Here is a 57,671-nt window from a genome sequence, read left to right as displayed (position 1 = left end):
ATACCGAGCATAAGAGAGAGCCTGTTACTTCCCGCAATATCATTGTTAATCGAACAAGGGTTAGTAGCTATCAGGAGCAGCAAATAGGAGATCTTTTGAATCAAAAGGGAAGAATAAATATTGCTGAGGTGCTTCTATCCCACAATTCTGATGGAGATGGTCTAAGCCTAATCTCTGAAGCCTCCTGGAATCGAATTACAGCTTGAATTTGGACTTAAAAGAATGAAATTTGGATTTATCGCTCACCCAACATCAGTTGCCCTGAAGCGTCATGTTAAACTTATTGATTTGGTCAACCGAAATATTGATGAGCAAAGTAATGGTTATCATGAGGACTACTGGAAAAAGCAAAACCTTGTGCCATTTACTACTTTTGATTCCGTTATCAGTAAGGCAGGGTCACAATGTAGTGGAATTATCCACTATATGCCTCTAACCGCAGAGGAAATGCTTTCGGAACATCGAAATGTAACAAAACGTGTTATTGAGGGAATCAATGACTTACAAAGCCGAGGGGCAGAACTAGTTGGGTTAGGTGGATTCACTGGCATCGTTGGAAATCGGGGCCTGCAGACAACAGAGAAATGCTCAATTCCAATCACCACAGGTAACTCTCTAACAGCTTATGCTGCTCAAAGAAACATTCTACAAGCTATGGAGCGGCTCGAACTATCACCTCAAGGTATAGAAGTTGCCATTATAGGCTATCCAGGCTCTATTTCTCTCGCTATTGCTCAACTACTTATCGATAAAGGTTGTCACCTAACATTAGTGCATCGAGGTAAGAGCGATCCTGATAAATATCTGAACTACCTGCCTAGCCAGATGCATTCATCTGTAACGCTCACTAATAATATTGAAGATTGTTACGGTAGAATTAAATTCTATATTGCCGCAACTTCTACAGGCAGTGTAATAGATCCAGCCAGACTTCTTTCTGGCTCAATAGTGGTTGACGCAGCCTTACCTAAGGATGTAATGCCCACACTACAGCCGAGAGAAGATATTCTGATTATAGATGGTGGCCTGATTTCTGCAGGTCCTGAAGTCAGCTTCGGGGAAGCCACTAAAAATTTTGCTCCAAAGAAGTTCATGAATGGTTGCTTAGCAGAAACTATAGTTTTAACTTTAGAGCAATGCAGAGAAGACTATTCATTAGGTAGAATACTGCCGCCAGAGCGTGTATTAAACATTGGCCAACTAGCGGAAAAACATGGTTTTACCACTGTACCAATGGCCACCGACGGAGAGTGGATTACCGATTCCCATTTTTATGGGCTTCTTCGCCATCATCGTGATATTCAGGTCTCTCTTGATACTTCAAAACACCTACAGCGCACTCAAACCATTAGTAGATTTCGACATCACATTAATCCTGTGATGGCAGATTTTTACCAATTTAATCATATTGAACGTGTTTTTCATCACGGAAGTGGATGTCAACTCACTGATATGGATGGAACAATTTACTTAGATTTTGTTGCCGGTTATGGGTGCCTTAATACTGGGCATAATCACCCTAAAGTAACAAAAGCTATTACAGATTATTTATCATCGGAGAATCCTACTTTTGTTCAGTATGTCTCCATGCCATATCATGCTTCTCTACTTGCAGAGAGGCTGGCTGAGCTTGCTCCAGGAGATTTATCAAGAGTCTTCCTCAGTAACTCAGGTACAGAGGCTGTGGAAGCTGCTATTAAAATGGCTCTTGCCGCAACTTCAACGGGTCGTTTGATATATTGTGATAATGGCTATCACGGAAAAACCCTTGGGGCATTATCTATCACTGGTCGCACTAAACACAGATCAGAATTCGAACCTCTATTACCTGAATGCCATGAAATACCTTTCGGTTCCTTGACCGTATTAGAGGAGGAATTACAGAAAGGTGACGTGAGGGCATTTATCCTTGAGCCTATACAGGGTGAAGGCGGTGTTCTATTACCACCTAAAGGATATTTAAAAGAAGTCAGGCGCTTATGTACTAAATATAATGTCATAATGATTCTCGATGAAGTGCAAACGGGACTAGGTCGAACCGGTAAACTCTTTTGTTGTGAGTGGGAGAATGTGGTACCTGACATTTTAATATTATCCAAGTCACTTTCCGGTGGCACTATTCCAATTGGTGCTACGATATCAAATCCTCGTTTATGGGATAGCGCTTACGGTAGTATGGATCGCTGTATTTTGCATACATCAACTTTTGGAGGCGGAAACCTGGCTGCCGCTACGGCTCTTGCGACTTTAAATGTTATTGTAGAAGAAAATTTAGCGGCTAATGCTATAGCTATGGGAGAAAAACTTAAAAGCTCATTAGAAGAAATTGCCAGTCAATACCCCTTCATTAAGTCTGTAAGGGGAATGGGACTTATGCTTGCAATTGAATTTTCTCAGTCTTTCAAAGGCAGTATTAATGCTACTGCTCAGGAACTTGCTCATCGCTTACCCTGGAATTCTCGTGAAACTTACAAAATGCTGTCAGATAATGCCAAGCATCATATGCTTGCTGCCATTGATGCAATTGAGTCCAATTTGGAAGATATGTTTTCCCTAAGATTCGTTACAAAGCTTTCTCAAGAACATAATATTTTAACTTTTCTTACTGCCAACAATAGTCGCGTGATGCGCATTCAACCTCCATTGGTTTTGAATTCCCAAGAAGCATTAAGATTTATTTCTGCTTTCGATTCAGTATGCCGAGACATGTCTACTTTTATGGACTAACCATCATACATGTTAAGCAATTAATTTTTAATGGAAGCCAGCAGCTAAAGGATAAACATGTCATTATTAACAAAACAACAAGAAAAGCTTGTTCAGAGAGCACGTGATTTTGTACAAACAGAACTCCTTCCTCTTGAAAAGGAGGTTGAAAAATCTGGTGGAATAAGTTCAGAATCTTCTAATGAAATCATAAGAAAATCTCGACAAGAAGGTCTTTTTGCGGCCAATATTGATCGCCGATTTGGAGGAGGGGGACTCACCACATTAGATAACGTTCTCTTGCAAGAACAGTTCGGAGCCACCAAAGAAATTCTTGCACGTCGAGCGGCAGGAAATATCTATGAGTGTATTAAGGAAGGTACAGCCGAACAAATTGAGCGTTTTTTAATTCCTAGTATTAGAGGCGATCGGCACTCAGCATTAGCTGTCTCTGAGCCTGAGGCAGGTTCTGATGCGGCATCTATTACTACTAGGGCCGTACGCTGTGATGCCGGCTGGATACTTAATGGAAGGAAATATTTCATTAGTGATGCGGATTTTTGTGACTACTTTATAGTTGCAGCTGTAACTCAACCAGATCTTGGTCCACGTGGAATCTCTTTGTTTTTGGTTGATAGGAGTCAACAGGGATTTTCCTATGGCAAAAGTTTTAATATGCTCGGATTTAAGGGTACAACGCATCGTGAGCTAATTTTCAACAATCTTATTCTGGGAAAAGATGCGCTGCTAGGAGAGGAGAATGACGGCTTTAGAATCCTGGGCGATACATTAGGAAAAGCAAGATTAAGTAAAGTCGGAGCTAGGGCAATTGGAAAGTGCCATCGTCTGTTGTACTTGATGAAGAAACACGCCCAAGATCGTCAACAATTTAGTAAAGCTCTCATTGATTTTGGCCAAATAAAACAAATGATTGTTGATAGTAATATTGAAATTGCAGCTGCAAGAGCACTTCTTCTACAAACTGCTAAGGAAATTGATACTGGCTTAGATTCTCGGGCTGCCATTTCCCAAGTAAAGATACTCGCAACCGAAACTTTGGGGCGTGTTGCAGATAGGGCTGTCCAAGTCTTTGGCGCCTCGGGCTGTCACGATGAAGAGGTGATTGAGAGTTTCTATCGCGATGCTAGACTGTATCGTATTATAGATGGAACATCAGAAATCCATATGAATATCATAGCGAAGGGTCTAAAAAGATCAGTTGGGCCTTGTTTCGTAGCCAACTAAATTCCCTTGATAGCCAGAACTACTATTTCAGTCAGTTTCTGGCTACACCAGAGAAATTAGGTTGATTGATTTCCTTTTAGAAGGATTAACTTATGATTTTTAACTCTCCAAAAACTAACAGCGGCCATTAGCCCACCTAACAATATAGTAAACATAAAAGGTGAGAGAGGGGAAAACTGGTGAAGAAATGCTCCCATCAATGGGCCCAGGGCCAATCCTAAGCCTTTACTGACGCCATTGATTCCAGCTATTTTCCCCTGTGTATTCTCATCACCACTGAGACTTAATAACGCGAGATTTCCGGGAAAAAGTAAACCCATTCCACCTCCCAGAACTGCCATACCTAAAAATAACCACAGGTAAGAATCTGCAGAAGCAGATATAACTAAGGCTACAACTTGAATGATACAACCACCTATTAATAACTTCTCAGGGGACCATGAAAGTAATTTCATTAACACACCCTGAGTTATAACCATAACTGTCATACTGGTCATCATTACTGCACCAGTTCTTTTAAGTGCCTCTCCCGAGGAATAACCAAATTCATCTTGTAACCTCAAACCAATAACTTGCTGTAATGTTCCATAAATTAGCAGACCACAAAATGTTATGAACAACATTGGTAGCAGATTCTTATAAGATAATCTAAATTTTGTATTTAATGACGAACTTCCAATTTTCTTTGATTCTTGTAGATTATTGCAGCCTAACCACCACAATATTAATAGACTTAATCCAACGATCGAGAACCCTATTGCAATGGAATGCTTACCAATAAGCATCGCTATGAAACCACCAACAATAGTACCAACTCCGAATGCAGCACCCATTTTACCCATTCCTCTTGCGCGGTAGTCACGAGAGGTGAGATCAGCAATAAATGCCTGAGCTGCCGGCATAATACCTCCAACCCCGATTGCCTGGCATAACCTTAAGCAAAGTATAATTAAAAAGACAGACGCCACTGTTATATCAAAAGTTTGCTTTATATATATAGTACTTGCGGTCAATATCAAAAATAAACCCGTGACCAATATACCAATAGATATAATTTTTTTTCTTCCATAAATTTCACTTTTAACCCCCCAAAATGGAGCCGAAATCATCATAGCGAGAGAGGAAACCGTTAATATAAAACCGGTTTGAATATCTGTAAGCCCCAAATTTCTTCCAAGCAAAGGAAATGTTATTACAAATAGACTGTGTGCTACTCCATTAGCAACCAGGATAAGAAGTAATAAATTAATGTTTTGTGCTTTCTTAAAAGACTTAACTGATTCCATACTCACAGTACACTTCCTGTAGTTTTTCATTATTCCTAAATTCAATAGGAGTGCAGCTATATCTCTGTTTAAAGGTCTGTGCAAAATGGCTTGCGCTGCTAAATCCACATAAGAAAGCAATATCTGTAATGCTTCTTTGCTTATCTTTTAACAGTGATCGTGCTCTCGCCAACCGATAATCTCTTAGCCAACCAAATACTGTCTTGCCAAAAGTCTTTTTGAAGGTTCTATTTAATCGACTATGGCTCATCCCTACTATTCTTGACATTTCCTCCAGCGAAGGGACATTAGCCAAATCAGCCGTCATCAAGTTTATTATCTTGTCCATTTCGGATGATTTTTTTGCGACGGGAGTATCATCAGGTGCAAGTTCAGCGAGAGGTCTCAGCCATCGAGCCAATACATCGAGCGTTTTTGCCTCAGCACTCAAACAATCTAAAGCCGTATTGAAAGGGTTTCCCATTAAGTCTGAAATCCAGGATTCATTTGCTTCTTGATAACCCAGCCTCATAAGCCAAGGTGTTCCATTATCGGAAAAAATTCTAGATTTATTTGGAAAGGCAAAACCGACACGTTTTGTTGCATATTTGATTACAACCATTTCATTCTTTTGCTTAGAAGGTGTATATCGAAAAAGCTTACTGCCTCCGGTATTCACCAACCAAACATCACCAGGTCTAATCAAATAATTTATATCATTTTTGGAAAACCCAATGGAACTAACTCCTTCAAATCCAAATATCAGTAGTGTTGTATTTTTTTGATAGCGAATACACGAAAGGTAGTGGTCATTAAACGTACAGCTACTTCCAGTCAAAGTAATATCGTCGCATATTCTACACGTCGTGAACTCCGTATCGCCAATTTCAGGTGGCAGAGAAGTTTGGCTCCACTTGCCCTGGGCCCTACCTGTCTCTTGTAAGTAATTATCAGAGACAATAAATGGTACGCAACCATCAATTACAGACTTTTTCCCACACAACTCCATTTGATCTAATCCATCTATCCATCAAATTTTCACATGAGAATACATTAGATCACCTTCATTTCAAGGAAATTAAACTAACTACCTTTCATTTTCTATAGGTAAGAAACTAAATAGGATGTTATTTATCTAAAGTGTTATTCTGTGACTTTTCTATCCTGATTACTTGTTGAGTAAAGTTATATAAGATCTGAAGAGAGGTTAAATAATCACCTACTTAACAGCCTGGGGCAGAAAACATCTAAAGTTTCAAAATTTCACTCTACTTTATGCCATTGATACTTTTGAAACATTCTTCCATCCATACTGGAAACTATTCTTCTACTTGAACTTTCTCGTCAGATACTATCTAAACTGTGGCCCACCAAGCTATCTTTAGGAGATTCAAGAACTATCGATTTCCCACACGAAAAGTAAGTGTTTTTGTATGCAATGTCGCATCAGCATGAGGAGGAGAGGAACACTATTTCTATACTGAGGCTGCTGTTATGGTACTTCTTACTTAAATATCGTCAGCAGTCAGCAGTCAGCAGTCAGCAGTCAGCAGTCAGCAGTCAGCAGTCAGCAGTCAGCAGTCAGCAGTCAGCAGTCAGCAGTCAGCATCTTTCCATTCTTATTTTCCCATATCTAGATTACAGTTTTCCTATGCTAAACCGCTAGAAAGCCCTTTCATCTATTCAGGGTAATTATTTGTCAGACTTCTTGAGAGGTGTTTCGTTCATGTAATTAATCATACTACCTGCTCTTCTCAATACTGAAGCCTACTTAAGAAAGAACTCACAGCTTATCCTTTAAATCTGTCGGATAATCGAAATTTCTTAGACATCACTTCTACTTTTCAGCAGAATCAGTAGATATTTTATGGTTGCGTAAATGTTCGTCATTTAATTTCATTTGGCAACTGTAAACACCGGTACTTCTACCTATTTTGGATGAGAAAAAAATTTAGTTTATGCTATACGAAATTTTTAACCAACAGGCTAGGTGGTTAGCTTGCCCTTTCATAAAAATCATATTCCTGACAAGCTACATATCACAATTCTAAATATTTTAATATCTAAGATACACTGTCAATATCTAAATCTCACCCCTGAAATTAAAAGTTCATAGTAATCATCAACCAAAATTTATTTGTATCAGATAAATAATCTTTTGCGTTATAGGTTGCATATTTCACCATACCAGACAAATTCTTACTGAAATTAAGATTATATCTGACACTCCATTCACTACCATAAAACGCGTTTCCCTGATTGGCTTCAAAGTTATGATAACTAATGCCCAAATTCCCACCGATCAGTTTTAAGTTGGCAGTAACATACAAATCTTCAACGCCTTTTGCTGGTGTTTTTCTGAATTTATCTGTAAATCCTTGAAATTTATGGGTAGTTGCAAGTGGTGTACTGAAACCAATACCGTTGTTTGCTCCCAGTATCTCGTAACCTATTTTCCCCTTCATTTTTCCTAAGGTGCCTGCAATCTCAGCTAGATAATAATTTGCTGAGTAATCATTAAGGTTTTTATTAATATTTTTCTGGTGTGCGAAACTCAAACGGGTTTCAAAAACACCAAAATTTCCCAGATAATCCATACCGTAAGTACGACTAGAATCATTTATGGCATTATCGAAGTCTAGATTATATAAAAATACAGATAGTTGATGTTTTGTTAAAACAGGGTAGCTAGCTCGAAATAAGTGGATATCCCCTTTGAAATCTGAAAAGTTGCTATCTTCTCCATAAACACGATTGATGTTGTAGATATAGCTGTGATCTAACTGTAATTGACCCGGATTACCATATTGATAGCGTATACCATCGTATGTTCTTTCGTTCTGACGCCAGCTTGCTTTACCCTCCATGCCTCCAACAAAGCGTGGGTTATTTAAGTTAATACGCTGATTACCTACCGTAACTTTCAATTGTTCTAAATTATATCTCAAGTACACCTGATTAATCTCTGTACCTTTGGGGTCAGCCACAACCGGGTATTCAGTCTTGCCATTAACCGTAGAGTTATACTTATCTACACCAATCTCACTCACATTGTCCAACTCAAGGAAGAAGTTCGCCCCCTGAAAGCTACCACTTCTCCAGTTAATACGTGTTCTTAAAGTAGAGGCTACAGCATCTTCATACAAATTATCTTGTTCGACATACTCTGTACGGTATCGAAGGTTCAGTCCAACCTCACCCGACTTTAGAACTTCTGTTATTCTGTTGGTATTACCACCGTTAGCCTCTACTCTTTGAGTATTGCAAACACTTAGGATGAGTATTGTTACCACCATGTATAAATTATTATTTTTCACTCGCTAATCCTTTGCACATTTTAATAAGCTCCGCTACCGGATAGTATCAAAACTCAAACATCCTACTTATCTAACTACGGTAGCTTGCTAATAGTTAGATACCAACCTTATCGGATCCCGAATCATGAACCGATAAGATAAGTATTTGGCTAAGATTAACCTTAAATAAGTCTCATGTCATTTTTCCAGATTCAGCATCATAAAAATACGGCTTCATAAATTACTAGCACCGATAATTACTAACCTCCCAACCATTCTCTTGCACCATTTTCAGGTTAAAAAGACAGTCTAAATGATTATCTCCACCAACTTTATGAAGAGTTAAAGCCTGAAGTGGGATTGTAAAAAAGTCGATCCCGTAATAAACCTGCTTCACAAAAGGAAATCTATGATATAACTAGATGTACCACCCCTTAGAATATATAGTAATTATGAAATGGCGATTGCAGTGAGGATTACTTTAAAAGAGATAGAGATTACACAAAAAGACAACCTTCATTTAACGCTACATCTTTCAGGTAAAGATGAATTAAATACCTCTTCTTACCGTATAAAGCCATTAAATAGTAAAGCTATGCTATTAAATGAAAACTCAAAGAATTTGGCGTTGATGAACGTCAGATATCTAACGCGTATATATTCAAAAATTTCTTTTTGTGCTTAGAAATCATTCTTGAAGTTAAAAGTTTAGCCATCCAGTAACGTCGGTCTTGGAAAAGGATTATTTTGATTGAAGCACAAAATTTGATTGGAACAGCTCAGAATATTTCTTCTGTTTAATAATATTGCTAGATTTAAGTAACAGCTGTAATAGTACACTTTTACAGATTACTAACTTTTATATCATTCATTTAAAATTTAGCCAGGCACCTTAGATGAAAGCTAAATGAATGAGCTTGGAGACAAAATTAGGTTATACCCATCTAAGGAGATCTCTAGTTTCCAGCCGTTACTGAATATACATATACTCGATGCCCTAGTAGAAGGCTACTCGCTACCGTAGGGTCTGGGACTATATGTTCACTCATACCCTTTGTTCGCACTTAAAACCATAACTTCTTCGGCTCACCCAGAACAAAATACCTCAATATCCCACATTACAGGATTTAACCCACTTTTTGCGCCAAAATTTAGCAGTTTCCCCGCCCAAAACCCGCAGATTGCCCCTACTCGCGCCGATTGCTAAGATGCGCGCCTGCCGCTATGGCCCGGCTTCCCCTCTGGTTCCGTATTGCAACACTGGGGCTGCCATCAAACCGATTCTCCCAAGCGTTACCCTCGCCTATCCGCTACGCGGAGGCCCGAGGCTTTCCACAGGAAAAGCGGTACCGAGGCCAGGTGCTATTTTTAACCGCGAGCGCACCGCGACGACTCCCTGCGACTACAGGAACGAAGTTTATGACCCAACCATCGCTGCAGCAGTTGGAACAACACGACGCCTTTATCCATCGCCATATTGGCCCCGATGCCAAACAGGTAGAGGCCATGCTGGAAACCCTCGGAGTTGCCAGCCTCGAAGAGCTGATCGAGAAAACCGTGCCCGAAGCCATTCGCAAGACTGATGAGCTGGATCTGGCCGATGCAATCAATGAAGTTGAGGCCCTCGCAGAGCTGAAAGATATCGCGGCGCGCAACAAGATCTACCGCACCTTTATAGGTATGGGTTACCACGACACCATTACCCCCAATGTGATCCTGCGCAACGTGCTGGAGAATCCGGGTTGGTACACCGCCTATACCCCTTACCAGCCGGAAATTGCCCAGGGCCGCCTGGAAGGCCTGCTGAACTTCCAGCAGATGATTATGGACCTCACCGGTATGGAACTGGCCAACGCCTCCATGCTGGATGAAGGTACCGCAGCAGCTGAAGCCATGGCCATGTGTAAGCGCCAGGTCAAACGCAACAAATCCAACACCTACTTTGTGGACCGGGACTGCCACCCGCAGACCATCGCCGTAGTTAAAACCCGCGCCGAGCACTTCGGCTTCGAGGTCGTTGTAGGCGATGTGGAAAAAGATATTCCCGCCGAACTGTTCGGTGCCCTGCTGCAGTACCCCGGCAGCACCGGTCGCGTACGCGACCTGACCGACATCATCACCAAGGTGCACGAAGCCAACGCACTGGTAACCGTGGCCGCAGATCTGATGAGCCTGGTAGCCCTGCGGGCACCGGGTGATATGGGTGCAGACGTAGTTGTTGGCTGTAACCAGCGCTTCGGCATCCCCATGGGCTACGGTGGTCCCCACGCCGGTTTCTTCGCCTTCCGCGAAGCTTACAAGCGCTCCGCACCGGGTCGTATCATCGGCGTTTCCGTCGACAGCAAAGGCAAGCGTGCCCTGCGCATGGCCATGCAAACCCGCGAACAGCATATTCGCCGCGAGAAAGCCAACTCCAACATCTGTACTTCCCAGGTGCTGCTGGCGGTAATGAGTGCTTTCTATGCGATTTACCACGGCCCTGAAGGCCTGAAAACCATCGCTGCCCGCATCCAGCGCCTGGCAGATATTCTCGCTTCCGCCCTACAGCAGGAAGGCTTCAATCTGGCCCACGACAGCTGGTTCGATACCCTGAATGTCACCGTTGGCGCCAAGCAGGAAGAGATTTACCAGCGCGCCCTGGCCGCTGAGATCAACCTGCGTAAAATTGGTGAAGACGCCCTGGGTGTGAGCCTGAGTGAGACCGCCACCCTGCAGGATGTGTCCGACCTGATCAATGCCTTTATCGGCACCGAACACAGCATCGATCTGCATACTCTGGACAGCGAAATTGCCAGCAAGGGCTCTCTGGGTGTACCCGCCTCCCTGGTGCGCGATACTGAATTCCTAACTCACCCGGTGTTCAACACCTACCACTCCGAAACCGAGATGCTGCGCTATCTCAAGTCTCTGGAAGCCAAGGATATCGCCCTGAATCACTCCATGATTCCCCTGGGCTCCTGCACCATGAAGCTGAACGCCACCGCCGAGATGATCCCGGTCACCTGGCCAGAGTTCGGCAAGCTGCACCCCTTCGCACCAGTAGATCAAGCGGAAGGCTACGCAGAAATGTTCCGCCAGCTACAGCAAATGCTGTCCGCCTGCACCGGTTACGATGCGGTGAGCCTGCAGCCCAACGCCGGTTCCCAGGGCGAATACGCTGGCCTGGTTGCTATCAAGAAGTACTTCGAAGCGAAGGGCGAAACCCAGCGCGACATCTGCCTGATTCCCGCCTCTGCCCACGGCACCAACCCGGCTTCCGCCATGATGGTGAGCATGAAAGTGGTTGTGGTTGCCTGTGATGATAAAGGCAATGTGGATATCGAAGACCTGAAAGCCAAAATCGAAGAGCATGGCGACCGCGTTGCCGCACTAATGGTCACCTACCCATCTACCCACGGTGTGTTCGAAGAAGGTATCCGTGAAGTTTGCGACCTGGTACACCAGGCTGGCGGCCAGGTTTATATCGACGGCGCCAACATGAACGCCTTGATCGGCGTAGCGGCTCCGGGCCAGTTCGGTGGTGACGTATCCCACCTGAACCTGCACAAAACTTTCTGTATCCCTCACGGTGGTGGCGGCCCCGGTATGGGTCCGATCGCTGTTGGCGAACACCTGAAGCCCTACCTGGCAGCCCACCCGGTGACTGAAGTACCGGAAACCAACCTGGATAACGGCACCATCTCCGCTGCTCCCTGGGGCTCCGCCAGTATCCTGCCGATCAGCTGGATGTATATCCGCATGATGGGTAAGCAGGGTATGAAGCAGGCTACCGAGATGGCAATCCTGAACGCCAACTACGTAGCCAAGAAGCTGGGTGAGCACTACTCACTTCTCTACACCGGCACCAATGGCTTTGTTGCCCACGAGTGCTTGGTTGACCTGCGCCCGCTCAAGGAAGCTAGCGGTATCACTGAAGAGGATATCGCCAAGCGCCTGATGGACTTTGGCTTCCACTCCCCTACCATGTCCTTCCCGGTAGCCGGCACCCTGATGATCGAGCCTACCGAAAGTGAATCCAAAGGTGAGCTGGATCGCTTTATCGAGGCTATGGCAACAATTCGCCAGGAAGTGGAAGATGTAACCAGCGGTAAATACACTCCTGAGGATAACCCTCTACACAATGCCCCTCACACCCTTGAGGACGTCATGAGCGATGAGTGGACCCACAGCTACTCCCGCGATATCGCCGCACGCCCAGCGGCGTGGTTAAAAGAGCACAAGGTGTGGCCTGCTGCTAACCGTATCGACAACGTATACGGCGACCGCAACCTGATCTGCTCCTGCCCTCCTATCGAGAGCTACGCCGAGTAGAACCCAACACTCTCACAGGTGGATTTAAAAGCGGGCTTTATGCCCGCTTTTTTCATTTTTATTGGGTCGAATTAAACTTCGCCCACCCATAAAGTACTTTCTTCCTCTCAGCTAATGGTAAGGAACACCCAATGAAAAGCGGCAAACAAAGAAGAATCGAAATTAAGCAAGCTCGAAGAAAAAAAAGGGAAGCTAAATAGAGGCAAGATCCTTGATCAGTTCAGTGGCCCATTCCCGACTGGGCTATTGCGGTAGATAGGGCAGCAATTGTGCACCACTCTTACTACATTGCCATTCCTCTCTACTACCTGGATCAAGAATTTCAATGTAAAGATTGTGGCTCAGAAGAAGTATGGACAGCAAAGCAACAAAAATGGTGGTATGAAATCGCCAAGAGAGACTTTGAGACCTCTGCGATTCGCTGTCGTCCCTGTAGGAAAAAGAGAAACCAAGCGAAGGCAGAACAGAAAGCTCATATGGAAGCGATGGCAAAGAAAAAGCCACACCCCAATGAGGCCTTCTTTAAAAAGAGCTTTATTAAAAAAGAGTAGAAGTGTATCCGCCAAGAGTCAGAAACAACTCCTTAGGAGCTGAGTATAAGGGTTGTATTTCGGAGTGTTTACTACCCACTCCGAAATAGATTTACTAAAGAGAATTAACTAAATCACAACTATCAATATTTTTGAACTACTTAAGGCAACTAGGAACCGCTGAAGTACCTGGCCAAACTGTAGAAAGATAGCTGCTAGAATCTTTAGTCACATTAAATATCATTGTGCCGCCACCAAGGTTATTATTTTCGTTACAGGAGGCCAAAGCACTTGCGGTAGATGCACCATTCATCACAGTGGAAGCTCCAACACCCAGCTTAGACTTATCAACACCCAGATTGATATACTTCTGGATTCTTGATGTACAACTTGAGCCCAACCAATAGCTCATCTCCCAGCCATAAGTTAGTTGATCGCCCAGTTTCTTGCCATTCCATTCAGCCTGAAAAGCATCGGTATCACTCCAGAGTGCTTTGGAAATGATTTTATTCGGCATTTTCTCTCGCAATGCACTAGTCACTTTTACCAGGGAGTCAGAATAGGTTTGGCTGCACTGTGAGTACTCATCATCAATATCAATACCATCCAGACCATATTGATCCACTGCATCTTTCAACTGCTGAGCAAAGTCATCAGCGGATTGCTCATCGGCAAAACAAGACCAACCTGCATTTTGGTGATTTCCGAGAACACTGAGTACCACTTTCGTACCCTTGTCTTGCAAGTCTTGTACTGTACTCAAATTGTTATTGAGCAGGTCTGACACTTGGTCATTAAAATGCAAGACCGCTTTCTGACCATCATAATTAATATTTGCCGCAAAGATCACAGCTATATCGAACAACTGACTGCCATCGCTCTCTGTAAAACAGCCCGCATTTCCCAAGTTATTACTGTTAACCTCTACGTAGGCAACTTTGGGAGCAGATCCACTTTCCTGAGGAGTATCTGATTTACACAGTGTTGAGCCCAGCTCACGGATTTCATTCTTGCGTGAACCACATCCATAGCCACTGCCATCCATGGAGGCATTACCGGCAAGGTTTGCAATTTCCCAGTCTCCCAGAACAGAGCACAGCTCATCTTTATAAATTTGTGCCTCAAGATAGGTAACCGGGTCTGCATCGGACGAACAACTGCTGCCACTAACAACATGTGGTACTGAAGGTTCAGACTTACATAGTGTCTTGGAGATTTGGCGACTTTCATTATCCGTCAATTGGCAATTGTCACCCAGGTGCTCTATTGAAGCCCCTCCTGATAGACCGACAAGATCACCACTATTGAGAAGACCACAAAATTCATCAGGATAATTAAGCGCTTCAGAATAGCTTACTTTGGTAGCATCAGAGGGACATACGCCTGAACTGACCACTTCAATATCTGCGTAGGCACCAGCCTGAAATAAAAAGGTGGCACAAGCAGCTTGCATTGCTCTAAGTGTTGGTTGTTTCATATCTATGCTCATTTTTTATTATGTAGTTATGTGAATTTTACAATCTAACATCTAAAGTCAAAAAATGGTGTAGTGCATTTGCTCTACACCCAATACTACGATCAACGAGGTGTTAGAATTTATAGTTTGCACCAATATAAAATCGGCGCCCAGAGTAGTTGTTGTATGTCATCCGATTTTCCTGTTTCCAATATCCCTCCGCCACTTCTTCAGTTAAATTGATAATAGAGGCAGAGATATTAAAGTTATCAGTGAAGGTATAGGTTGCATTCAGATCCAACTGTCCGTAGTCCTTATCGTATACCGCATACCCACGATGTAAACTTGTAACCCTGTCATCCACCCAATTATAGGAGGCACGAACACCGAAATTTTCATTCTCATAAAATGCAGATAAATTATATTGGTGTCTCGCGGTACCAGGTATCTCAGCTTCGATTGACTCATTAGCAAGAATGATGGTGGAAGTGCCGGTATCCGTAAATGTATAGTTGGCCATAAGACCGAAGCCGCTTTCGAAAGCATGCTGGGCAAACAACTCCACCCCTCTAGAAGTTGCGTTTCCTCCCCCTATCTGCCCCTTCATTTCCACTTCAATAGGGCCATTACAACAATCGTGCTCACGCTCAACAATTTCAGTTACTTGGATTGGCAGATTGTCAATATCTTTGTCAAATAAAGTTACACCCAATGCAGAACCATCGGCGTAATACCACTCTAGGCCCAGATCGAACTGCTTGGAGATCATGGCCTCCAGATCCGTATTCGCAAAGAAGCCACTTCCTCGCCCCGTCCACTCATCCGGAGAAACAATATGAACTGGTGGACCATAAGTTTCAGCCTGCCCCAAATAAGCGTAACTCACCCTTGACATGGCTTTAGAGGCTGTAAATCGTATTACCAGATCATCAGTTAGATCCCAGGCAACATTCAAACTTGGCAAAAATTCTTTTGTGGTATTACTGCGGGAGTTAGCAATAACTTCATCCGATTCCATTCCAGTAATATCATCATACGTTTCTGTAGATAATTTTGTGCTGACATAGCGAACCCCCAAGTTTCCGCGGAAGTCTCGCCATATAAAATCAGCTTGGGCATAGGTTGAGAATATTTCTTCATCAATTGTATAAGTGCCAGATAGTACTGGCATAACAGTGAGGTTGAAGTTTCCACGCACATAGTCCATCAAGGCATCGGTATCAAATGCCAGATAATCAATTGCACCTGTATTACCAGCACTATTATCAACTACCTTATCGCTAATTAAAGTTGAAGTATCTGGGTGGTAATCAGGATTGTGGAACCATTGATCGCCAGATAACCAACCTCGGTAACCGCCATTATCATCAGTCTCGTCATCCCAGCGATAGATATCTCTATAGGATCTAGCCTCATGATCCCTATACTTTGTGCCCACATAAAACTTATTAACAATTCCCCAGTTAGTATCAAATGCCAAATCTAGCTGATAGTAACTCTCTTCATCGCTATTTTCCGTAGCATCTGAGCCAAACCAGTCATAGTAGGGATAAGCTTCAGTATCTTTTGTGAGATCTGTGGAAACTTCATAGCTCGGCTTACCATCTGCAATTGACCAAAGCCAGCTATCCACGGAACCATAACGAGCATCCATATTAGCGTATGTGAGTTCAGAAGTTCCCCCCTCTGCTTCTGTATGCCCAACATTTATAGCCGCGGTATAAAAGCCCCCTTCATAGATAACTTCAAAATCATAAGTATTAGATTCCGATTCACCCTTGCGGGTATAGCCTGTCAGCTGGGGAGACATCAAACCACGGTATACGTCTACACCGCCATTTACATCTCCATCGCCCCAGTTATTTTCATTAAGGTCACCATTGTCGTTAAAACCATAGGTGACGACTGTATCTCCATCCACTTCAATGCCATAGTATGCATCGTCATGATCATTCCATTCCGCAAATGTCAGGCTTTGAGTATTAGTGTCATAGCCAAGCTTGGAACCGAAATAAGCAAAACCAAACTCCAGGCGTTCAGTGGGTCGCCACTGTGCGGCAAGCTGGTATCCATCACGGGTTCGGTCTTCCTTAGAGTTGTGAATACTGACCTGCGTGGGCGCCCACACATTGTTGAAAACTTCTTCTGTGGTCTGGTCAACAAGAGCTGACAAATCTGCATTTTCATCAGTATCTGAGTGCAAACGCCAGCCACTTGCATAATTGGTAACTCCGGTTACGCCACGGTCCTGGCTGGTGTACCCCACTAAAATACCAAAAGTTTCGCTCTCATTTTTCCAGGAGTAGAAAGCATTATATTGTGGGTCCCACTCTTCGGTAGTATCTGAATAAGTCGCCTCTGTGGTGATTACACCTTGTCCAGCATCAAGATCAAGAGGTTTGTGGCTATGTAGGATAACGGTACCACCGACACCACCTTCATCAATTCTTGCCTCGGGGCTTTTATAAACCTCTGCCCTACTGATCATACTGGAGGGAAGTAATAAGTAGTTAAAATTTCTGGAGGGAGCTCCACTACCGGAAGTAGCAATGTAATTTCCATTTAACTGGGTGAGAGTCCACTCTGAGCTAGTTCCCCGAATACTAACCGTGCTACCTTCACCACCACTGCGATCGATAGTGACACCTGGCACACGCTGGAGAGAATCAGCTACATTTTTATCGGGGAACTTACCAATATCTTCTGCAGTAATAGCATCTACTACTGCAAGGGAATCCCTTTTGATTTCAAGGTTTTTGGTAGCACTCTCAAGAATTCCAATGACTTGAACCTCTTCAATTCTCTCATCAGAGTCCGAAGTATCTTCCGCGATTGCCATGCTGCTAACGACCAGCGAGATAGCAGTAACCATAGACTTCTGCCTGAAACCTCTGCTCCAGGTATTAACCCTTTTTCGGCTATTCTTCTTCATTATTTTCATAGCATCCCAACTTTCTATTTTTTCTCTCACCGGTTCAAAAAATGCCAGCCCCTTCAAAGGGCTGGCGTAAAACTGTCAGGGGACCCTAAACCCCAAAAAGACAGTTCATTTGTTGAGCACTAAAACCCTAAAAAAAAACCTTGATGGAGAGGTAATCAATACTGGGATACTAATGAAACAAAATCGGCGTTTTAGATTTTTAAGAAAAAACAAGCAGTCGCAGAAAGCCAAAAATGAATCGACTAACTACCTGTTTTAAGGAATAAAATCCCAAGTCAAACTCGGGTCTAGAATTTCCGGAAATGAATGAAATGGGCGGCTGTCAACTCATCGGGGGAAGTTAACACACAACTCTCTCTAAAGTAGCTGAGGACACTCAGCTTGTTCGGTGTTTATATATTGGACTGAACTTCACTACGATAATTTGCTGGAAGTTGTCCAAACATGCCTTTGAAGTGTCTACTGAAGTAACTATGAGATGTAAAGCCAACCCGATAAGCAATTTCAGATATTGGGCTTTGTGTTTCCACCAGCATACGACGAGAGTTCTCTAATCTGACTTCCCGAACGAATTGCATGGGTGTTTTATCCAGATATTTTTTGAATCGCCGCTCTAGTGCACTAACCGATAAACTCGCAACCTCTGCCAAATCTTCAACCGCAATTGGCTGACTATAGTTATTTTTTATGTATTCAACTGGCCTTTTAAGTTTATCCATTCTAGAGAGAGTCTTAACCGTTTCTTTAAGGTCTCGAGCTACACCATAGGTTCCTATGATTTCTCCATTGGCACTCTTTAATGGGCGCTTTGATGTCGTAAACCAAACTAACTCGCCTGTTTTACCAATATTCAATTCCAGACGATCTGTAATCGTCTCTCCTGACATCACCCTTTTGTCATCACGTATATAGTTTTTAGCGAGATAAGAAGGGGAAAAATCCATATCTGAACGGCCAACTACCTGATGTAATGACCTGCAGCCGACATGCTCAATAAATTCCCGGTTACAATGCACCACATAGCCGGATTCATCTTTTACCCAGAAAATAATATCTGATATAAGGTCAAACACTGCAATGATCTGCTGCGTAGAGACCTGTTCCAAGACTGATTTATACTTCATTATTCTTATTTACATTTTGTATAAAACTGGAATATAGCTGAGCTTACTGACTAACCTCTTAAAAATTAACAAACTCAATAAGTTTTTCTAATCAAGACACTAAAAGTATCAAAATGCCCCCTCTCTACACTCACCCCGCACTTCTCCCCCATATGGGGAGATAATTCGCTCAATTTCAAAATAACCACGCTCGCAGAAACCGGTTTCTATCAACTTCTGCTCCAGAGCCCAATCAAAATAGGCTTCTACCCGACGACTTGAAGGGCCACCGCTCTCCACTGGCCCTCTCGGCATACGGGACTGCGCACTGGAACCTGCCACAACTGGCGCAGGGATATCACGCTGCTTTCCCTTTAACGTAAAAGTAAAACGCTTGGCGCCATTGGGAGCAACTTCTGTCTCAAAGGATTCCTTCATTCCTGGTATCGGGCTGTTACTGGTACAGCCTGTCAATATCAGGGCAATTGCCAAGCCCCCAAATAGTCGTATTGGGGAAAATGGGGAGTTAAATTTATTTTTATTCAGCACAGCAAGCCCTCTTGGCTCATCAATAGCTTCCATAAAAGGCTATTAGCCTCAGGAGACTTTATCAATTATTTGAATACCACGGTTTTATTGCCATGGATAAATACCCGCTCCTGCAACAGTAACTGCAGTGCGCGGGACAAAACCAACTTTTCCACATCGCGGCCCGCATCCGCCATGGACTCCGCCGAATAGGCATGATCCACATGTATTACATCCTGTTCAATAATCGGGCCCTCATCCAGATCATCAGTCACAAAGTGAGCGGTGGCACCGATAATTTTAACTCCGCGCTCATAGGCCTGCTGATAGGGCTTGGCCCCGATAAAGGCCGGCAGAAAGGAGTGGTGAATATTAATAATTCGGCCAGCATAATGAGCGACAAACTCCGGGGTGAGTACACGCATATACTTGGCCAGAACCAGGTAATCCGGATTGTACTCATCTACCAGAGCAGCCACTTTTTCCTCGTGCTCGCTGCGTTTCAGGTCTTGTGCCGGTACACAGTGGAAGGGAATATCAAACTTCTCTACCAACCCACCCAGGTCTGGGTGGTTGCCAATCACAGCGGCTATCTCAACATCCAGTGCGCCCGAATAGCACTTCATCAAGATGTCACCCAAGCAGTGAGGCTCGTGTGTCACCATCAACACCAGGCGCTTGCGTTTGGTGGACACCAGGCGCCGCTCGGCTCCCTGCGGCAGGGCCATATCCAAATCTTCCAGGAAGGTAGTGTCGTTGAAGATACCTTCCAGGGCGGTGCGCATAAAAAAGCGGCCCTCCGCGCGGTCTACAAATTCATCATTCTTGATGATATTGAGCTGGTGCTTGTAGCAAATATTGGTAATCTTCGCGATCAGGCCCTTATCATCGGGGCAGTCGGTTAGCAGTATCTTCTTTTCCATGGTCGAATTTCAGGCCAAATATCCAGAGTTCAGACTATACACTATGCCGTCTAATCGATTCAGCGATCCATTCCGGGGAGAACATGGATAAAAACCTTTACGCAGATCATATGGCCACCCTGTGCCGCCGCTACGATGAAATATTGGAGTCCTGCGGCTTCGATACCCTGAATGTATTCAGCGGTGCACCCAGGATGCAGTTTCTGGATGACAACCCCTACCCTTTTAAGGTCAATCCCCAGTTCAAGGCCCTGGTACCGATCACCGACAACCCCAACAGTTGGGTGATCTTCAGGCGCGGGCAGAAACCCAAACTCTTGTTCTATCGCCCGGTGGACTTCTGGCACTATGTCCCACCCGCGCCACAGACCTTCTGGAGTGAGCTCTACGATATCGAGCTGTTGAGTAAGCCAGCAGATGCCCGGGAATTCCTAAACGCGGATAACGCCGCCTTCATTGGTGAGGCCGACAGGTTCCAGGACTGGCCACTCGGTGAGATCAACCCCGAAATCCTAATCAACCGTCTACATTGGGCGCGTGCCAACAAGACCCCTTATGAAGTCGCCTGCCTGCGCGAGGCCAACCGCATTGCGGTGGCAGGGCACCGAGCCGCTGAACTGGCTTTCCGCGGTGGCGCCAGCGAGTTCGAGATCAACCAAGCCTACTTGAGTGCTACCGGCCAGGGCGAGAACACCATGCCGTACGGCAATATCGTGGCCCTCAATGAACACGCGGCGATACTGCACTACACCCACCTCTCCACCCAACGCCTGCCCGGCACAGAATTAAAAACCTTTCTGATCGACGCCGGGGCCGATTGCAATGGCTATTGTGCGGATATCACCCGGACCTATAGCTATGCCGACAGCGAGTTCGCTCAGCTGGTGGCATCGATGGATGAAAAACAGCTGCAACTGGTGGACGGCCTCAAGCCCGGTCTGCCCTACCCGGATCTACACCGCCAGTGCCATCTGAAAGTTGGCGAATTGCTGGCCCAGTTCGATATCATCAAATCTTCTGCCGAGAGTGCGGTGGAGTCCGGATTAACCCGGCCATTTATGCCTCATGGTCTGGGCCACTTCCTCGGTCTGCAGGTACATGATGTGGGTGGTCACCAGAGTGGCCCCGATGGCGGTAGCACACCCCCACCTGCGGAGTACCCTTTCCTGCGCACCAGCCGCACTATTGAAGAAAACCAAGTGTTTACTATTGAGCCGGGGCTCTATTTTATCGATAGTCTGCTTGCGGAATTGAAAGTCTCCTCCCTTACCAGTGAAGTTAATTGGAATAAGGTTGAAGAGTTCCGCCCCTACGGCGGCGTGCGTATTGAGGACAATATTGTGGTGGGTGCCGAAGCGAACGAGAACCTCACCCGCGCCTGCGAGGCAGAGTATTAATGCCATAGGTAAACAAATACTCTAACTCGCTCTCGCCAAGAGTAAGGCAATCTGGCAGGTTTTGCTGTCTTCCAGGTTGCCGGATCTCCTCAAGCTCTCCCTCACCCTTAACAGGTAAAATAAAAAACCACTGAGGTTTATCCCAACGCCCTGTCGCCCTGATTCATCCTTCTGCCGAAATTACTCCTAAAGCCATCACTCTCTGTACTGCTATCTCTTGCCTGAATAGTAAAAAACAGCCAACCTCCCCTGCGCAAAAACAACAAGAAAGGTTCACCCTATGAAAAAGTCCAGGCTAGCGACACTGGTCGCCGCAGCGGTATTTGCCACGGCCAATTGCGCCTATGCAAAATCAATCGAATATATCTTTTACGATAAAGAGGGTATCGCCGGCAGCGAGGTGATCGAACAAAAGGGCTCGAAAATTTCCGGAGAATTAAAGCTCGGTTGGAATAACCGCCGACTCAATCTAAAGGAAAGCTTCACGATCGGCGCGGCCAAAATGCCCGAGCAGGTCCACATTGAAGGTATCAGCCCCTTTGGCGCGCCAGTTAATGAAGAATTTACACTGAAAGATGGTGTGGCCACTTGGCAAGGCACCGATGAACACGGCAGCGCAAAAACTTCCGAAGCGCAGTTTTATATTCCCAAAAACTCGACTCTGGCCGTACAAACCCAGCTGGTAAAAGCGCTACTTGCCGATAAGGATCACAGCATAGGTTTACTACCCCAAGGACAAGCTCAGCTACACAAGCTGGATCAGCTCACTCTTGAGCAGGGCGATGAGAAGAAAACCGTGTATCTCTACGGTGTGAGTGGCCTGGGTTTTACTCCGGACCTGGCCTGGTACGATGAATCCGGTGATCTGTTTGCTGCCGATGAAGGAGGCTGGTTCGCCATACTGCGCAAAGGCTGGGATAAATCCCACCTGCAACAACTCAAAGAACACCAGGTTGCCGCTTCCGACCAGTATTTACTGGATATCGCCGAAAAGCACACCCATACCTCCGCCCAACCGATCCTGATTAGCAACGTCAATCTGGTCGATGTAGAAGCGGGCAAGCTTCGCAAGCGTCGCCACCTACTGGTGGAAAACGGCAAAATCACCAAGATTAGCCGCCGCCCAATCAAAGTCCAAAACGCCACCCGTATCGATGCCAAAGGCCACACCCTGATTCCCGGGCTGTGGGATATGCACGCACACCTATCACCCACTGATGGTGCCCTGAATATGGCCGCCGGTATTATTAATGTGCGCGATATCGGTAATACCCACGAAAATATTATGCGCATCTCCGGCCTGTATGAATCCGAACAGATTATCGGCGGTGACCTGTTCCGTGCGGGCTTTATGGACAGGGAAAGTGAAAATGCCATGCGCATGGGTAAAACGGCAGATAGCCTGGAAGAAGCCAAGGAAATTGTCGAGTGGTATGCGGAACATGGCTACCAGCAGATAAAAACTTACAGTTCCATGGAGCCCGAGTGGATCGCACCCTTAGCCAAACATATCCACGAAAACGGCATGCGCTTATCCGGGCATATCCCCGCCTTTATGACCGCAGAGGAAGCGGTGGATGCCGGCTTTGATGAAATCCAGCATATCAATATGCTGTTCCTCAATTTTATGGGCAAGATCGACACCCGCAAAAAACTACGTTTTACCGAAATTGGTGAACATGCCCACGAGCTGGACTTGGAAAGTGCAGAGGTTGATGAATTCCTGGATAAACTCGCTGAGAAAGGTACAGTGGTAGATGCCACGACTACCGTATTTAGCTCTATGTTGCTGCGCCAACCTGGCAAAATAGATCCGGAGTTTGAAGATATCGCCGGCCATTTACCGGTGAATATTCAGCGCGCATTTGTCGGTGCCGAGCTGGATGTAAAACCGGAACACAGGGATGACTACGACCTCTCCGCCGATGCCCTGCTGAAAATGATGCGTAAACTGCATGAGCACAAGGTGACCATGGTAGCGGGTTCCGATGGTATTCCCGGGTTTACCCTGCTGCGCGAGTTGGAGCTCTATGCCAAATCCGGTATACCCGCTATGGATGTACTACGTACTGCCACACTGGTACCTGCCCAGGTAATGGGAGCCGATCAATATACTGGCAGTATCACCGTGGGTAAAAATGCAGACCTGGTTTTACTGGAAGGTAATCCGCTGGAAGATATCAGCGCACTGCGTCGCACCGCATTGGTTATTGAAGGGCAAAATCTCTATCGCCCTGATGAACTGTATCAAGCCCTGGGCATCAAACCATTTCACCCCTCGGTACCATTTGAAATAAATGGTACGACTACCATTGCAGCCAAGTCTGAATAAAGAGAAAGCGGTAAGCAAAAAAAGAAAAGTAAAAACCGGCAGTCAGAAAGACTGCCGGTTTTTTATTAGCCAAATATTAGGCCAACTCGCTGCGCACAGTACGCGCCGCTTCCACCATGTTCAGTAGGGAGGAGCCCACCTCGGCCCAGCTGCGGGTTTTTAAGCCACAATCTGGGTTCACCCAAAGCTGCTGTATCGGCACTACTTCGGCAATTTTCTTCAGACGCTCAACCAGCTCCTCCCGCTCAGGCACATTAGGGGAGTGGATATCATAAATTCCCGGCCCTATTTCATTGGGGTAACCGCCATTCCTATCGGCAAAAGCACTGAGCAGACGCAGATCTGAGCGGGCTGATTCGATAGTAATGACATCCGCATCCAAGGAGACAATCGCCTCCATGATTGCATTGAAATTGCTATAACACATATGGGTGTGAATCTGGGTTTCCGCTTTTACCTCGCTACAGGTAAAACGAAAACATCCCACCGCCCAGGCAAAATAATCAGCATGCTCGGATTCACGCAGGGGAACCCCTTCGCGCAAAGCCGGCTCATCAATCTGAATGATTCCTATACCCGCTTTCTCAAGATCCAATACTTCCTGGCGTAATGCCTCGGCAATCTGCAAGCAACTTTCACTTCGGTGGATGTCCTCACGAGGGAAGGACCAGTTGAGAATCGTCACTGGACCTGTGAGCATGCCTTTTACCGGCCTTTGGGTCAGGCTCTGGGCATAGCGGCTCCACTCCACCGTCATAGCCTGTGGACGAGAAATGTCACCGAAAATAATGGGCGGTTTTACACAGCGGGACCCATAGCTCTGTACCCAACCATTGCCAGTATGCACAAACCCCTGCAGTTGCTCGCCAAAATACTCCACCATATCGTTGCGTTCGGCTTCACCGTGTACCAACACATCCAAGCCAAGAATTTCCTGGCGACGGATCGCCTCGGCAATCTCCGCACGCAAATGCTGGGTGTAATCCGACTCACTGATCTCACCGCTGCGATGCTGGCGGCGTACCTTGCGCAATAGGTCCGTTTGTGGGAAAGAACCGATCGTGGTGGTCGGCAACAGTGGTAACTGCCAGCATTTTTCCTGCAGTTCCGCGCGCTCCTGATAGCGCTGTGCACGCCAGCTGTCCTGTAAGCGCTCAGTGACGGAGTTGCCGGCGATAGGATTCTCTACAGGAGTGGCCGTTGATGGAACTGGCTCGGCCAATAGTTTTTGCAACTGGGCCAACTCCGCTAACTTCTGGCGACTGAAGGCAAGCTTTTGTTTTTGCTCAGCCGGCAACGATGTTTCGGTATCCAAGTCCACCGGGCTGTGCAGTAGTGAACAGCTGGCCGAAAGCCATAGGCGCTCGCCCAAACGATCCGCCAGAGGCTTCAGCTGTGAGTGCCACTTCTGCAAATCCGCTCGCCAAACATTGCGGCCATTCAGTACCCCCGCGGAAAGTACCTGATCTTCCCCAAGCAACTGCGCGGCTTCCGCAAGCTCCTCTGGCGCCCGTACGCAGTCAATGTGTACTCCCGCAACCGGCAGGGAAAAAGCCAACTGCAGGTTTTCCCTCAACGGGGAAAAATAGGTCGTCAGCAGCAATTGCAAATTTGCCGTGTGGTTGAGTTGGGCATACACAGCGTGAAACGCTTTGCGCCACTGCTCTGGCAAATCCAAGCCGAGAATCGGCTCATCAATTTGCACCCACTCCACCCCCAAGCTTTCAAACTGGGAAAACAGCTCCGTATAGCAGGGCAATAGATTGGCGAGTAAATCCAGAACATCATCAACACCCCGCCCCAACCAGAGGTAAGTGAGCGGCCCAAGAACCACCGGCTTGGCCTTATAACCCAGGGCTTGTGCTTCACGTATTTCTTCCAGCAACCAATTACTATCCAGGGTAAAAGTTTGCTTCTCGTGAAGCTCTGGCACTAAATAGTGATAATTGGTATCAAACCACTTGGTCATGGCACTCGCCGCAACCGGTTGACCGGAGGGCGCGCGGCCGCGGGCCAGACGAAAGTACTGGTCCAATTTATTGTTCGCAGCCCCTTCGGCAAAGCGCTCAGCAACCACACCAAACATCAGCGAATGATTGAGCACCTGGTCATACCAGGCAAAATCGCCAACCGTCACTAAATTGAGCCCCTCACTTGCCTGGGCCTGCCAGTTCTCCCGGCGAATACTCTCACCAACCTCCAGTAGCCGCTGCTGAGATATTTCACCGCGCCAATAGGCTTCCTGAGCTTTCTTTAGTTCGCGATCAGCGCCGATGCGCGGATAACCAAGGACATGCGTTTGCACCATTTTCTACTTTCCCAAGTCCGTTCCTGTGAGAGGGGCCAAGCCCTTTTTTCCTGCCCACACATGTCGGCGCTATTTGTCTACCGATTGCGGCTTCACCACTTGTGAGGCTTAGACTTGATTGTGTGCCTGCAATGTTATTCAATCAATTTCATATTTTTTGCCATAAACATGAATAATTTTAATGATGATAGAAATGCGCCATCTGCGCGCCCTCTCTGTTCTGCGTGAGACTGGCAGCCTGGTGCGCGCCGCTGAGCATCTACACCTGACCCAATCGGCCCTCTCACATCTATTCCGGGAAATGGAGGAGCGCCACAACCTGCCACTATTTGTGCGTAAATCCCGCCCGCTGCGCTTTACCAGCGCCGGCTTGCGCCTGCTGCAGTTGGCCGATGACATATTGCCGCGCGCGGCTCTAGCCCAGCGAGACTTGGCACGGCTGGCCTCCGGCCAGTCGGGACGCTTGAATATCGCCATCGAATGCCACAGCTGTTACCAGTGGTTGATGCCGGCTTTGAATACTTATCGCGACGACTGGCCCGAGGTGGAGCTGGATCTGTGCAGTGGCTTTCACTTCGCACCGCTACCAGCCCTTACCCGCGGTGACTTGGATCTGGTGGTCACCTCTAATCCAGACCGGGATTTGAAAGGCATCCACTATCAGCCACTATTCAGCTTTGAGATGTGCCTAGCACTCAGCCGCAAACATCCCCTATTGCAAGATGATGCCAAACGCCGCTGGGTGACTCCCGGGGAGTTGGCCGGGGAGGTACAGATCACTTACCCAGTGGAGCGGGAGCGGCTGGATATTTTCCAGAATTTCCTCGAGCCCGCTGGCATCGAGCCCGCGGGTGTACGCACGGCAGAGTTGACGGTTATGATGGTGCAGCTGGTGGCCAGTGGCCGGGGTGTCTGCGCTCTGCCCAACTGGGCCTTGCACGAATATCTGCAAAAAGGATTTGTGGCGCAGCTGCGTCTGGGAAAAAAGGGTCTATGGAGTACCCTTTATGCCGCCGTACGCGAGGAGATGCTGGAGCAAGCCTATGCCGCTGACTTTCTGCGGACCGCCCGGGATACCTGTTTTAGCCATCTAAACGGGATTCGCACGGCGAGTTAAGCGGACTAGCCACTACTATCAGCAACAGATAACTGGAGCGGGTGCACACGCCCGCCGCAACCTAACGCCCGTGCTGGGCGCTGCTTTACAGGAGACGTTCTATGTCCACAACGAATGATCGCTGGAACTCAGTGAGTAAAGGCCTGCATTGGCTGTTTGTGATTCTACTACTGGCGGTATGGGGCGCCGTAGAGCTGCACGAATTCTTTGAACGCGACGACCCAATGCGCGGCTGGTTTATGCGCCTGCACTTCTCTCTGGGTGTCGCGGTGTTAATGCTGCTGGCAGTTCGTCTCTACTGGCGTGCGCGCCACAAGCGCCCGCAGATCCAGGGCCGCTCCTGGCAGAAGGCCTTATCCAACCTGACCCATGGTGCTCTCTACTTGGTTTTACTGGCAATGCCGGTTTCGGGTATTGCGATGCGCCAGCTGTTCGGCAGGGATACAGAGTTTTTTGGCCTTTTTGCCCTACCGCGCCTACTGGCAGAGAATTCAGACCTGGGCAAGCAGCTCGGTTTCCTGCATAAGGATGTTCTGTGGCCGGCCCTGCTGATATTGGTGGGACTGCATATTGCCGCCGCGCTCTGGCACCACTTCGTCATGCGCGATAGCACTCTGACCCGTATGCTACCGCAGCGCTAGGCACAGCTACCCTAGATTTGCGGCATAAAAAACGGCGCTATAAGCGCCGTTTTTTATGCCTCGGGACTCGCTGGGAAAAGATTACTCCCCGCCATTATCCCGTTTGAACTTGGGCTTGCCCTTGGGTTTGCCCTTGGGCTTACCTTTAGGTTTGCCCTTCGCCTTAACGGCCGACTCATCGAAACGGGAAATCTTCATGGGCTTACCAGCCACCCGTACCTTCTTCAGATGCTGGAAGATTTCCTTGGGCATACCTTCCGGAAGGTCCACGGTGGTGAAGTCTCCATAGATCTCAATACGACCTATAAAGGAACTATCCAGATCCACCTCGTTGGCAATGGCACCAACGATACCACCCGGACGCACACCGTGCTCGCGACCAACTTCGATACGGTAGCGCTCCAGCCCCTCATCGGGTGCTGGCATCTTGCGGTCTTTGTCATAACCGTCTTTCTTACGACGACGCCCTTCAAAATCATCGTCCCGCTCGCGGCGTTCCCTTTCCCTGCGCGGCTTGGACTCTTGCTCTTTGATCAGCAGCGGCTGGTCACCCTGAGCCATGGAGGCCAAGGCAGCAGCGACATCCAATGGGTCCACTTCATTCTGGGCGAGGAATTCCTCCACCAGCATGCGGTAGGGTGCCAGGTCTGTCTGGCCTTCCAGGGTTGCGGTAATACGCTCGCGGAAGCGCTGCATACGGGCACTGTTAACCATCTCGGCACTGGGTAACTCCAGCTTCTCAATGGGTTTCTTGGTAGCCTTCTCAATAACACGTAGCATACGGCGTTCACGCGGCGCCACAAACAAGATGGCATCCCCCTCACGACCCGCGCGGCCGGTACGACCGATACGATGAATATAGGCTTCGGTATCGTAAGGGATGTCGTAGTTGATCACGTGGCTGATACGCTTCACATCCAGTCCGCGCGCTGCCACATCAGTGGCCACAACGATATCGAGCTTGCCGTTCTTAAGCTTATCGATTACCTGCTCGCGCAGGTTCTGCGCCATATCGCCATTCAGGGCGGCACTGGCAAAACCGCGCGCGGCCAGCTTGTCTGCAAGCTCAACAGTGCTGTTTTTGGTGCGTACGAAAATAATCGTGGCATCTACTGGCTCGGCTTCGAGGATACGAGTCAGGGCATCCAGTTTATGCAAACCGCCCACGGGCCAGTAGCGCTGGCGGATGGTCTCCGCAGTCTCTTGCTTAACACGGATTTTGACTTCAACCGGCTCGTGTAAATGCTCGCGAGCTATCCGAGCGATCTCTTTGGGCATGGTGGCGGAGAACAGCGCGATCTGGCGCTCTTCCGGAATCTGTTCCAATACCCACTGCACATCGTCAATAAAACCCATGCGCAACATTTCATCGGCCTCATCCAGCACCAAGGTACTCAGATTGGAGAGGTCCAGGGAGCCGCGACGCATATGATCCATCACTCGGCCAGGGGTACCCACCACTAGCTGCACACCGCGTTTTAATTGTTGGATCTGTCCACGATAGTCGGCACCGCCATAAATTGGAGCTACGTGGAAGCCTTTCAGGTTAGAAGCATAAGCCTGGCACGCCTCAGCTACCTGGATAGCCAATTCACGAGTCGGCGCTAGTACCAAAGCTTGCGGCCGACGGTTTTTCAGATCCAGTTTGGACAGTAAAGGCAGTGCAAAAGCAGCTGTTTTGCCGGTGCCGGTCTGGGCCTGGCCCAGCACATCGCGATTCTCCAACAGGGAGGGGATTGTCTGTGCCTGAATCGGAGAGGGGGTCTCATAGCCCAGTTTTTCGATGGCAGTTAGGATTTCAGGCGGCAGGCCCAGCTGGTCGAAGCCGGCCGGTTTTGGGGTATCGGTCATTTCGGAATTCACTTGAAGCCTAAGTCCCTGTCGTGGGACCGGAGCGGTGGGTCAAAAGGTCGCGCAGTCTAACAGGTTAGGCGTCCCAGATCAGCCTGTTTTTTAAGCAGATATCAGAAGAAAGCCACAACAGCTGCGAAATCTCGGCCCCACAGTGGGAGAATGATAGAAGAGAAAAGACCAGGCAGGGGCCGCAATCTAGTGAAAAAACCACTGAACACTCATTTTGCATCGGTCCTGATATTAGTGCCGACAGGCTTTGATAGCGGCAAAATGGGGTCTTTTCTACCAACTTCCTTCAAGCGGGCACAAACCCTGTCCACTGTCGACTTAAGCCCCCGGGAAAAGCTGCCATCCACCTGTGTGCGCTCATACAGATAAGTATGAAAACGCCGGAAAAAATTGATGTCTACCGGCTCTGGCTGTTTCCAGAAACTAGAAAGGCTGCCCTGGTGCGTCAAACCCGGCAAATCATATAAGGACCGCCCCATTACCTTGGTAGGCACCTTATGAAGCAGTGCGGAAATGCCCACAGTACTGTTGATAGTTACCACTCCCCTTGTATGGTCCAACAAGGTCGGTAAATGCAGATCATGACAATAAATCACCCGCCCACTTATCCGATAACGCGCTTCCAGTACACTGATCAGCCTTTGATAGTGGCAAAAGCCGCGGTCCATCGGATGGTGCTTAAAAACAATGACCGTATCTTCAGGCGCATTTCGTGCAAAAGATTTACACACGACATCTATCGCATTCTCAATCGAGAGCAGGTCAGAATGCTTGCGCAACTGAAAATCATCGCAGGTCTGCAGAGGAAACAAGTAAAAACGGCCACTGTACTTTCCAGTCATCTGGCGGATAAGGCCGCGTTCGTTGAACTTATAGAGCCCCTTACGATAAAAGCTTCTCAGCCAACAGACGCCTTCCTGTAACCAACTGCGATTCCGGTGATGGCGATAACTGGCAAACTCTGATTGGGCAAAACGCATAGCCAAGTAATAAGCAGATGCGAAGTAGGCACGCCGCCAAAAAGTATGACCAACTGGCGCCGCCGGGGTACAGCCTCTAGGTAGATATTGATCTATTGCCTGCCTGGACCAATCAGTTGAGGAAAAAGCATTAACCCCACCCCACTCCATAGTGACAAAATCGGGGCGCAGATAGCCTTCCTCGAAAACGATAAAAGCAACTCCCATCGATTGGCATACTTTTTTGGCGCTTTCATGCAGCCTTCTGCAGTCGCCATATGCAAAAACCGTATCAGCGCCATGCTCAGAAAGATAACGACGAAAAAAAGATGGCCAGTCAGCTTCTCTACCGGTGAAATCTACTTGGTAGTTCCCCCAGCCAAAGTAGCGATCGCCTCCATTGAAGTTGATCTTGTGGGTAACAACACCGAGTTGCGAAAACCGCTTTGCCAGCTGGGCAAAAAACGGGCCATGCGGTCCCTGTAAAAATACTGCCACAGACATGAATAGGCCTACTCCGGAGTCACCCTACTAGGGGCATTGAAACTGAACAATGAAACATCAAGGGTACGATCGATAACTCATCACATACAAACCACTGCTATAGCAGACCAATAAACATCGCAACAAGAAACACAAAGCTGGTCATACAATAGCCCAAGAATTTCTGAACAAAAAACGAACATCGATTGTACAGGCACTAATTTAGCGGCATAAACAGGCCTTCAGGATACATTACTGCAAATTTATCCATCAGGCGATAGCCTGAAAAGCCACCTTTAGAGACAAGTTTGCCCCTTAAATAACGATGCGGGCCTGTGGATACTTCTCTGCTAAATTGATGCAGATTCAAAATTCATTTCAGTAATGGGGTTGGAAGCAGACTCTATAGGAACCGGAATAGACACCAGTAGCCTTCACTTTATATATAGCAGAACAGATGACTCACTGAGATTGCTCATTTGAAGAGTGTGGCGTACTTCACGGACGGCTATTCTAGAGAGTAAAGAAAATAATGCCAAGACAGCCTATTACACGAGGGACTCGCTAGCAATGTTCGTCTCTAGCAGGTTTAAAATCCTCTAATATATTTCAAATCACTTGATGCGCGCTCACTTTTTCAAGAGCTAACTTTTTCTCTGCACTACAGACCCAACTTAAAATAAAATGTATTTCAATCGATTGCACTCAGAATTATTCAGACTCAAGTATTTTGGAAGCCATCACACTTTTAGCACGATTAAAGGTACCAAAATAGTTACTCTGTTCTCCTCCCTCTGTTTTCCGGCTATCAATCTTCCTCAACGCCTTCTTCCATATCCACTCAAATAGCAACGCTGTTGATCTCGGAAAAGGGGTGAACAAGGGGTTAAATGGGTTATCACGCGCCTGCATCCAAACCGTCATTCGGTGTGACTTTTGTAGCGCCCTACCACGGCAATGGAAACCATAAACATTGCCAATGATAAGCGTATTTTTCGGCACGGATAGCTTCTCCGCTTTAAAACCCATTTCAGCCAGTTCCTGAGCACTTACGCGAAATGAGCCATCCCAATAGCGCCCTGGAGCACGATCGGCTCCTTTCTTGCATGCTTCCAAACTCTGCCTGTATTCCCATTTGAGCCGCTTCCATGTCAACCGATGGGAACCGGGAACATAAACAAATGAGCCATTAGTATCTGAAGAATCATCTATGTATAACCAGGCTTTTACACATGGATGAAAGGTGTCTGCATGCAAATCCCGCTGAGGATCTGGACGTGGAGTGACGTTCGCATGGTTACATAAATTTTCAATATAAAAGAGTGGTGGTCGATTCTTTGAAGAGCAATAACGCATCAATCTATCCAAACCTTTATGGGAATAAAGCCTTTGAAAGTTTGGTGTTTTAGCTCTCTCCGTAGAGTCCATAAAGACCCGTTGAGTAATGGTAGTTCCCTCAATAACCTCTCTGACAGGGGCCTTCAGCTCAATCAACTCTTTAGTCAAGCGCTGAAACTCAGCCTGAGAAAGAAAATTTTTCTTAAGTAAATAACCATTACGTATGAATTCACGTCGATCTTCTGAGGAGACCAAAGGAGATAATAGTAAAAGACGAAATCGAAAAAGCAGGTGGGCCAGAATAACTCTGATCACATGTAACCCACAGCGATTTAAAAAGCTATTGCCCAGCAGGGGATTATTCTTAAAGCTTTTACCCCAGCTGAGCAACTCAAAAATCCACTTTGGTACTTTCCAGCTTAGCCCAACCATAGAACGCCACATAACACTCCCCAAATTAAAATATGTTCTAAGCAGGTTTTAACCCCCACAAAAAAGAGGGAGGCCCAACAAAGTCAAACACTCAAAACCGACTTATATTTGTTGCCACATCAATAGATAAAAAGTATTGAGCTGAAATTTAATACTTTAAAAATCGACTCCGATACCAACGAAACATCTGCAAGAAAAAGCTCGCCGATTGTTCAGATTTGCGGTTTTTTTGCAAGATCTCAATGTTGGTTTTTGCATCAATAAATTCACCGCTCACCGGATCCACATATACAGGATAGAAAAGTAGAGTACCAGCGATTAATTGCTCCAAACTTAACACTCTTTGCCGCCGAAGTTTAAAAGACTGAAAATCGAAAGCGTCATATACTGGCGCACTGAGAAGTATATCTTCTGTAAGCCCCCAACCAGCATAAAAAGGAAGCCCATAAGTTACCACTTTGATTTCTCGCAACAAAGCCTCAAAACCACACAGTGAACTCATGGTATGCACTTCATCCACTTTATCCAAAAGCAGAGAAATATCACCTTTTTCAATTAAACTGTCGTAAAGGGATTTTGCACCTACAGGCATCCCCCCTTCTCTTGCACCTTCAACAACATCTGGGTGGGGCTTATAGATAATATGGGCACTAGGATTTCTCGTCCTCACCTCTTTCAACAAAGCATAGTTACTTTTTATTAGTGGCGATCCAGTGGCAATGGAAGCATCACTCTCAACTTGACCGGGAATTAGAATAATTTTTTTACCCCTCGGAATCTCCAGCTCATAAGGTGACAATTCTCGACCAATGTTATATTTAGTTACTCTTTTATTTATTAAATTATCTCGCAATATTTTTGCTTGAATTAAACTTTCCGATGGAAATCTAGCACTATTGAGATACACTTCCAGATCACTGGAATAGCGGGCATCAAAATAAATACCACACGCATCCAGCACCAATGAGCTTGGTTTTACCAGGTCAGCACCCAAACCCGCTGAGCGTAGAAAACCATCTTCAATTCTCCATAAATTTAATTGATTTTGTTGACACTGCTCAACCAAAGTATCTGTAACCTTACTGGCCCACACCAAAATATTGGTATTAGGTCTGGTTATTGCAGCCCTATCAAGAGATTTGAAGAAAGTAATCCTAGATTTATCCCCCAAAAAATTGGGAATAAAACTACGTTTCCATGGGGAAAATCCAATTCCTAACCATGTCCCCTGAAAACGTTGCCACTGTCTTTTTTGTTCCAAAATCAATGACAACGTATCTTCAAATTCGCATATAACACCCGTATAAGGATTGATATAACGGCAATAGCGAAGATAGGCCGCACAGAAAATTTCAGCCAGTGTTCGTTTTACATTGCGTCTGTTAACAAGCTGGCGATCCTTTGTAAGCCCCCAGCCTGCATAGAAAGGAACACCAAAACAGTGCACTTCCTTACCTGCGATCAATGCATCAAAACCCAGCTGACTGGTAACTACATAGACTTTTTCAACGCGGTCAAATATTGACCATGGAGATAAATCCTGTCCAATAATCCTACAGCCTTCTTGCTTTGCAAGCTCTTGCAAATAACCACGTTTTCTGCCTGAAATAACGTCAGGATGCACTTTGACACAGATCTCAGCACCTGGATTTTCAGTAATCGCACTTCGCAGCATTTCCCGGAAGTGCCTCTCGGAAGCCAACCCAGCGGTTATTGATATATCACCATAAGTCTGGTCTACCACCAGGATCGCCGGACGCTCATCTGCTAAATCCAGAGGGATGTCAACCGATTTGTTATATTTGCACAAACGGTGGGTACGAAGAAGATGAAGTCCATTTTCAGCCCTATTGAGTTCTTCAACGCTAAAATCACTCGCACTGATCAAGCCCTCAAGATCACTGGGGCGAGAGGCGTCGTAATAAATACCGCTATAGTCCATGACCAAACTATGCGCTTGTGCTCCCTCCACTCCCAATCCCAGAGAGCGTAAAAAACCATCCTCAATACAGAAGTAAGGAAGTCCATTCCGTGTGGCTATTCGCTTTGCTTTTATCGACGTAGCCTTGAGCCCCCAGCCCACCATTTGGCTTACGTTTCTATTAGGCCTGGAAAATACATATTGACACTTAGCACCAAGAAAACGCTCTAGGGTACGCATTCTGCTAAGCCCTAAAGAGCAGTGCCCAACTACAGGCATTTTTTTGCCTCACTCAGCAGTTTTCCTCTTAAAGCATCATCAGCTGCCAATTGTAAAATGCCTTCTATCCAGAGTGATGGCTCCATAGGCAATAGAATTCCATTCTCCTGATGTCGAACCACCTTACCGTAGATATCCCCCTCCGCATAAATGCCAACCGCACCTGCCTGCGTAATATCATAAAATTTGGTATGGGATCTTGCCCTATTGAAGGGGCTGTCCAAGAGAGGAGCTAAGCCTATAGAACGTTCCGGCCTCCGTAGCAAGGATAAATAAGTAGGCCATTTCATGGGGTACAGTACCCGTACTCTTGGTACACAACTAAATAAACGATTTACATGTTTATCCCCAATAATCTCAAAGCTCAGATCCGGATTTTCTGCCATTACTTCTTTGATAATTGGATAGAGCCAGTTGATGTCCTCATAGTGGGACGCTGATCCATGATAGAAAATAGAAAGTTGCTGTCCTTTATCTAGATCCAGTGGCTCTGCCGACAATAATTCAGGGGACCAATCCCGATATTTATTCTGTAGAAATGGAGTTGAGACCAGTAATTTCGCCCCTATAGACTTTAGCCAACGCTGTTTGGACCAGCTATAGCGCAGGATTTTGGCCTGATAGCGCACTGGCATCCTCGCGAAGGCCGACCAATCCAACAAATCATCATCAAGAAATACCGAAACGCCAGATAACTTGCTTAAATTCTGTTGTATCAGTGATTGCCAGGAACGAGAAATATAACGTACAAAAATGAGCTGCGCCCCTTTGAGCTCACCTTCAGAAGGAAGCTCATTGAAATTCAAGCGCTTGATATTTACCCCAAGCTTGCGTAAGTAGGGAATAACAAAGTAATCGGTCGAGGGATTAGGCCCCTCCTCTACAACGATCCAACGGCTGACTACTTCCATTCATACTCCAATAGTTCAGGTAAATATAGGGTCATCACTTAAAAGGAAATATGATTGGCAGTAGTATCAAAACTGTAATTGAATAGGCAATTGTGAGGGGTAAGCCTGCACGTAAGAAGTCACGTAAATGGTAACCACCCAAGTTTTGTACAATTAAATTAGTTTGATAGCCAAAAGGTGTCAGGAAGCTTGCACTGGCCCCATAGGCTACAGCCATCACAAACGGCATCCAACTAACGCCAAAGCTATCGGCTAAACTCCAGGCTAATGGAAATGTGAGCGCCGCTGCAGCATTATTGGTCATCAATTCAGTTAACAACAGAGTTAACAAAAAAATACCAATAACCCCAACAAATGGCCCGGCCCCCTGGAGTGAATCTCGCATTGACAGAGCAAGACTATCTGCCAGTCCACTACCGGAGAAAGCTTCTGCTAAGACTAACGCACTGGCAATAATGATCCAGATCTGGAATGGAAAGCGCCGCTGTAGTTCAGTGGTAGTAACGATGTTCAATATCACCATAAAACCTAGCAATACCACCAAGCCTTTTAGTAGTGAAAAAAACCCCAGAGCTGATCCTGCCACAACACTCGCGAACCCCAGCCCCAGTAACCAGCTGTCCCTAGAAGTTAGTTGGCGCTGTACATCAGTACCACTGATTACATAGAAGTTCTTATCAATATTACGATGGTGCTTAAAATCCTGTCCTACCGCCAAAAGTAAGGCATCTCCAGGTTGAAGCTCAATCTCACCAAGCTTTCCGGACAGGCGATCACCGCCTCGGCGCATTGCCACCACGGCTGCATCGAAACGAGTTCGAAACTGACAACTTTTTAAGGTTTCACTGACGATGCTGGAATTGGGAGTTAGAACGACCTCTGTCAGGTCCATATGCAGAGTATCATCATCCAATGCAAACAAATGCAGCCCCTCTATAGCCTGGAGCCTTTGTATGTCACGTACATCACCACTAAAAATCAGCTTGTCACCACTACGAATAAGTTCGGTGGGGGCCACAGGGCTAATACTCTGCCCTCCACGGACAATCTCGATTAGGTAAAGTGTTTCGAGTTGGCGCAAATTGTTTTGCTCGACACTACGACCATCCAACGGTGAAGCGGGAGTGACTTCAGCCTCCAACAAATATTGAGCCGCCTCCTCCTCTACAGCGCCTCCTTCGGGGAGCAGACGATTGCACAGAAACAATACTACCAGCCCGACCACAACCGCAGCACTACCAATAGGTAGGAAAGCAAAAAAGTCCAGTGACGCTTCCCCCCTATCCAGAACAAAGCTATTCACAATCAAATTTGTGGAGGTACCTATCAGTGTCAGCGTACCACCGAGAATAGCCGCATAAGATAACGGCAACAGCAGCTTACCTGAGGGGTGGCGCTTCTGAGCCTTAACGCTGGATGCCAACGCCGCGACAATAGCTGTATTATTTAAAAAAGCAGAACTCAAGGCTGTAGCACTAGTAAGTCTTAGTAAGCTGGATTTCAACCTCCCACCGATCAATCCATCAGAGATCGCCCTGAGCCAGCGTGCTTTCTCCAAGCCAATAGAGATTAGTAGTAACACGACCAATGTCACCAGGCCGGGATTAACTGCTTTTTGTAGAACCGACTCGACAGGAACCAAGCCGGTCAAAAAACATACAGTAGCAGCAGAGGCAAAAACCAGAGAGGGACGAACGCGACTAAAAATCAAAGTAAAGATAACTAGAACGAAAGTGCCGGCAACAAAGAATTGGGAGAAAGTCATAAAGTTGGAGTGTCGCTCTGGTAACCTAGGTAGATACTTCACCTGATAGATATCTTTGGCAAAGGCAAACTATACTAAATCTGTTGCCAACACCCAACGATTAGCTTTTCTCCCATCCTCAAGATTAACTCAGCTCTTCTATCAAAGGAGTTCATACGGTCATGTTTTTCAGAGAACTCCTTAGAGAGACTAATGAGGGAGCCGGTTCTCAATACCGCAAACATGATTCTCACCGCGAAAGTTACAATCTGGTTAAAACATGACCACATAAAGCAATATACCAACCCAGAGGGTCATCATAGGATAAATTGATTTCGCCCGTGAACACTCATTAAAGCCTCATATGAAATTTGGCAATGAGTATGAAAGCGGCTGTATGATAGGGAGTATCAGCTATTAATCTATATACTATCGTATATACGAAATCTTATTGATAGCTGGGAACTTAATCATCTCGCGATCGAGTAATTTAGAGGGGCAGCTCTATAGAGCCGGCATATTCGGTCAACCTGAGATATAGGGTAAACTGATATTACATCTACAAAAGACTTAGAAGCTTAAAACAAATCCTAAATTTTAGTTTAACCCTCATCGAGCTGTCTTTCAGCTTTTTTTCGTACTCCTAAACTGGAGCGCTTAGCATCCTGAATAGCTACTCAAATGCTATAGTCAGAGTTAATATTGCCGTTTTGAAAGACCATCAACCGAGCAAACCATAACCCCTGACATTTGTCGACTGATTTGATTACTCAACGCCACAAAGGGGCTTTTGTTCTCTCATTAAGGCCTAGAGAAAAATCCTCTCTAGTGTGAGTCAAAAATGGACTGTAGTAAGGGTCTTTTCCCTCATCTGTAGACCACCGCGTCTTCAAACTCATTGCCTCACGATCAAATCGAGCCCGTTTCTCTGGAGTATTATCAATACCGCGACTGATGGATTCATGATGATACATTTCTGCCCAAGGTGTCCATAGATTGCGATAACCAGCTTCCTTAACCTTCAAACAGAAATCGACATCATTAAAGGCCACCTCAAAATGTTCCTCATCTAGCCCCCCAACAGATTCATAAATACACTTACGGACCACTAAACAAGCCGCTGTAACAGCAGAAAAATTTTGTGTGCACATCAAACGATTCATATAACCCTCTTCGTTGCGATGATAAAACTTATGGGCATGACCTGCTAATCTACCAAGACCAACAACAACACCGGCGTGTTGAATACGGCCATCGCCATAATACAGTTTGGCGCCAACACAACCTATATCTGTCCTAAGAGCATGAGTGACCATTTCATTCAACCAGTCGGGTGATATCACTTCAATATCATTGTTAATTAGGCCTATAATCGCGCCTCGAGAATTTTGCACACCAAAATTATTGATCGCTGAGTAATTAAAAGGAGCGTCGTACCGAAGCACTGTGATATTGGAATATTTTTTTAGAGAAGATAAATATCTTAATGTTTCAGGATTAATACTTTGATTATCCAGAATAATTATTTCATAATTTCTATACGTCGTTCTTTCTAAAATACTTGAGATACATTGACGTAGTATCGGTAGCATATCTCGTGTAGGGATCAAGAGTGAAACCAATGGCTCCTCTTTTTGTAAAGGCCAGAGTACTCGGAGCACTCTATGATTATCGGCTACTCTAACTTTAACTTTCCTACATCCTATATCATTAAAATAACTCTTTAAAACTTGTTGACAGCTTGGCAAATAGGTTGTGCTGGTAATTCCTTTTAACCTATGGAAAAGTACTCTGGGAATATGAACAATTTCCCGTTGAGGGTCTTTTAGCTTTCGTAGTGCCTTAAGAAAAAATAAGTAATCCCAAGCCTGACTTGAAAAAAAATCATAAATTTCATCAGAATCCAACAAAGCAGGAGCAAAAAGAATAAACTCACCGATATAATTCCTAGAAAAGAAAAGATCTGGATTCCAAGCTGGTTTAAAATCAGGCAAACATCTTTTTCCTGCCTCATTAAGTAAATCCTCATCTGCATAGATAACCTTCGCATGAGGCTTGCTCTTTAAAACATGCAGTAAACAGGTAAGTGTTTTGGATGCAAGTAGAGCTCGTGGAGGACATAGTAACTGATAGGTATCTGAGTAAAATAAAGATGGATATACCGATTCATATATAGATCTATCAATCAAAGTGATTCTATTATCAGCACTAACGAAATCATTCAGATTATTTAAAACGGTTTTGCCAATAACGCCTAAAGGCATAAGCAAAATTTGCCACAATTTATAGTCTTGAGCCAATACTGAACTGATTGTGCATCTTACATTCTCCAAGGAATCAGAATTTTCAATCGGCATTAATAGTATAAATTTTACACTATTACAGGATGTAAGTGTCTTTGGCCAAAAAGTAGGTTCAATCTTTTTAACCCAATCTCGATAGGATACGCGTCCACCTGAAGGTCTAAATGTCGCATCATAATTAGCCCATCGATTGGCCAACCTGAATGGTACTCGTAAATGACGGCGCTTTAAGCGCGAACGCATTCTGTCACGTGCGAAAATTAAAGATACACGAACCAGAATTAAATGATGAATTTTTAAGTAACATTTACTTTGTGCAGGAGAAAATTGTAATTCTTCCCCTCCTCTAGCAAACCAGAGCAGACGCTTTGATAAACGACCACTACGAATAGGTAAGCGGAGGTGTTGTGATTTCCTCCCGCCATTGTGCTGCAGGATAAAAGCAGCATCCAAATAGCTTTGATCAGACTCTAATAAAACTTCCACCATATACCAACCACGTGAAAAGTACTTACTATCAATAGCAAATTTAGGTTGAATATCACTCGTTTTTTTTATCACATAGCCATCTATATCAACCCCTGCGTGCAGCCCTTGAAGCGGGCGCAGTAGAGGACGTAAGTCGTATCTAGTTAAATGTGGAACGGATATTCCTGAGCACTTAGTCTTCATATACAACTCCATAAGTCCCCATTATTTTCATACTGGTTATCACAGCGTCGCAGCTCCAAAGAAATCAAATCTTAAAATTATTTGGTCAAGAAATTAATATAAAAGTATTATTTTAACTTGACGGCCCTATAAATCTTGGAAAAAAGCGCCCTAAATTCAGAGCTAAACATTCCATTCCCAGAGGTATTCCCAAGGCTGTTCAAAGTATTGATTAACATAGATTTTTCTTTAGAAGATATTTTTAGCATGTATTCAGAACCATGCTCCTTAGGAAGCGACTCAGGATACTCTAATTGCCAATCTGAAAAGTCATATTTCAGATAATGCATATACCTTTTAAAAATTGGCTTAAAAAAAACTACATCTTCATCGGTATACCACTTCCTCCAATTTCCATAAGCTTTACTTCTAACAACTCCTTTATGATTTTCATCAACAGAAATATTCTTTAAAATTGGAAAAGAGAGATAATCTTGTAATTTTTCAACATTCCCATCGATAAGATCCTCATACTTGAGGATGAGCCAATCCTTGCTTGCCCTTTTGAGAAACCTTAAAGCTCTCAAATAGGTATCAGACATTTTTCCTGAAAAAACTGGGTAGAAATTTGGATTCTGATTAAACAAAAAGGTAGCAGGAATATCTTTTGGATTGAGTTCCTTATATCTGACTAACCTGAGGGTTCGCTCAAATTTAACTTTATCTGGTCGATGTGCCCAGTGCCATCTATAGAGTATCTGACTAATAAACCTATCACGTGGATCTCTAACAATGAAAATTTTTTTATCATAAAAATTTTGATGAGCTAATATCTGTTTAGGCGTTATTCCAGAATCTAGTAAGGTTTTTACAATTTCATTTTCGTGAGATTTAACAGTTTTACTTATGCCTTCCTTTACATACTGTATTACACCAGCTTTCATTTGAATGTCAAATGGCTCAAAAACTTCTTGAACATTTTCTCTAAGATATTCCTCCATAGAATTTTTTATTATCGTATGCAAGAACGTGGTACCCGACTTACTCAAGCCGTAAATTAGAATTCGCATACAAACTATTCACACGTATCTTTTATCATGAATATAAATATAGCCAAGAGGTAGCTCCTCAGTTGGGACAAAATTCATTTTTCTCTGAATATAAAATTTTAAAAAATTTAATCTTTTATACTAAGATGTATGTACTGATAGAAGATCTATTTTTCGCAAAATTGATTTAAAACAAACAACATTGTTATCAAAACTATACTTGTTTGCTGCATGTCGCCTACCGGCCAATCCCATTCTTAGTCTCAATTCTGCATCTTGAATAAGCCTGACCAATCGTTCAACAATAGCTTCTACTTCACCGAATGGGACAAGATATCCTGTTTCCCCCTCAACGACTAATTCCGATAGAGCTCCCCAGTCATAGGTGACTACCGGGCGTGCTGCTGCCATGGCTTCCAATACAGTACGTCCGAAAGACTCTTGAAAATGGGACAAATTCACTACAATATCAGCCTCGGCCAAAGCATCCTGCGGGCTGGGTATATATCCAGTAAACTGTAGATACGATGAAATCTCTCCACTGCGTTGCCTTGCTCGTAAGTCCCTAATGAAATCATTTTCAGGTCCAATTAATTTACAAACAGCAGGAACAGATCTTTGTTCAAGTATCTCAGCTATATTTACAAAATCTACTAAACCTTTTTTTAGTAGATTATTACTAATTAAAGCGATACATATGAGTTTGTCCTCAGAAATATTAATCTGACGCACCAGATCAAACCTGGTAATATCTACCATATTGGGCACTAATACAGAATTACTTGACGCAATTTCCTTCTCAACAGCCCTGGAATTTACAATTGTGATATCAGATAAATTTCTAACACGTTCTGTTATTAATGTTGGATTTGCCCCTAATATCTTACATAAAGCCTCATCATGAAATGGAAGTTCTCGTACATGAATTATGGTAATAACTTCTGCAGCGCGAGCCGAAAGTAATGGTTCATCGAGGACCAAAGTATTAGTATACACTGCATGAATATTATACTTGTTTATTAATCGCTCAAAATGTGCCATGGTTTGAGAATTGGGCAATCGCCCTGCCCTCCACCAACCATAGGGTAGAATTATCACAGCACGTACCATAGATTTAATCGTATCAACATAGTCAGTGTTTATAGCGTTTGGTAATACTACGGTCACATTAACCTCTAAATTATTTAAAACAGCTATCACGTCTAATAAACTACGTTCCGCGCCGAAAAGATTTTTTCCTGCCTGATGTGCACAAACTAAGAGATTCAATCCCGATGGTCGATAACTCTGTGCACCAAGTATTTCTAAAATAGGTTTTAGTCCTTGCATTAACCCTATCGTCAAAAAATGATATATTATAGGTTGACTGCCTATCTCTGACTCTGATACATGATATTGATAACCAGTGGTACTGAACTCTGGGCCCGGATCCCTCCCCTCTAAAGAACCAATGAAGCAGTAGTGTTCTAACAAATTCAGTTGTGAATCCTGTAAATCTGGATATTGCTCCAGGTACCAAGCTACATCAAAAAAACCCGACTGCTGCACAAGATCCAACGGGTTTAAATTTTTTACAGGTTTTTCTTCAGAGCATATCGAAGAGGGTGCCAGGAAGTAACGAAATTTAGGATTGGATGGTAAATAAAGATCTTTTGGCGATTTAGCTCCTGAGTGCCAACGCTTAGCAGCGTCTTCGTAGTCCTTTCTGACACCGTGAAAGCACGTAAGGAGATTTGTCTCATTACATCTACTCAGAGAATCGTCACAAATGCGACCAAAACTAAGAGGCACACCAGGCAGAACTTCTATTAATGATTCCTTACCAAAGGCATTTTCAATTCTAAAGTAAAATTCGGTGTCCCCATTGATAGTAACTCCATCCCAATAGCCTAGAGTTTTAAAAACCGAACGACGAAACATCAAAGAAGATACATTGCGATAGATCCAGCTATCCTCAAGTCGCCAATGAGTAAAATATAATTCCGAGTTACTTCGTACCCAATGAGATGTGCAAGCGACTTTATCAGGCGCTGATAATAAAGCTTTTACCTGATATTCAATTTTTTGTGGATGTGACCAGTCATCACTGTCATGTGTTGTAATCATGTCACCATCGGCAACTGAAAGACCAGTATTACGAGCTGCGTAAGCACCTAAATTTTTTTTATGACGTAATAAGCGTATTTTCACTCCGTTATTAGAGTGAATATTATTCTCAAAGGTTTGTAGTAAACGCCATGTATCATCTTCGCTTGCATCATCAATGACAAGTATTTCTAGATTTCTCCAGGTCTGCTTACACAATGATCGAAGCGCGCTTAACACAGTTTCTTGAGCATTATAGACAGGTACAATCACCGATACTTTTGGCCCACTCTTGACATAAATTGTGGATATATCAGCTTTAGGGTCAAGAGAATCTAGACTCAATATTTCACTATTGCGACTAACAAGGTTACATAATCCATACTTTGTGAAAATACTATTGATTACTTTTAAGCGTCGCTCACTCAAGTATTTATCAGTAGCGAAATTATTATTAGAAAGTAAATTGACTTCGGCAAGCAGGACATCGGCTTGGTCGGGGAATCTCTGAGCTAATATATGAAAGGCTTTTAGAGCTAAATTTAATTGATCGCATCGTAATGCAGATTCAAACAGCAATAGCAAGGGGCCCGCATGAGAAGGGTATAAAAAATGATCAAATAGGAATGGCTTAAGAGAGTTCAATGCCTTTAACCACTCCTGATGAGCAGCATACCAACGCGCTATAGCCCAGGCTATATATTGACGCTCTTGAGTTATAGTATTTGGATCCAATAAAGCCTTTTCTAAACGAGGCAGAAGTAACCTATGCCCCCCCCCCCATAGATGATATTCCCATGCTATAGCACGATTTCGATAAGGACGTCGACCCTCAAAACGTCCATGTTTAATATAATGAATCCAAGGATCGAAACCTGCTGCGGCAACATCTGGATACGTTTTTAAATACCATTCAGAATCGAATTGCTCTTCAGTAAAGTAAAGATCATCTTCCCTCAATGGGGAAATTTTTAAACATTTCTTGGACAATATGCGCCATAGGCGCTTTATAAGCATCACAGTAATCGTTCTGATCAACAAGGAAGTGGCTGTCGGCCTTCATCCTTACCCATTGAAATATAATGGATTAATGGGTTAAATCCGCTATCTTTGACATCGGGATTACTATCAAGATACCATTGGCTATTAAAGTCTGGTCCGGGGTTACGACCTTCGAAAGCACCCATTTTTAAATAATGTAAAGCAGGGTTATTTGCTGAGTTTTTATCCTGCGCGATATCTGGATATGAGTTTAAATACCATTCAGAATCAAATAATCCTGATTTATTAATTTGGTTCAGCTCTCTTTTTTGTTTGCGAACTTTCTTAGTGTACTTACCAAAAGGAAAACCAATCACAAAAGCCTTACTCTTACTAGATGACTTAACGTCCAATTCATCATCGTTATTTTCTATTGCTTCATACTCATGAAGGGCTAATGTATTTTCTTTTTCTTCAAGTAAACGGGTCAATGAAGTTAATTCTTTAAAACGCTGATCAATAGAATTTTTCGCATCAGAAAGATCTGATTTCAGTGACTGGACACGAAGCTGTAGTTGCTGTTTAGTTTGTAAAAGATTATCTCTTTCGATTTTTACAGTGCTAAGATCCTCTTCAAGGCTCTTACATCGTAGGATCAAATCTTCTCTAGCCTTCTCAAGATCACGTTTTATTTGACTGGCCTGATTGAATTTCTCCTCAGAGGACTTAATGGATTTTTCCAGTAACTGTGTACGATTCTGAACTTTCTCCCACTGAGAATTTTTCTCGGCTAAATCATTCCTTAAACTATCAATCACCTTGCATTGAGAGATTTCAGATTTCTTCAGTATCTCAAGATTTGCATTCTGCGATTTTATTGTTTTCTCTAACAGCTCAATTGAACTCTCTAACCGCTGTATTTTTTCCTTTAATTTTGTGAATTCTTGTTCATATTTTGACTTTAATATCAGCTTCTCTTTTTGAGACCTATCAAGGGAATTCGTAAGCTCTTTTAACTTTCTTTTACTATCTTCTAAAAGTGTATTTTTATGAATGAGAGTCTCTTCCTGAGACTTTAATCGCTTCTCATTGGAATTTTTACTAGCGACTTCATCTTCAAGTTTTAGCTTAAGCTTCTCAACTTCCAGGCTTAATTTATCTGTACACAGTTGAGACTGCTTCCAATCTTTATTAAGAGTTTGACAGCGGTCAAGAATTTCACTTTTCTCTTTAACCAGATCAACATTTTTATGTTTATATTCTTCGAGACTCTCTATAAGTTGACGATTACTGTTTTCAATTTTCTGCCAATGAAGTTGTTTTTTTTCTAGAAGAATTATTCTCTCTTTTAGCTTTGTTTTATCATTAGATAGCTTTTTAGTCTCACGAGATTGTTCAGCGAGTTCTTGCTCTAAACGTTTTGCGAAAATTTGTGACTTTTTCCGTTGCTCCTCTTCTTCCTCAAAAGCTTGTATCCACTCGTCTAAATCCTTTTCTATACATTCAGCTTTCAATAATTTATTTTCTAGAATCTTAAAGTCGTTCTCAAACTTTACGATGCGATCTTGAGCCTGTTGTAGATTGTATTGAATTTCTTCAAGATTTTTTACTTTATCAATAAGATCATTTTTTTCTTTTTTAAGATTAAGAAACTTCTGTTCAAGCTGCTCTTTTTCAAGAGCAAGGGTTTCAGATTTTTTCTTAATTTCTGAAATATTATTATTTAATTTATTTACATGGATTTGTGTTTCTTGCCATTGCCTTTCTTCTGCCCTAAGAATACGGACCTGATCCTCAAGATGATTCCGTTCTTTTGTAATACACTTCTCTATTTTTTCTGCTTCAATGATTTTATTTTCTAAAGAATCTGCATGTTCTTTTGTCTGCTGCCATTTCTTCTGTTCTGAATGAAGCTTTTTAAGCTGTTCGTCTAACTGACATTTATTTATAGATATGTTTTTGTATTTTTGTTTGAGATTGACATAATCTTTTTCTAGAACTTTTAAGTTGTCATATTTACCTTGTAGAAATTTATTCTTGTCATTTAAACTATCAATCCTTTCTTCAAGTTTTTGTTTTTCTAAAGTTTCGACTTTAGTTTTTTCATGGAGCTTCTGAAGCTGCCCCTCAACTTTATCCTTTTCAGCTGCATTAACTTCAGCGTTATTTTTAAGACCTGTAATAGTTTTTTCTAAACACCGTACTCGATCGTTTGTTTCTTGCCAAGTTTTCTGTTTCTCTAGTAAAGACCCAATCTGCTCTTTGTACTTATCTTTCTCTATATTATTCTTTTCAAGTTTACGTTTTAGATCAGAAATAATAGTTTCTTGTTGCACCACTTGAGAATGTACTTTTTTCCAAGATTTCTCTTTCTCTTGAAATTCACATACTTGTTCTTCAAGCTCATTCTTCTTCGTATTTGCACTCTTGAAGTTAAGCTCAATTTTTGATAGGGCGTTCTCTAGGAGAGAAACTCGACTTTCTGCTTCTTTTCTTAACTTTTGATTTTCTTCAAGTTTACTAACCTGTTCTTTTAGTTCACGCCTCTCTATGGAAATACTCTTATACTTATTCTTCAATAGAGAATGGTTTTTTTCTAATTTATTTTTTAGATCCAGAGATTCTAGATAATTTTGCTCATTGATTTTTAATGCATGAATTTTTTCTTCTAACTCACATTTTTCAATATTAAGATTTTCAGAGCTACGGCCAAGCTCTGAAATCTCCATCTCTAATTGCTTGACATAAGTATTAGTATTTTGCCAGTTCTTTTTTTCATTATGTAACGATTCTATTTCTTGGCCGAGCTTATTTTTCTCTACACAAGCATTCTCAAATTTACGCTCAAGTTCTAAAATCTTATGCTCTAGTTTCTCGACTTGTGCCCGTGCTTGTTGCTTTTGCTGATCTTTCTCAGCTAATGCAGATTTCAATCCTTCATTTAAAGTTCGTTGAGTATTCAACATTTCTTCCTGCTTATGCAGGCTATTAAGTGCTTTTTCTAGCTTAAGTTTTAATTCAGATAATTCCTGTAACTTCTTTTCTTGAGATTGCTGCTCAATAGATTTTTCGGAATCTATCAATTTTAATTTAGCTTCAAGTTCAACAACTTTCTCTTTGTAAGATTTATTATTAGATTCAATTTGAAGATTTGTTTTTTTTATTTTTTCCGTTTCTTCGCATTGGTCAGTAAGATGCTGCTCAAGTTCTGTAACACGAGTTGAGAGATTATTGCTTTCTTCCTTCTTCAGTTCATACATTTCCTGGATGCGTCGTTGCTCATCTTGTGCTCTGGTAACCGCCCCCTCATTTGAGTCATAACGTATCTTATAGTTTGTCAATTCTTGTTGCTGATCTGAATTAATTACCTGTAATTGTAAAAGCTTCTGGTTCCTAGCATCCGACTGTCGGTACTGTTCATTAAGCTGTTCACGAAGTTGTGCCAACTCGGTTTTAAGTTCATCACGTAATTCTTGAAGTATAACAACCCGTTCAGACAAACGTCCTTGCTCTTGGGCATGATCTGCCAAAGCCAGCTCCATACGTCGGTTGAAACCAGTTAATTCTTGGCTTCTGGACTCTAATTCAGATCGAGTCATTTCATAATTTTCATTTAACTCCTTAATCTTATTTTCCTGTTCTACAAGATTTAATTCTAATACTCTCGCCCTTTGTAGATATTCTCCAGCCTGTAAGGCATCTTTGCAGGTTCTACCTAAACGTGAAAATACGTCTCTAATAACTTGCAAAGCTGAATTTGGTTGGCAATTCTCAAAAAGTTTAGTGAGTAATGGATTTAACTCACGTCCCATAGAGACAACGCCCAAACCCTCTCCATGTTGAAAGACAAAAGTAGCGTTATCCTTTGATAAAGAATCAAACGATTTGGGCCTCTCATGTCCTGGGATTCTCTTCGATATGCCAGGAATAAGAATGAGGCCACGAGCAGACAGCTTTGACTTCCAGCATGCTAACAGCCCGTCTAGATCTTCATCAGCTGTTGGGTTTAATAATAAAAGCTCGATACTTGAATCTTCAAACTGACCTGCGGCTCTCATTGATGAGCTATCAAGTAAAAAAGAAAAATTGTCAAAATGCAGATCATGATAGGCTAATGCCTCAGCCTCTAAAGAGGTGGTATTCTTGCCTTGCTTTTTACAGGTAGCGTAACACCGAGTATCCAAATGAAGTCTTTGAACCGCTTGGCAAAGTGCAAAATGCGCGACGCCGGATTCTATTCCCAAAGTTATTACTGTTCGTGGTTGATGGGCTTCCATCAACCAAAATAAGAAAGGAACATGCTCCAGCCACAGAGATGAGCGTAGGAAGCCTGGTTTCCAGAACATGGAACTTTGGGCCAAAGAATTAATCGCAGGTTTTATCGCCAAATCGGATTGCATTTTTTCACTTCCCCTGTCGGCATTTGATACCATTCAAAGTAAATATGTTTACAGCCCAGCCTTGTTTAAGCAACAATTACAAATGATAGTGATGTGTCTTGTTATTGTAGAATTTTACCCTCAAATATAATGTGTTAGTAGATTCTTCTTTGAAAGTATTTATAGAAAAACTAGCAAATTTAATCCAGATAACGGTATGCCTAGTAATTGGCATCAAATGAAACAAAAATTAATAAAGGCAGAATCTAAGTAAATTAGATTTTAATTATAGCTATGATTCAAATTAGAAAAATTAATTCGATTTTAAATCGATTGTCCTTAAACATTAGGCGATCACTTATACAACACATTATATAGCATACTTGAAGCATTAATACTCTTTTTAGAACTATTTAAAACTCGCGTTGGCTGGCAAGGTTAGTTGTGCTTCATAAAGTTAAATTAGACGAAAAGTCTCATAGTTTTTATAGTCCTTAATATTGAACGCTTTAAGAACATTTAATCGGTCTTGTATCTCTAGATTTTTCATTTCTACCAAAATCTCTTTAGAAAATTCCCACCAACAGCTCTCTATAATAGAAGTGAATAGTGAAGGATCAACGCGATACTTTATATGCCTTGCTGGTGCTCCGCCAACCACACTAAAGCTTTTGACATCCTTAGTAACTACCGCATTTGCACCAATTACAGCACCCAGGTTTACTCTTACTCCTGGCAAAATAACCGCACCATCACCAACCCATACATCATTCTCTAGTACTGTGGGTTTTTTAAGCTCCTTTTTTGACAAGTTTGGGGAAGTTGTTAAATTTGTCATAACATGAGAACCTGGGCCAATTGATACACGTCGCCCAATTGAACAATAACGCCCAATAAAGCTCTGTTTTATATAACCACCGTCGCCCATGTAAGAATGAGCGCCAATAAATGATTTATATTGTCCTTCTAGTACAGGTGAATTAAGCCTGATAGACTCCTCAAAAAAAGCATACTTAGGCGCATTAGATCTTTTTACGCCATTCTTTGCACAATCTCTGGAACGAATAGGAATAGAAAATGAATTTGGAAGCGAAGGAAGCTCCGACAAAAAATTCTCCAGTTTTTCCAGTAGCAGAGCTTTAGAATGTGTCACAAGATCAAACTCCACATGAATATAAGAGAAATTTTTTTAATAGTTTTACTTTCTTAAAGATCATGTTTAATAATTGTAATGAAAATCGTTGATTCCTAACCTACGTGTAACAAAAAAACTAACCTGGATTTACAGTCTGAAAAATGTTTTCTGTATTTTTCTATATTCTTCACAAGAAGAAATGATCTGTTCTTCTTCATCAGTAAGCTCTACGATGGGTGTAAGGTCCTTGGTTCTTTTTTTTACATTTTGCATAGTGTTTTGGGGTAACATTGTATTAATTTTTCCAATAAATTCCTCATTGCAGTCAATACCAAGTGTGTCAAATATTGGCTTATAGAAATAAAATAGAGGTTTTTTGGGGTATAGGTCAACATTAACAATAAAAACCCTTTTGGGGAATCTTGTCTTTAATTTAGAAAAATTGCGAAAACTAACTTTATATTTTTCAAATAAATCATTAAAAGGAAGGCTATTCCATCTAATATTCTTCAGATTTTTAATACTCCTTAAGACGTCATGAGCGTTGCGTGCACAATATACATAAATAGGCTTGTTTATAGAGAATATATTTTCATATATTTCAAAGTAACTTTCAGCGGTTGGTGTTTTATTGCCAATAATTTTTGCTGTATATGATTTCTCTATTTGTCTTAGATTTGATCGAATAAGCCAGTAACTTTTAACTATTAATTCTTTTCTAATTGGTAACGTACTAGGTTCAACATTCTTCATCATAGAAGAAGTGATTAGTCTATCAACACGCCTCATTAACATTCTTACATTATGAAACTCGTTTGTTATGCAAATATCAGGATGAAGATTCAGAACATTTGCACACATCCTGGTTCCACTTCTTGGGTTCCCTAAAATAATTACTGGTGGACTATTCATAATTAAATCAAACCCTTTGCTTAATGCAAGTGATAACTAATAGTTAAGATTTAGGTTAAAGAAATTTAGATCAAGTTCAACAGTTTCACCGGAAACCAGCAAATTAATTTTAGAATGTTTTTTTGATGCGTATGAAATCTTTACTTCATTATTATGATCAAGTTGGATCATTGTTAAAAAATAATTTTTATTTGACTCAAAAACAATTCTTTGGCTATCCTTTTTAAGGTTAAATTTTTTTGCATGGAAACTAGGAATAATTTTTGCTACTGGAAAATCAGTTTCATAATTGCTTTCATCATTAAAAGTAAATTGTTTTATTTGGCAGATACATTTTTTGTTATTGTTTAACAGATTTACATTTTGATTAATTACATTAATAGTTAATTCGGGTCCAATATGGAAATACTGCTCTATACCTTTTGATATGCCTTCAAGTTGATCATAAATTAAAAAAACACCTGGTTTTATCCAACATATCATTCGAACAATAAAACATAAATCATAATCTGAAATTCTTGCTAGAGCTATTTCATATTTACCAAAATCTCTAAACCCAATAATTTCAGATCCACCTATGTTCTCTTTATAACTTTGATTTTTTATTGCGATATTTACTTTTCTGATTGTCTGATTTTCTCCTTTTGGTCTTACAGTATTATGGTAAGATGTTTTCTTCAGTTTTAATGAATTGATAGAATTTTCGTAATTTAAAAAGCCTGGATCAATTAAAATATCTGTACCTTTGTAATAAAGGTTAAAGACCCCATTATCTCCATGCTTATGTACATGAGTTTTATAGCCAGAACTAAAATAAGCCCATATTTTATCCGTCGGGTCCCTAAAAATTACTTTATTTGCATCTCTAAGGAACTCACTTTTTAAGCCTTTTGAACATTTATATTTAACACCTGCATGTGTATCACCAATTGTAGGAACTGTACCATCTGGTCGTACAATAAGACTTGCATACTCTTGAGCTTTCCTCAGAGAGCAAGAGGCTTTTTTGTGTAGTGACGGATCTAAAACGGATAGAGGTTCTTTTAATTTCTTTAAAAACCTTAAAATCCAAAAATGATATCCGGGACTATTTTCAATATGTACCCCATCTTCAGTTAAATCTCTGGTTAATGAATGACTTAGTCGAGAAATGAGATTTTTCTTGAAATGGGTTGGATAAGAAATATTGTTCCCTTCAAAAGTGCTTACTAAACCCAATAAAGCAATATCCATCATCAAGCCATGATTGTAATGTTTGTAATTACAAATATCTGATAGATACTCTCCATTAGATAGTAGAGTACTTATAATGTATTGTGGTATTTTTTTATTTGCATGAATTAGGCATGATAATAGATAACAAAGAGATTGTGTTCTATTAGAAAAAGCATGATCACCCAGTAAAACTCTTCTCATAGACTTTGTTATATTTTTTTTCTCTTGGGCTTCCCATTTAATAAAACTATTTACATAAGCTATTGCTCTCTCTAAGTAGACTTCATTCTCCGAAACCTCATACGCATTAAGTAAATATGAGACAGGATGGAAAGTATAAGTGTATAATGAATAGGTTGTTTGCGCGGATTCAAAACGCATTTCCCAGAGTTCATTGAGATCATTAACTTGGATATTTGATAAAACAGGAGACAGTCTAACTTTATTTTTAAGAATGTCATCTGCAATAGAAATTGTTTTTTTACCGATTGGTGTCAATCTGAGGATTTTTTCAGCATTATAAAAATTGATTTTCATAACAAGGCCTCATAATACCTTGAACATTTAATAAGAAAATTTCTTTTTTGAATTTCTAGGTTTTGATTTTAATAATTTTTTATATGGTCATATGTTATGAAAGATTTATGTTTTATATTCTATGATTTATAAATTACTGATTTTTGTATTTTTTTTGAAAAGTTTTTTAAAGTTATAAATAAGTTATTTCTTACACTGTAACTTTTGTTAATTTTAAAAATCCATTTTGTCAAGAGTGCGATCCTCTAACTCATTCTTAAGCGATCTATCCAAGATGTGAGACAGATCATCCCGCTCAATTTTTTTTAGATGATACTTAACTTTTGAAAAAACATGGAAGATTTCTTCATCGGTGAATTGGGACGTTTCAGAATCTGGATATTCCATAAAATTATTATTAAAACCTTTAGCATCACCAAAAGAATATTCTTTGAACATTTTTCTGTTGGCTTCCTTAAAGTTATTATAGAAATCAATAGCTATATCTCTTCTAGGAAGCCTTCCTTTTCCAGAGAAATTTGATTTAAGAATCTTAATTATTTCTTTTCTATTTTTATTAGGCTTATTATCGTTAAATCTTAATAAGAATTTGTTGGAAATCCTAAGAAATTCTTGAGCAGCAGGATTTAAAGACTCATTAGAAACGTCTGGTTTTTTATAATTTGAAATATTTTTAAGTCCACACAGACGGAAAAAATCATAGAAAAAATCTTTCTTTACAAAAAGATTTTTCTCAAAAATTCTTGGCTTGATCGCAGAGATTCCAAATTGTTTACGCCAAATGTTCAAAATTTCACTATAGTTATACCTAAAATTTAGAGCGTCTTTCGATGGGATTATCTCAGAATTGGTTGAACCCGTTATTAAACTCAAATTATATAAACTTGTGGCATATCTATCCTGTCTTCTAAAATAAACCACAATATTGACTTCATCGAAATAAGGTTCTATAAATTTATAAAGAGAAGATATTTGTTCTTCACCAAAACCACATAACCATTCACTGGAAAATATTACGTTTTTTGATTTTTTTAATTTTTTCGTGATCATTTCAAGTCTGTTACGTTGGAATTGCTTAATTTCATTATAGTTTTTCAATCCCAATTCTCTAAATATTGACACTTTACAATTTGGTTCAATGAAACAAGCGGGTAAAACTCTAGGCCTAAAGAATGGAACCAATCCATTGGAAGTTAAATTCTTTTTATTTAACTCTAAAGACCTTTGAATAAAAGATGTTCCAGATTTACTCATTCCAATATGTAAAATGCACTTTCGCATATTTTATCCCTATATGCTGTATCTTTTCACTTGATGAAATAAATTGAAGTCAAAATGTTTATCTACAAGATCAATAGTTTCATTTGATATATCTCTATCACCGCCTAGCATCTTAGACTTTTCAACTTGACGTTTGGCTTCCATCCTAACTTCATCATTAATAGCCAGTCCCAAGTAATCAAAAATATCAAGAAGGTTAGATTCCTTCGAATAGAGGTTTTCACTAATGACGTAAAGGAAACTTTCTGAAAATTTTCCATCAGTCATGAGCTCTCTTATAGTTTTGTTGTTTATATTGTAATCCCAACAAGCAACAAATTGATCCCTAGGGGTGATATTCTTTGAACTCCATGCATCTTCACCAACTGCATTTTTTTTTGCTCTTTTAAAATAACTTTCTGCAACAAAATACGGGTTCCTAAAAAGGTGTATAACTTTGATGTCAGATGGTTCAAAATTATTCTTTGTTAAACCCCAGCTCATTAAAAAATTGGGTCTCTTATCACCAATATATATTGATGAGTTATATTTATTATAAAGATTGTTATATTTTTCCTTATAACCTTCTTCATGGAAAATTATATCTCTGCTCAGCATTGACTTTGAATAACCATTACCTGGTCCATATCTTTCTGTAGCCATGCATATTTTATTATGAGTGTTTAAAAAAGCACCAAGAGATGTGGTTCCAGATCTCGGAGTGCCACTTACAAAAATAAATTTTTTTTCCAAAAAGACTTCAGGTCTTTGATCGACACAAAGCAAGGCTGATCTTTCTTTAAAAAATGGATCATCTAAATCTTCAGCTTGAATACCTTTGCCAAGAAATGTTAAATAGTAATCATCACCACTTTCAGCCATAACAGAAAATAAAACTGCTTTATTTTTGTCTGTTATTAATTCATCGCTTAATTTTTCACGAATAATAAATCTTGCAGCAGCAATATCGCCTGAATAGTATAAGCATCTAATCATCTTGACGAGCCGATATTGCTTTATACGTCCACCTGTATTGTTGTATATTTTTCTCCAGACGTAACTTGCCTTCTTGAAGCTCTTTATAGACATAAGAAAGTCAGCAGAGATATTGAGTAACTTTGGGTCGTCTTCCTCAATAAGCTTATTTATATGATCAAAATTATTTAAATAAAATTTCTCTAAATCCTCGTTGCGATATTCTTCAGTTGAAGAAATCAAAACGTTTAAAATATCGCTATCTTGCATAGCTTTCTCCAAAAATATAAATCATGTTCTTGATAGAATTTATCAGAATATTTTTCTCTAAGTTGAACTTGATAAGATCTTGCAAAATAAGTAACAATGTATATTTTTTATGCGCTCAAAACACAGAGCAGTAATGATAAAGTAATGGTTATCTTCAGGCATGCCTTTATGAAATTTTACTTTATTAAAATAAGAGTTAATTGTCTCATTTATAGTCTCTGTTTTGTAGTTTTAATCGGTTATTAACAATATTTTTATTATGTAGTATCGCCCATCACTTTAAATGATAAATTTCAGATCTCTTTGTGAACAAAGAATATATTTTTACAGTCTTCGGATTTCTATTTTTTCATACGGCACAATATCCCTTGAAAATTCTTATATTATTCTGATATCTCAGAGAAGTATTAAGAAAGAAATAAGAAAACTATGTCTGATGAAATGTACAATTTTCTCTGGAATATTCATCAACCCTCTTACAATAGATTTTTAATATTTCAACCTCAAAAAAAGGGATTATAACTCCAATCTTAAAAAAACGGTTCGATAAAACTCGAATTAATCTTTTAGAAGACATTTTAAATAATTTTTGTGGTTTTCTTTTAAAAACTATAAATAGTTAAGTATCAATTGAGAGTTAAATTTAGAGCAAAATCTATCAGTGGCGTACTTTTTTGCATCATGGGATGACAGGTTTCTATTTTGAAGTATAGATTGACAAGCTTGCTCAGTGGTTTCAACTATACATTTTTCTGGATAGATCGTCGATGAACCATCCCAATTAAAAATAATTGGAATCGCACCCGAAGCTAATCCTTCTGCAGGAGCTAAATGAAAACTCTCAAAATCACTCACAGATAGAATATAACCAATTTTCTGAAGCCAAGAATCTATAGGTCCATGCCCTTCAAAGATGACATTATCTTTCCATCCATTATCTTCTATTCTTTTGTATTGTTTACGATAGTAGTCCATTTCTGATCTGCGTGATCTTGAGTGCATCCAAGGATATTCCTCTGGGCGCTTTCCTTTCACAAAGAGTTTATATCTCTGATCCAAGTTATAAAGGTTCTCAAAAATATCGAGAGCTCTATCCAGCCTCTTACGTTGAGGTACGTCACCAATCATGCCTAAATGAAACTTAGCTTCTTGATTTTTAGCTTTATCAAGAAGTTTAATATCTACTAAATTATAGATCATCTTACATTTTTCTCTTTTGAGAGAAAATTCACTTACAAATTTCTCATACCAGTAAGGTGAAACCATAATATAGTTATCAATACTATCATGGTTAAATTTCTCTGGACTTCGAGTTGTAATCTCCTGAAGGTGCAACCTAGTAATTAACCGTTGACCTGATTTTTTATGCTTGGAATACCAAACGGTATTTCCTAAACCCCATTCACAAAAAATAGTATCTGCCTCATTGAGGAGTTTGAAGCTTTGCTCCTCATCATGTTTGTTATGCCCTTGCCATTTATCAATTAAAAGTTCAAAGTCAGAACTCTGCTCAATAGCATTCATGATAAATTTTGCAAACTTTAGGTCATGACCAGCAATAAGTATCTTTTTCTTGTCTTGTAAAAAAGTAAGTGCCTGTTGGGCACGATTCACCAAGTTATGATAGGAAAAACGCTCTGCCTCGATATTATTGATACTTAAATGACCATGTAGTGCGTCATACATAGCGTCCGCGATCCCTTCGATATTCTCTTCAGTTAAAGAGGCTCCGCCTATTTTTTTAAGCATATCTGGAACACAGCCCGTTTTCATGGTAACTGCCACTATTGGCTTTTTAGCACCAAGATAATCGGCAAGTTTCCCAGGATAAAATGGCGTATCTTTGAGACCTTGATCGCTGAAGTCAGCATCTCGTAACAGCAAACAGTC

The 57,671-nt window shown here is 42.4% G+C and carries 35 protein-coding genes (2 of these 35 cut by a window edge); 10 read left to right on the top strand and 25 right to left on the bottom strand.

What is annotated here, in order from left to right; genetic code table 11:
* The 3 genes in view from ACJJIB_RS05855 to ACJJIB_RS05845 are tightly spaced (at most 57 nt apart) and all read left to right on the top strand, a layout consistent with a single transcriptional unit that may run on beyond the window.
* A protein-coding gene (locus tag ACJJIB_RS05855) for a hypothetical protein (protein WP_444888177.1) crosses the window boundary here: on the top strand, positions 1 to 206 show its 3' portion. The gene continues 2,212 nt to the left of window position 1, outside the view; 206 of the gene's 2,418 nt are visible here — the last part of the coding sequence; the start codon falls outside the window, past its left edge; it ends in the stop codon at positions 204 to 206.
* Between the two features lie 16 nt (positions 207 to 222).
* Positions 223 to 2,727 (top strand): prodigiosin MAP biosynthesis aminotransferase PigE, encoded by a 2,505-nt coding sequence (gene pigE, locus ACJJIB_RS05850; RefSeq protein WP_444888176.1) that lies wholly within the window; start codon positions 223 to 225, stop codon positions 2,725 to 2,727.
* 57 nt (positions 2,728 to 2,784) lie between these two features.
* Complete coding sequence (locus tag ACJJIB_RS05845; protein ID WP_444888175.1) at positions 2,785 to 3,951, top strand: acyl-CoA dehydrogenase family protein; 1,167 nt, start codon at positions 2,785 to 2,787, stop codon at positions 3,949 to 3,951.
* 56 nt (positions 3,952 to 4,007) lie between these two features.
* Here the strand turns inward: ACJJIB_RS05845 and ACJJIB_RS05840 are convergent, their stop codons facing one another.
* From ACJJIB_RS05840 to ACJJIB_RS05830, 3 genes are all read right to left on the bottom strand, one after another.
* On the bottom strand, positions 4,008 to 5,237 hold the full coding sequence (locus tag ACJJIB_RS05840; RefSeq protein ID WP_444888910.1) for an MFS transporter: 1,230 nt from the start codon (positions 5,235 to 5,237) through the stop codon (positions 4,008 to 4,010).
* Complete coding sequence (locus ACJJIB_RS05835; protein ID WP_252084770.1) at positions 5,224 to 6,225, bottom strand: helix-turn-helix domain-containing protein; 1,002 nt, start codon at positions 6,223 to 6,225, stop codon at positions 5,224 to 5,226. The genes ACJJIB_RS05840 and ACJJIB_RS05835 overlap by 14 nt, the downstream gene beginning before the upstream one ends.
* Before the next feature lie 1,093 nt (positions 6,226 to 7,318).
* A complete protein-coding gene (locus ACJJIB_RS05830; protein WP_444888174.1) occupies positions 7,319 to 8,533 on the bottom strand; it encodes a hypothetical protein in 1,215 nt (404 codons plus the stop codon).
* A gap of 436 nt (positions 8,534 to 8,969) precedes the next feature.
* Here ACJJIB_RS05830 and ACJJIB_RS05825 point away from each other — a divergent pair, with 436 nt between their 5' ends.
* The 3 genes from ACJJIB_RS05825 (at position 8,970) to ACJJIB_RS05815 (ending at position 13,374) form a co-directional block, all read left to right on the top strand.
* On the top strand, positions 8,970 to 9,197 hold the full coding sequence (locus tag ACJJIB_RS05825; RefSeq protein WP_444888173.1) for a hypothetical protein: 228 nt from the start codon (positions 8,970 to 8,972) through the stop codon (positions 9,195 to 9,197).
* A gap of 734 nt (positions 9,198 to 9,931) precedes the next feature.
* Entirely contained in the window at positions 9,932 to 12,823 is a 2,892-nt protein-coding gene (gene gcvP / locus ACJJIB_RS05820; RefSeq protein WP_444888172.1) for an aminomethyl-transferring glycine dehydrogenase, read from the top strand.
* A 269-nt stretch (positions 12,824 to 13,092) separates the two neighbouring features.
* Complete coding sequence (locus ACJJIB_RS05815; protein ID WP_444888171.1) at positions 13,093 to 13,374, top strand: zinc-ribbon domain-containing protein; 282 nt, start codon at positions 13,093 to 13,095, stop codon at positions 13,372 to 13,374.
* A gap of 136 nt (positions 13,375 to 13,510) precedes the next feature.
* Here ACJJIB_RS05815 and ACJJIB_RS05810 read toward each other — a convergent pair whose 3' ends face one another.
* The 5 genes from ACJJIB_RS05810 to purU all read right to left on the bottom strand — a co-directional run bounded on the left by ACJJIB_RS05810 (position 13,511) and on the right by purU (position 20,304).
* The gene (locus ACJJIB_RS05810) at positions 13,511 to 14,830 is read right to left on the bottom strand and encodes a glycosyl hydrolase family 18 protein (protein WP_444888170.1); all 1,320 of its coding nucleotides are present in this window, start codon (positions 14,828 to 14,830) and stop codon (positions 13,511 to 13,513) included.
* Positions 14,831 to 14,942: 112 nt separating this feature from the next.
* A complete protein-coding gene (locus tag ACJJIB_RS05805; protein ID WP_444888169.1) occupies positions 14,943 to 17,807 on the bottom strand; it encodes a TonB-dependent receptor in 2,865 nt (954 codons plus the stop codon).
* Between the two features lie 335 nt (positions 17,808 to 18,142).
* Complete coding sequence (locus ACJJIB_RS05800; RefSeq protein ID WP_444882582.1) at positions 18,143 to 18,874, bottom strand: PAS domain-containing protein; 732 nt, start codon at positions 18,872 to 18,874, stop codon at positions 18,143 to 18,145.
* 108 nt (positions 18,875 to 18,982) lie between these two features.
* Entirely contained in the window at positions 18,983 to 19,435 is a 453-nt protein-coding gene (locus tag ACJJIB_RS05795) for a hypothetical protein (RefSeq protein WP_444888168.1), read from the bottom strand.
* Positions 19,436 to 19,467: 32 nt separating this feature from the next.
* A complete protein-coding gene (purU, locus tag ACJJIB_RS05790) occupies positions 19,468 to 20,304 on the bottom strand; it encodes a formyltetrahydrofolate deformylase (RefSeq protein WP_444888167.1) in 837 nt (278 codons plus the stop codon).
* 83 nt (positions 20,305 to 20,387) lie between these two features.
* On the opposite strand from purU, the gene pepQ reads away from it, so the two are divergent.
* Complete coding sequence (gene pepQ / locus ACJJIB_RS05785; RefSeq protein ID WP_444888166.1) at positions 20,388 to 21,701, top strand: Xaa-Pro dipeptidase; 1,314 nt, start codon at positions 20,388 to 20,390, stop codon at positions 21,699 to 21,701.
* A gap of 280 nt (positions 21,702 to 21,981) precedes the next feature.
* Entirely contained in the window at positions 21,982 to 24,033 is a 2,052-nt protein-coding gene (locus ACJJIB_RS05780; protein WP_444888165.1) for an amidohydrolase family protein, read from the top strand.
* Positions 24,034 to 24,109: 76 nt separating this feature from the next.
* Here ACJJIB_RS05780 and metE read toward each other — a convergent pair whose 3' ends face one another.
* Positions 24,110 to 26,341 (bottom strand): 5-methyltetrahydropteroyltriglutamate--homocysteine S-methyltransferase, encoded by a 2,232-nt coding sequence (metE, locus tag ACJJIB_RS05775; protein WP_444888164.1) that lies wholly within the window; start codon positions 26,339 to 26,341, stop codon positions 24,110 to 24,112.
* 181 nt (positions 26,342 to 26,522) lie between these two features.
* Here metE and ACJJIB_RS05770 point away from each other — a divergent pair, with 181 nt between their 5' ends.
* Together ACJJIB_RS05770 and ACJJIB_RS05765 are read left to right on the top strand one after the other, a co-directional pair.
* Positions 26,523 to 27,458, top strand: a complete 936-nt coding sequence (locus ACJJIB_RS05770) for a LysR family transcriptional regulator (RefSeq protein ID WP_444888163.1) — start codon at positions 26,523 to 26,525, stop codon at positions 27,456 to 27,458.
* Between the two features lie 101 nt (positions 27,459 to 27,559).
* Complete coding sequence (locus ACJJIB_RS05765; protein WP_444888162.1) at positions 27,560 to 28,099, top strand: cytochrome b; 540 nt, start codon at positions 27,560 to 27,562, stop codon at positions 28,097 to 28,099.
* 81 nt (positions 28,100 to 28,180) lie between these two features.
* Here ACJJIB_RS05765 and ACJJIB_RS05760 read toward each other — a convergent pair whose 3' ends face one another.
* The 16 genes from ACJJIB_RS05760 to ACJJIB_RS05685 all read right to left on the bottom strand — a co-directional run.
* The gene (locus ACJJIB_RS05760) at positions 28,181 to 29,950 is read right to left on the bottom strand and encodes a DEAD/DEAH box helicase (protein ID WP_444888161.1); all 1,770 of its coding nucleotides are present in this window, start codon (positions 29,948 to 29,950) and stop codon (positions 28,181 to 28,183) included.
* Positions 29,951 to 30,171: 221 nt separating this feature from the next.
* Entirely contained in the window at positions 30,172 to 31,425 is a 1,254-nt protein-coding gene (locus tag ACJJIB_RS05755; RefSeq protein WP_444888160.1) for a capsule polysaccharide biogenesis protein, read from the bottom strand.
* 690 nt (positions 31,426 to 32,115) lie between these two features.
* Positions 32,116 to 33,186, bottom strand: a complete 1,071-nt coding sequence (locus ACJJIB_RS05750) for a phytanoyl-CoA dioxygenase family protein (RefSeq protein WP_444888159.1) — start codon at positions 33,184 to 33,186, stop codon at positions 32,116 to 32,118.
* A gap of 136 nt (positions 33,187 to 33,322) precedes the next feature.
* On the bottom strand, positions 33,323 to 35,335 hold the full coding sequence (locus ACJJIB_RS05745) for a capsule polysaccharide biogenesis protein (RefSeq protein ID WP_444888158.1): 2,013 nt from the start codon (positions 35,333 to 35,335) through the stop codon (positions 33,323 to 33,325).
* Positions 35,336 to 35,364: 29 nt separating this feature from the next.
* Complete coding sequence (locus ACJJIB_RS05740) at positions 35,365 to 36,285, bottom strand: glycosyltransferase (protein ID WP_444888157.1); 921 nt, start codon at positions 36,283 to 36,285, stop codon at positions 35,365 to 35,367.
* A 34-nt stretch (positions 36,286 to 36,319) separates the two neighbouring features.
* Positions 36,320 to 38,092 (bottom strand): SLC13 family permease, encoded by a 1,773-nt coding sequence (locus ACJJIB_RS05735; RefSeq protein ID WP_444888156.1) that lies wholly within the window; start codon positions 38,090 to 38,092, stop codon positions 36,320 to 36,322.
* Between the two features lie 707 nt (positions 38,093 to 38,799).
* Positions 38,800 to 41,004: a glycosyltransferase family 2 protein gene (locus ACJJIB_RS05730; RefSeq protein WP_444888155.1), complete on the bottom strand. Its 2,205-nt coding sequence runs from the start codon at positions 41,002 to 41,004 to the stop codon at positions 38,800 to 38,802.
* Positions 41,005 to 41,111: 107 nt separating this feature from the next.
* Positions 41,112 to 42,053 (bottom strand): sulfotransferase domain-containing protein, encoded by a 942-nt coding sequence (locus ACJJIB_RS05725; protein ID WP_444888154.1) that lies wholly within the window; start codon positions 42,051 to 42,053, stop codon positions 41,112 to 41,114.
* 120 nt (positions 42,054 to 42,173) lie between these two features.
* On the bottom strand, positions 42,174 to 45,107 hold the full coding sequence (locus ACJJIB_RS05720) for a glycosyltransferase (RefSeq protein WP_444888153.1): 2,934 nt from the start codon (positions 45,105 to 45,107) through the stop codon (positions 42,174 to 42,176).
* A gap of 44 nt (positions 45,108 to 45,151) precedes the next feature.
* Positions 45,152 to 49,498, bottom strand: coding sequence for a coiled-coil domain-containing protein (locus ACJJIB_RS05715; protein WP_444888152.1), 4,347 nt, complete (start codon positions 49,496 to 49,498; stop codon positions 45,152 to 45,154).
* Positions 49,499 to 49,934: 436 nt separating this feature from the next.
* On the bottom strand, positions 49,935 to 50,630 hold the full coding sequence (locus tag ACJJIB_RS05710) for a CatB-related O-acetyltransferase (RefSeq protein ID WP_444888151.1): 696 nt from the start codon (positions 50,628 to 50,630) through the stop codon (positions 49,935 to 49,937).
* Between the two features lie 129 nt (positions 50,631 to 50,759).
* Positions 50,760 to 51,524, bottom strand: coding sequence for a sulfotransferase (locus ACJJIB_RS05705; RefSeq protein WP_444888150.1), 765 nt, complete (start codon positions 51,522 to 51,524; stop codon positions 50,760 to 50,762).
* Between the two features lie 36 nt (positions 51,525 to 51,560).
* Positions 51,561 to 53,276, bottom strand: coding sequence for a heparinase II/III domain-containing protein (locus tag ACJJIB_RS05700; protein ID WP_444888149.1), 1,716 nt, complete (start codon positions 53,274 to 53,276; stop codon positions 51,561 to 51,563).
* A gap of 213 nt (positions 53,277 to 53,489) precedes the next feature.
* Entirely contained in the window at positions 53,490 to 54,557 is a 1,068-nt protein-coding gene (locus tag ACJJIB_RS05695) for a hypothetical protein (RefSeq protein WP_444888148.1), read from the bottom strand.
* A 9-nt stretch (positions 54,558 to 54,566) separates the two neighbouring features.
* Positions 54,567 to 55,781, bottom strand: a complete 1,215-nt coding sequence (locus tag ACJJIB_RS05690; RefSeq protein ID WP_444888147.1) for a sulfotransferase domain-containing protein — start codon at positions 55,779 to 55,781, stop codon at positions 54,567 to 54,569.
* Between the two features lie 609 nt (positions 55,782 to 56,390).
* A protein-coding gene (locus tag ACJJIB_RS05685) for a glycosyltransferase family protein (RefSeq protein WP_444888146.1) crosses the window boundary here: on the bottom strand, positions 56,391 to 57,671 show its 3' portion. Its footprint extends 876 nt past the window's final position; 1,281 of the gene's 2,157 nt are visible here — the last part of the coding sequence; its start codon lies off the right edge, out of view; the stop codon is at positions 56,391 to 56,393.

It is taken from the genome of Microbulbifer mixtoriginis (SeqCode), assembly GCF_052467705.1.
The sequence above is the reverse complement of the archived record's forward strand: the minus strand, read 5'-3'. Positions and strand labels throughout refer to the sequence as shown.

What these genes read in the sequence shown, in the direction of transcription:
- pigE (WP_444888176.1), top strand. Translation starts at nt 223, where the DNA reads ATGAAATTTGGATTTATCGCTCACCCAACATCAGTTGCCCTGAAGCGT.
- ACJJIB_RS05845 (WP_444888175.1), top strand. Translation starts at nt 2,785, where the DNA reads ATGTCATTATTAACAAAACAACAAGAAAAGCTTGTTCAGAGAGCACGT.
- ACJJIB_RS05840 (WP_444888910.1), bottom strand. Translation starts at nt 5,237, where the DNA reads ATGGAATCAGTTAAGTCTTTTAAGAAAGCACAAAACATTAATTTATTA.
- ACJJIB_RS05835 (WP_252084770.1), bottom strand. Translation starts at nt 6,225, where the DNA reads ATGGAGTTGTGTGGGAAAAAGTCTGTAATTGATGGTTGCGTACCATTT.
- ACJJIB_RS05825 (WP_444888173.1), top strand. Translation starts at nt 8,970, where the DNA reads ATGGCGATTGCAGTGAGGATTACTTTAAAAGAGATAGAGATTACACAA.
- gcvP (WP_444888172.1), top strand. Translation starts at nt 9,932, where the DNA reads ATGACCCAACCATCGCTGCAGCAGTTGGAACAACACGACGCCTTTATC.
- ACJJIB_RS05810 (WP_444888170.1), bottom strand. Translation starts at nt 14,830, where the DNA reads ATGAAACAACCAACACTTAGAGCAATGCAAGCTGCTTGTGCCACCTTT.
- ACJJIB_RS05800 (WP_444882582.1), bottom strand. Translation starts at nt 18,874, where the DNA reads ATGAAGTATAAATCAGTCTTGGAACAGGTCTCTACGCAGCAGATCATT.
- ACJJIB_RS05795 (WP_444888168.1), bottom strand. Translation starts at nt 19,435, where the DNA reads ATGGAAGCTATTGATGAGCCAAGAGGGCTTGCTGTGCTGAATAAAAAT.
- purU (WP_444888167.1), bottom strand. Translation starts at nt 20,304, where the DNA reads ATGGAAAAGAAGATACTGCTAACCGACTGCCCCGATGATAAGGGCCTG.
- pepQ (WP_444888166.1), top strand. Translation starts at nt 20,388, where the DNA reads ATGGATAAAAACCTTTACGCAGATCATATGGCCACCCTGTGCCGCCGC.
- ACJJIB_RS05780 (WP_444888165.1), top strand. Translation starts at nt 21,982, where the DNA reads ATGAAAAAGTCCAGGCTAGCGACACTGGTCGCCGCAGCGGTATTTGCC.
- metE (WP_444888164.1), bottom strand. Translation starts at nt 26,341, where the DNA reads ATGGTGCAAACGCATGTCCTTGGTTATCCGCGCATCGGCGCTGATCGC.
- ACJJIB_RS05770 (WP_444888163.1), top strand. Translation starts at nt 26,523, where the DNA reads ATGATGATAGAAATGCGCCATCTGCGCGCCCTCTCTGTTCTGCGTGAG.
- ACJJIB_RS05765 (WP_444888162.1), top strand. Translation starts at nt 27,560, where the DNA reads ATGTCCACAACGAATGATCGCTGGAACTCAGTGAGTAAAGGCCTGCAT.
- ACJJIB_RS05760 (WP_444888161.1), bottom strand. Translation starts at nt 29,950, where the DNA reads ATGACCGATACCCCAAAACCGGCCGGCTTCGACCAGCTGGGCCTGCCG.
- ACJJIB_RS05755 (WP_444888160.1), bottom strand. Translation starts at nt 31,425, where the DNA reads ATGTCTGTGGCAGTATTTTTACAGGGACCGCATGGCCCGTTTTTTGCC.
- ACJJIB_RS05750 (WP_444888159.1), bottom strand. Translation starts at nt 33,186, where the DNA reads ATGTGGCGTTCTATGGTTGGGCTAAGCTGGAAAGTACCAAAGTGGATT.
- ACJJIB_RS05745 (WP_444888158.1), bottom strand. Translation starts at nt 35,335, where the DNA reads ATGCGTACCCTAGAGCGTTTTCTTGGTGCTAAGTGTCAATATGTATTT.
- ACJJIB_RS05740 (WP_444888157.1), bottom strand. Translation starts at nt 36,285, where the DNA reads ATGGAAGTAGTCAGCCGTTGGATCGTTGTAGAGGAGGGGCCTAATCCC.
- ACJJIB_RS05730 (WP_444888155.1), bottom strand. Translation starts at nt 41,004, where the DNA reads ATGAAGACTAAGTGCTCAGGAATATCCGTTCCACATTTAACTAGATAC.
- ACJJIB_RS05725 (WP_444888154.1), bottom strand. Translation starts at nt 42,053, where the DNA reads ATGCGAATTCTAATTTACGGCTTGAGTAAGTCGGGTACCACGTTCTTG.
- ACJJIB_RS05715 (WP_444888152.1), bottom strand. Translation starts at nt 49,498, where the DNA reads ATGCAATCCGATTTGGCGATAAAACCTGCGATTAATTCTTTGGCCCAA.
- ACJJIB_RS05705 (WP_444888150.1), bottom strand. Translation starts at nt 51,524, where the DNA reads ATGAATAGTCCACCAGTAATTATTTTAGGGAACCCAAGAAGTGGAACC.
- ACJJIB_RS05700 (WP_444888149.1), bottom strand. Translation starts at nt 53,276, where the DNA reads ATGAAAATCAATTTTTATAATGCTGAAAAAATCCTCAGATTGACACCA.
- ACJJIB_RS05695 (WP_444888148.1), bottom strand. Translation starts at nt 54,557, where the DNA reads ATGCGAAAGTGCATTTTACATATTGGAATGAGTAAATCTGGAACATCT.
- ACJJIB_RS05690 (WP_444888147.1), bottom strand. Translation starts at nt 55,781, where the DNA reads ATGCAAGATAGCGATATTTTAAACGTTTTGATTTCTTCAACTGAAGAA.